56 protein-coding genes and 1 pseudogene (1 of these 57 running past the window's edge) are annotated in these 56417 nt (G+C 62.0%); 36 read left to right on the forward strand and 21 right to left on the reverse strand.

What is annotated here, in order from left to right; translation table 11 throughout:
* Both GLW01_RS14195 and GLW01_RS14200 read left to right on the forward strand, forming a co-directional pair.
* Positions 1-562, forward strand: a 562-nt coding sequence (locus GLW01_RS14195) for a PaaI family thioesterase (protein ID WP_237416605.1), incomplete at its 5' end; no start/stop codon positions are given.
* Positions 563-620: 58 nt separating this feature from the next.
* On the forward strand, positions 621-1409 hold the full coding sequence (locus GLW01_RS14200) for a hypothetical protein (RefSeq protein WP_160899493.1): 789 nt from the start codon (positions 621-623) through the stop codon (positions 1407-1409).
* Between the two features lie 99 nt (positions 1410-1508).
* Here GLW01_RS14200 and GLW01_RS14205 read toward each other — a convergent pair whose 3' ends face one another.
* Together GLW01_RS14205 and GLW01_RS14210 are read right to left on the reverse strand one after the other, a co-directional pair.
* Positions 1509-1877: a hypothetical protein gene (locus GLW01_RS14205; protein WP_160899494.1), complete on the reverse strand. Its 369-nt coding sequence runs from the start codon at positions 1875-1877 to the stop codon at positions 1509-1511.
* A 5-nt stretch (positions 1878-1882) separates the two neighbouring features.
* Positions 1883-2905: a hypothetical protein gene (locus GLW01_RS14210; protein ID WP_160899495.1), complete on the reverse strand. Its 1023-nt coding sequence runs from the start codon at positions 2903-2905 to the stop codon at positions 1883-1885.
* 150 nt (positions 2906-3055) lie between these two features.
* On the opposite strand from GLW01_RS14210, the gene GLW01_RS14215 reads away from it, so the two are divergent.
* Both GLW01_RS14215 and GLW01_RS14220 read left to right on the forward strand, forming a co-directional pair.
* Entirely contained in the window at positions 3056-3457 is a 402-nt protein-coding gene (locus GLW01_RS14215) for a hypothetical protein (protein ID WP_160899496.1), read from the forward strand.
* A 388-nt stretch (positions 3458-3845) separates the two neighbouring features.
* Positions 3846-4229: a PAS domain-containing protein gene (locus tag GLW01_RS14220; RefSeq protein WP_160899497.1), complete on the forward strand. Its 384-nt coding sequence runs from the start codon at positions 3846-3848 to the stop codon at positions 4227-4229.
* A gap of 91 nt (positions 4230-4320) precedes the next feature.
* On the opposite strand, the gene GLW01_RS14225 is transcribed toward GLW01_RS14220, so the two are convergent.
* Positions 4321-5109, reverse strand: a complete 789-nt coding sequence (locus GLW01_RS14225; RefSeq protein WP_160899498.1) for a cobalamin-binding protein — start codon at positions 5107-5109, stop codon at positions 4321-4323.
* A gap of 322 nt (positions 5110-5431) precedes the next feature.
* On the opposite strand from GLW01_RS14225, the gene GLW01_RS14235 reads away from it, so the two are divergent.
* Positions 5432-5746: a HigA family addiction module antitoxin gene (locus GLW01_RS14235; protein ID WP_151439239.1), complete on the forward strand. Its 315-nt coding sequence runs from the start codon at positions 5432-5434 to the stop codon at positions 5744-5746.
* Between the two features lie 137 nt (positions 5747-5883).
* Positions 5884-6450 carry an AMIN-like domain-containing (lipo)protein gene (locus GLW01_RS14240; RefSeq protein WP_160899499.1) on the forward strand — a complete coding sequence of 189 codons (567 nt, stop codon included), beginning with the start codon at positions 5884-5886 and terminating at the stop codon, positions 6448-6450.
* 53 nt (positions 6451-6503) lie between these two features.
* Here GLW01_RS14240 and GLW01_RS15890 read toward each other — a convergent pair whose 3' ends face one another.
* Positions 6504-6668, reverse strand: a complete 165-nt coding sequence (locus GLW01_RS15890) for a DUF4174 domain-containing protein (protein WP_202405758.1) — start codon at positions 6666-6668, stop codon at positions 6504-6506.
* Positions 6669-6733: 65 nt separating this feature from the next.
* On the opposite strand from GLW01_RS15890, the gene GLW01_RS14250 reads away from it, so the two are divergent.
* On the forward strand, positions 6734-7198 hold the full coding sequence (locus tag GLW01_RS14250) for a methyltransferase family protein (RefSeq protein ID WP_202405759.1): 465 nt from the start codon (positions 6734-6736) through the stop codon (positions 7196-7198).
* Positions 7199-7439: 241 nt separating this feature from the next.
* On the opposite strand, the gene cphA is transcribed toward GLW01_RS14250, so the two are convergent.
* Positions 7440-10091: a cyanophycin synthetase gene (cphA, locus tag GLW01_RS14255; protein WP_160899500.1), complete on the reverse strand. Its 2652-nt coding sequence runs from the start codon at positions 10089-10091 to the stop codon at positions 7440-7442.
* Entirely contained in the window at positions 10078-10938 is an 861-nt protein-coding gene (locus GLW01_RS14260; protein WP_160899501.1) for a cyanophycinase, read from the reverse strand. Before GLW01_RS14260 ends, cphA begins: the two co-directional genes overlap by 14 nt.
* Before the next feature lie 190 nt (positions 10939-11128).
* Here GLW01_RS14260 and GLW01_RS14265 point away from each other — a divergent pair, with 190 nt between their 5' ends.
* Positions 11129-12055 (forward strand): isoaspartyl peptidase/L-asparaginase family protein, encoded by a 927-nt coding sequence (locus GLW01_RS14265; protein ID WP_160899502.1) that lies wholly within the window; start codon positions 11129-11131, stop codon positions 12053-12055.
* 59 nt (positions 12056-12114) lie between these two features.
* Positions 12115-12840 carry an NYN domain-containing protein gene (locus GLW01_RS14270; RefSeq protein ID WP_160899503.1) on the forward strand — a complete coding sequence of 242 codons (726 nt, stop codon included), beginning with the start codon at positions 12115-12117 and terminating at the stop codon, positions 12838-12840.
* A gap of 201 nt (positions 12841-13041) precedes the next feature.
* On the opposite strand, the gene arfB is transcribed toward GLW01_RS14270, so the two are convergent.
* The gene (gene arfB / locus GLW01_RS14275) at positions 13042-13455 is read right to left on the reverse strand and encodes an alternative ribosome rescue aminoacyl-tRNA hydrolase ArfB (protein ID WP_160899504.1); all 414 of its coding nucleotides are present in this window, start codon (positions 13453-13455) and stop codon (positions 13042-13044) included.
* Positions 13456-13610: 155 nt separating this feature from the next.
* On the opposite strand from arfB, the gene GLW01_RS14280 reads away from it, so the two are divergent.
* Together GLW01_RS14280 and GLW01_RS14285 are read left to right on the forward strand one after the other, a co-directional pair.
* On the forward strand, positions 13611-15062 hold the full coding sequence (locus tag GLW01_RS14280; protein WP_160899505.1) for a DUF3336 domain-containing protein: 1452 nt from the start codon (positions 13611-13613) through the stop codon (positions 15060-15062).
* A 77-nt stretch (positions 15063-15139) separates the two neighbouring features.
* Positions 15140-15865 carry an NYN domain-containing protein gene (locus GLW01_RS14285; protein WP_160899506.1) on the forward strand — a complete coding sequence of 242 codons (726 nt, stop codon included), beginning with the start codon at positions 15140-15142 and terminating at the stop codon, positions 15863-15865.
* A gap of 45 nt (positions 15866-15910) precedes the next feature.
* On the opposite strand, the gene GLW01_RS14290 is transcribed toward GLW01_RS14285, so the two are convergent.
* Positions 15911-17323, reverse strand: coding sequence for a wax ester/triacylglycerol synthase family O-acyltransferase (locus GLW01_RS14290; RefSeq protein WP_160899507.1), 1413 nt, complete (start codon positions 17321-17323; stop codon positions 15911-15913).
* Between the two features lie 170 nt (positions 17324-17493).
* Between GLW01_RS14290 and GLW01_RS14295 the strand changes: the two genes are divergently transcribed.
* From GLW01_RS14295 to GLW01_RS14315, 5 genes are all read left to right on the forward strand, one after another.
* Positions 17494-18060 carry a DUF421 domain-containing protein gene (locus GLW01_RS14295; protein ID WP_160899508.1) on the forward strand — a complete coding sequence of 189 codons (567 nt, stop codon included), beginning with the start codon at positions 17494-17496 and terminating at the stop codon, positions 18058-18060.
* Positions 18061-18152: 92 nt separating this feature from the next.
* Positions 18153-18479, forward strand: a complete 327-nt coding sequence (locus tag GLW01_RS14300) for a hypothetical protein (protein WP_160899509.1) — start codon at positions 18153-18155, stop codon at positions 18477-18479.
* Positions 18480-18615: 136 nt separating this feature from the next.
* Positions 18616-19962 carry a hypothetical protein gene (locus GLW01_RS14305; RefSeq protein ID WP_160899510.1) on the forward strand — a complete coding sequence of 449 codons (1347 nt, stop codon included), beginning with the start codon at positions 18616-18618 and terminating at the stop codon, positions 19960-19962.
* Positions 19963-20039: 77 nt separating this feature from the next.
* Complete coding sequence (locus tag GLW01_RS14310; RefSeq protein ID WP_160899511.1) at positions 20040-21188, forward strand: OmpA family protein; 1149 nt, start codon at positions 20040-20042, stop codon at positions 21186-21188.
* 194 nt (positions 21189-21382) lie between these two features.
* Entirely contained in the window at positions 21383-21652 is a 270-nt protein-coding gene (locus GLW01_RS14315; RefSeq protein ID WP_160899512.1) for a CDGSH iron-sulfur domain-containing protein, read from the forward strand.
* Between the two features lie 80 nt (positions 21653-21732).
* On the opposite strand, the gene katG is transcribed toward GLW01_RS14315, so the two are convergent.
* The 3 genes from katG to GLW01_RS14330 all read right to left on the reverse strand — a co-directional run bounded on the left by katG (position 21733) and on the right by GLW01_RS14330 (position 25623).
* Positions 21733-23910, reverse strand: a complete 2178-nt coding sequence (gene katG, locus GLW01_RS14320; RefSeq protein WP_160899513.1) for a catalase/peroxidase HPI — start codon at positions 23908-23910, stop codon at positions 21733-21735.
* A gap of 204 nt (positions 23911-24114) precedes the next feature.
* A complete protein-coding gene (locus tag GLW01_RS14325) occupies positions 24115-24636 on the reverse strand; it encodes a cytochrome b (protein ID WP_151439219.1) in 522 nt (173 codons plus the stop codon).
* 75 nt (positions 24637-24711) lie between these two features.
* A complete protein-coding gene (locus tag GLW01_RS14330; RefSeq protein WP_151439218.1) occupies positions 24712-25623 on the reverse strand; it encodes a glutathione S-transferase family protein in 912 nt (303 codons plus the stop codon).
* 145 nt (positions 25624-25768) lie between these two features.
* On the opposite strand from GLW01_RS14330, the gene gltS reads away from it, so the two are divergent.
* From gltS to GLW01_RS14350, 4 genes are all read left to right on the forward strand, one after another.
* A complete protein-coding gene (gltS, locus tag GLW01_RS14335; RefSeq protein ID WP_151439217.1) occupies positions 25769-26989 on the forward strand; it encodes a sodium/glutamate symporter in 1221 nt (406 codons plus the stop codon).
* A gap of 72 nt (positions 26990-27061) precedes the next feature.
* A complete protein-coding gene (locus GLW01_RS14340; RefSeq protein ID WP_151439216.1) occupies positions 27062-27529 on the forward strand; it encodes a (2Fe-2S)-binding protein in 468 nt (155 codons plus the stop codon).
* 2 nt (positions 27530-27531) lie between these two features.
* Entirely contained in the window at positions 27532-29877 is a 2346-nt protein-coding gene (locus GLW01_RS14345; RefSeq protein WP_160899514.1) for a xanthine dehydrogenase family protein molybdopterin-binding subunit, read from the forward strand.
* Complete coding sequence (locus tag GLW01_RS14350) at positions 29877-30449, forward strand: nucleotidyltransferase family protein (protein WP_160899515.1); 573 nt, start codon at positions 29877-29879, stop codon at positions 30447-30449. The genes GLW01_RS14345 and GLW01_RS14350 overlap by 1 nt, the downstream gene beginning before the upstream one ends.
* Before the next feature lie 49 nt (positions 30450-30498).
* On the opposite strand, the gene GLW01_RS14355 is transcribed toward GLW01_RS14350, so the two are convergent.
* Positions 30499-31284, reverse strand: a complete 786-nt coding sequence (locus GLW01_RS14355) for a substrate-binding periplasmic protein (protein WP_160899516.1) — start codon at positions 31282-31284, stop codon at positions 30499-30501.
* 184 nt (positions 31285-31468) lie between these two features.
* On the opposite strand from GLW01_RS14355, the gene GLW01_RS14360 reads away from it, so the two are divergent.
* The 3 genes from GLW01_RS14360 to GLW01_RS14370 all read left to right on the forward strand — a co-directional run bounded on the left by GLW01_RS14360 (position 31469) and on the right by GLW01_RS14370 (position 34974).
* Positions 31469-32725, forward strand: coding sequence for a M20/M25/M40 family metallo-hydrolase (locus GLW01_RS14360; RefSeq protein ID WP_151439212.1), 1257 nt, complete (start codon positions 31469-31471; stop codon positions 32723-32725).
* 161 nt (positions 32726-32886) lie between these two features.
* The gene (locus GLW01_RS14365) at positions 32887-33756 is read left to right on the forward strand and encodes a bile acid:sodium symporter family protein (RefSeq protein WP_151439211.1); all 870 of its coding nucleotides are present in this window, start codon (positions 32887-32889) and stop codon (positions 33754-33756) included.
* 18 nt (positions 33757-33774) lie between these two features.
* Positions 33775-34974 (forward strand): bifunctional alpha/beta hydrolase/OsmC family protein, encoded by a 1200-nt coding sequence (locus GLW01_RS14370; protein ID WP_160899517.1) that lies wholly within the window; start codon positions 33775-33777, stop codon positions 34972-34974.
* A gap of 210 nt (positions 34975-35184) precedes the next feature.
* On the opposite strand, the gene amrS is transcribed toward GLW01_RS14370, so the two are convergent.
* A complete protein-coding gene (gene amrS / locus GLW01_RS14375; RefSeq protein ID WP_160899518.1) occupies positions 35185-36279 on the reverse strand; it encodes an AmmeMemoRadiSam system radical SAM enzyme in 1095 nt (364 codons plus the stop codon).
* A 130-nt stretch (positions 36280-36409) separates the two neighbouring features.
* On the opposite strand from amrS, the gene amrB reads away from it, so the two are divergent.
* Together amrB and amrA are read left to right on the forward strand one after the other, a co-directional pair.
* Complete coding sequence (gene amrB, locus GLW01_RS14380; RefSeq protein ID WP_160899519.1) at positions 36410-37204, forward strand: AmmeMemoRadiSam system protein B; 795 nt, start codon at positions 36410-36412, stop codon at positions 37202-37204.
* Positions 37205-37232: 28 nt separating this feature from the next.
* Positions 37233-37778: an AmmeMemoRadiSam system protein A gene (gene amrA / locus GLW01_RS14385; RefSeq protein WP_237416606.1), complete on the forward strand. Its 546-nt coding sequence runs from the start codon at positions 37233-37235 to the stop codon at positions 37776-37778.
* Here amrA and GLW01_RS14390 read toward each other — a convergent pair.
* From GLW01_RS14390 to modA, 4 genes are read right to left on the reverse strand one after another with little or no spacing between them, the layout of a single operon-like run.
* Positions 37742-38188, reverse strand: coding sequence for a DUF2784 domain-containing protein (locus tag GLW01_RS14390; RefSeq protein ID WP_151439206.1), 447 nt, complete (start codon positions 38186-38188; stop codon positions 37742-37744). The two genes, amrA and GLW01_RS14390, sit on opposite strands and share 37 nt — an antisense overlap.
* A gap of 4 nt (positions 38189-38192) precedes the next feature.
* Positions 38193-39260 carry a molybdenum ABC transporter ATP-binding protein gene (gene modC, locus GLW01_RS14395; protein WP_160899521.1) on the reverse strand — a complete coding sequence of 356 codons (1068 nt, stop codon included), beginning with the start codon at positions 39258-39260 and terminating at the stop codon, positions 38193-38195.
* The gene (gene modB, locus GLW01_RS14400; RefSeq protein ID WP_160899522.1) at positions 39257-39937 is read right to left on the reverse strand and encodes a molybdate ABC transporter permease subunit; all 681 of its coding nucleotides are present in this window, start codon (positions 39935-39937) and stop codon (positions 39257-39259) included. Before modB ends, modC begins: the two co-directional genes overlap by 4 nt.
* Complete coding sequence (gene modA / locus GLW01_RS14405) at positions 39937-40674, reverse strand: molybdate ABC transporter substrate-binding protein (protein ID WP_340162465.1); 738 nt, start codon at positions 40672-40674, stop codon at positions 39937-39939. The genes modB and modA overlap by 1 nt, the downstream gene beginning before the upstream one ends.
* A gap of 147 nt (positions 40675-40821) precedes the next feature.
* On the opposite strand from modA, the gene GLW01_RS14410 reads away from it, so the two are divergent.
* Positions 40822-41220 (forward strand): glutaredoxin family protein, encoded by a 399-nt coding sequence (locus GLW01_RS14410; protein ID WP_160899523.1) that lies wholly within the window; start codon positions 40822-40824, stop codon positions 41218-41220.
* Between the two features lie 111 nt (positions 41221-41331).
* On the opposite strand, the gene GLW01_RS14415 is transcribed toward GLW01_RS14410, so the two are convergent.
* Complete coding sequence (locus GLW01_RS14415; RefSeq protein WP_202405761.1) at positions 41332-42027, reverse strand: VWA domain-containing protein; 696 nt, start codon at positions 42025-42027, stop codon at positions 41332-41334.
* 3 nt (positions 42028-42030) lie between these two features.
* A complete protein-coding gene (locus tag GLW01_RS14420; protein WP_160899524.1) occupies positions 42031-43569 on the reverse strand; it encodes a hypothetical protein in 1539 nt (512 codons plus the stop codon).
* 200 nt (positions 43570-43769) lie between these two features.
* Between GLW01_RS14420 and GLW01_RS14425 the strand changes: the two genes are divergently transcribed.
* The 5 genes and pseudogenes from GLW01_RS14425 to mdoH form a co-directional block, all read left to right on the forward strand.
* On the forward strand, positions 43770-44576 hold the full coding sequence (locus GLW01_RS14425; protein ID WP_160899525.1) for a response regulator transcription factor: 807 nt from the start codon (positions 43770-43772) through the stop codon (positions 44574-44576).
* A 2-nt stretch (positions 44577-44578) separates the two neighbouring features.
* A complete protein-coding gene (locus GLW01_RS14430; protein WP_160899526.1) occupies positions 44579-46213 on the forward strand; it encodes an ATP-binding protein in 1635 nt (544 codons plus the stop codon).
* A 116-nt stretch (positions 46214-46329) separates the two neighbouring features.
* Positions 46330-47877 (forward strand): glucan biosynthesis protein G, encoded by a 1548-nt coding sequence (locus tag GLW01_RS14435; protein ID WP_237416607.1) that lies wholly within the window; start codon positions 46330-46332, stop codon positions 47875-47877.
* A 14-nt stretch (positions 47878-47891) separates the two neighbouring features.
* Entirely contained in the window at positions 47892-48143 is a 252-nt protein-coding gene (locus GLW01_RS14440) for a hypothetical protein (protein ID WP_160899527.1), read from the forward strand.
* An 11-nt stretch (positions 48144-48154) separates the two neighbouring features.
* Positions 48155-50191 (forward strand): annotated as a pseudogene (mdoH, locus tag GLW01_RS14445) (glucans biosynthesis glucosyltransferase MdoH); the annotation flags it as partial.
* A gap of 54 nt (positions 50192-50245) precedes the next feature.
* On the opposite strand, the gene GLW01_RS14450 reads toward mdoH, so the two are convergent.
* On the reverse strand, positions 50246-50404 hold the full coding sequence (locus tag GLW01_RS14450; RefSeq protein ID WP_160899528.1) for a YqaE/Pmp3 family membrane protein: 159 nt from the start codon (positions 50402-50404) through the stop codon (positions 50246-50248).
* Positions 50405-50682: 278 nt separating this feature from the next.
* Here GLW01_RS14450 and GLW01_RS14455 point away from each other — a divergent pair, with 278 nt between their 5' ends.
* Complete coding sequence (locus GLW01_RS14455; protein WP_160899529.1) at positions 50683-51309, forward strand: PEP-CTERM sorting domain-containing protein; 627 nt, start codon at positions 50683-50685, stop codon at positions 51307-51309.
* A 51-nt stretch (positions 51310-51360) separates the two neighbouring features.
* On the opposite strand, the gene GLW01_RS14460 is transcribed toward GLW01_RS14455, so the two are convergent.
* Positions 51361-51867 (reverse strand): DUF2244 domain-containing protein, encoded by a 507-nt coding sequence (locus GLW01_RS14460; protein WP_151439198.1) that lies wholly within the window; start codon positions 51865-51867, stop codon positions 51361-51363.
* A 125-nt stretch (positions 51868-51992) separates the two neighbouring features.
* Between GLW01_RS14460 and mltF the strand changes: the two genes are divergently transcribed.
* The 4 genes from mltF to GLW01_RS14480 all read left to right on the forward strand — a co-directional run.
* Positions 51993-53387 carry a membrane-bound lytic murein transglycosylase MltF gene (mltF, locus tag GLW01_RS14465; protein WP_237416608.1) on the forward strand — a complete coding sequence of 465 codons (1395 nt, stop codon included), beginning with the start codon at positions 51993-51995 and terminating at the stop codon, positions 53385-53387.
* A 90-nt stretch (positions 53388-53477) separates the two neighbouring features.
* The gene (locus GLW01_RS14470; protein ID WP_160899530.1) at positions 53478-54857 is read left to right on the forward strand and encodes an efflux transporter outer membrane subunit; all 1380 of its coding nucleotides are present in this window, start codon (positions 53478-53480) and stop codon (positions 54855-54857) included.
* Positions 54854-56074 (forward strand): efflux RND transporter periplasmic adaptor subunit, encoded by a 1221-nt coding sequence (locus GLW01_RS14475; RefSeq protein WP_160899531.1) that lies wholly within the window; start codon positions 54854-54856, stop codon positions 56072-56074. Before GLW01_RS14470 ends, GLW01_RS14475 begins: the two co-directional genes overlap by 4 nt.
* Positions 56071-56417, forward strand: the 5' end (the start) of a protein-coding gene (locus GLW01_RS14480; protein ID WP_160899532.1) for an efflux RND transporter permease subunit. It continues 2749 nt past the right edge of the window; the window shows 347 of its 3096 coding nt (coding positions 1-347); it begins with the start codon at positions 56071-56073; its stop codon lies beyond the right edge, outside the window. Before GLW01_RS14475 ends, GLW01_RS14480 begins: the two co-directional genes overlap by 4 nt.

Genomic DNA, 56417 nt, shown 5'->3' on the forward strand with positions numbered 1-56417 from the left:
ATCGGCTAAACGGAACTGGACACCGGAACCGGCGGAAAATGATCGGACCAGCGATTGGGCTGGTGAAACGAACAAGCAGGAAGGCTGTGGAGTTTACCCGGAAATGGGTTTTTCTACAGTCTCGTTATATCTGCAAGGAGAGCAAACAATGAGTGAGCTGTTTGAATTTGGAAAAAAGATACTAGAGAGTCAGCCATTCAGTGTCTTACTTGGAACTGAATTAGAGGTGTTTGAGGCGGGAACCGCCAATCTCTCACTCGTGGTGCGTGAAGAGCTGAAGCAGCAACATGGATTCGTTCATGGTGGAGTGGTTAGCTATTTGGCAGATAATGCTTTGACCTACGCGGGTGGTTCGGTCTTGGGAGATTCAGTTACCTCGGAGTTCAAGATTAACTACCTTCGCCCCGCCATTGGTGACAAATTGGTGGCCAAGGCGTCCGTTCTTTCGTCAGGAAGCAATCAAGCGGTCTGCCAGTGCAATGTAGTTGCAATTCGAGGAGATGGTGAGCGGATGGTCGCGGTTGCCCAGGGAACCATTACCAAGGTTGAACAAAAGCTATAACAAGTCACAGCACCGGACGCGCGAGGAGCGCCGGTGTGTTTCTCGTTAGCGAGTAAACATGGCCGACATGCTGCAACCAGAATCAGTCCTTCGGAATATCCCGAAGTGGCTCCAGCCGGAGACGCGGTATTTCTTTGAGGCTATTGCCATGTCCATTGAAATGGCCGGGGTTGCTTATGCGCGGTTGCGAAGGCTGGCTCAGGAGGTATCTGAATCTGAAGAGGCCGAAATCAGCTGGAGAGCTCGTGCGGAACTATTCGACGCAGCATGGGGCTTCGTTGGGCATGTGCATATGCTGAATCAGTTTCTTTCCGCTCTTCCTGGGCGTAGGCCAGATGCGATTTCAGAATTCTTAGAGCACTCAAAGAACGTTGGTAGTCTGCGAAATCGCTATCAGCATCTGCATCAAAATATCAAAAATCGCACAGTGAAAAAGGGTAACGTACTGCCGGCCGTTGGAGCTGTCTACTGGGTGTTCGTTAAAAGTACAGAGCCGTTGCGCTTCGTTTTGCACATTCACACCTCCGGTATGCTTCGAGAGGAATGGACACGATTTGAGTCGCCAAATCCCGTCTCCCAGAAACTTGAATATCCGGCTGGTGCCTTTCGGCTAGAGGCATTTGAAGAGCATCTCGACCTGAGTCAGGTGTATAGGGACATCGAGCGGGTTATCTCAGCATTTGAGGAGGACATAAAGCCCTCGGTCATGAAGAAGATCGAAGAAGCGTCGGTCGAGGTAGGCCAAGACCTCTCGGAGCTGCAAGAGTCAGCTGGTGGCCCATTAGATGCGACACTTAACATTGATGCCGACGGGTATGAGATATTCCAAGAAGGCTGGGTGCGGTAGCTTGTCCAGTGCCGTATTCGCTAACAAGTCAATTAAGTTCGTTCCCGGCCTGGCGGCCGTCCACCGGACGCCCCTGTCGGGGCGCCGCTTATTTCTGCGTTAAGAAAAATCGAATACAAAAATGCCGAAGATGCCAATGGCGAGGAAAGTACCCGCTGCGACAACAAACGCCAGGCCCAGTTTGCGGTCCACAGGTCTGGCGTACTGTCGTAGCAGGGGCACATCGACCAAGGGGTCATTAACCGGATTCCAGGGGCCGATGGGCAGACCAATGGCACAGGCATACCACACGACTCGACCTCCTACCCCATCCCAAGGGCAGGGGCGATCCAGACCATCCCGTTTCATGGCCTTTTCGATACGGGCCATGGAAACTCGCGCGAAGGTGACCCACGCCACCGCAAGGGGTATGAAAGAGCATCCCAGGATCAAAAGAAACAGGTTTTTGGCGGACTCCAGAAAGATCATCTCGATTACCAGTCCCAGAGCAAATCGGCTAGATTTTTCCCCATCTGATCGAAATAGTATCCAATCCCGATACCGACCAGAGCTCCGGATACAATAATAACTCCCACTACTGCCAGACCTACGGGCCCGGCAGCTGTCAAACCGATGCTAGCCGCGAGTGTAGTTCCGCCCATCACGGTAGCCTTGCCTGCGGCTATCCCTGCCGCACCGCCAAACCCAAAACCGGTCATCTGCCGGGAACTCTCTTTCAGCCAATTACCACCTGCATCATAGGTCGCCTTAACCTTGCCGACACGGAAGGCACCATCCACTGCCACCGCCGCGTTTCCAAGATAATTGAAACCTTTCGCCAGTTTCGCCATACGGTCAGCCTGAATGGTATCTGCCACATTCAGGCGCGGATCGGGCTTGGCCGGACTGGCACTGCGTTCGGCAAGCCGGATCCCCCGCCCGGCATTACTCAGGGCACCCCCTTTGTTTTTGGCCCGGAACGCTTCCGGCGCAAAGCGGTTCAACTCCGCACGGTACTGGCTTTCAAGATTCTGGTAGGCCTGGCCTATCTGTTGGCGAATCTTCGCAAGGTAGGCCCCTCGTCCAGGTCCGGAATGACGGCGATAGGAGTCCTGAAGTTCCATCAGCTTTTTCTGATAGTCGGCAACTGCTTTCTGGAAACCGCTCAACCGCACATAGGCGGCACCGGAGCCTCCATTAACAGCACTGTTGATGACCTTCAGGTCGAAAAAGGAAAGATGTTCCTCGGCAAAGGCCGATAACGTATGGACGCCATCGCCCATAGAAGCGGTGGCGTTGGCGGCGTTCTTGCGCTCGGCGAGCGGCAGACTGTTGATGCTTCGCACAATAGACCGTGTCTTGGCATCCCCGGTGTCCAGCGAATAAGCGCGCCCTTCAGCAAGGAATGCGTGCTCCCCCAACCCATTGGCAACGCAGAACTGTTTCAGGGTATCGGGGTCATCGCCAACGATGTCACTGGGACGGCGGGTTGAACGGGCAAATCTGATTTCCGGCATGAATACTCTCTCCCTAGAGGTGGCTTCAAACTCCTTCTATTGGGCAGAATGCTACCCAGAGCAACAGAGCGCTGTCCAGCGAACGATTACGTTGGTTCAGAATGGGCCTGTGCCGACATGGGCTGTGGCGGTGCCGGTATCCTGGGCCCAATGTCGCGCCGTGCGGGTGACTCCGGATCGGTCCTGGGCTTTGACTCCGATCCGGATCTTCTGGAGCAAACATTCGCTTTGCGTGGCGACATCAACATCGGTCGCCGGACGTTCCATATGTTCAGGGCGTGTGGCCTGGAGGATGTGCAGATCCGGACATCTGTCCAGGCGTTGCAGGACCGGCACCCGTATATGCGCATGCCCCTGATTGGCGCCAGGGCAATGCGCGAGAGAATGCTCGACGCGGGACTCACAACGGCGGGGGAGCTTGATCGCTTAATCAGCGGCGTCGAGCAGGCGGTGAATGATCCGGACCGCGTTCAGTTCACATTTACCCTTGTACAGGTCTGGGGAAGCAAGCCCCTCACGCTACAGTCCAGGGAGAGTCCGACTTGGAATTAGCCAATGTAGTCTCATGGGGCCAGTCTTTTATGAGTACCGGGCGATGTTCGGATTATCGGAAGACGACCTGAACCGTCGAATACTCGGTTGTGGTGGCGGCCATGTCGAGGTTTCTTTCTGACTTTGATGACGGTTACCAGCAGGGCCGGTATCTTCCAGCCTCATTGCCGTCGCTGCCCTCCCCTGACGCCAGCTTCGGTCTGGCACTCTACTCCCATAACCACTGGCTGTTGGCAGCCGCACCTACGCTGCGCTCCGGTACGCCGCAAAGCCAAAACGTTATTACGAGAGAGAGTTCGCTAGCATAGTTGCTGGTGATACAGCACCAATCCGTATTCGTACATTTCCTTAGATTAACCAAAATGGCTCGAAGAGCCTAAGGTACTGTATGAGTGATCCCAAAGAAGCCCTGCAATTCCCTCTTTTCAGAGCCCTTGCCGACATCAGCTTTGATTCGGTGATGGTAACGGAAGCCGCCAATGACCATAAGGATTCAGTGGTGGTGTATGTCAACGAGGCGTTCACGGAACTGACGGGCTATTCGGCCGAGGAGGTTCTGGGGAAGACGCCGGGCCTGCTGCAGGGTCCGGAAACGGAAAAGGCGGTTACGGATCGCCTGGCCGATGACCTGAAGAACCACCGGACCTTCCACGGCAGTACGACCAACTACCGTAAGGACGGTTCGCCATTCACCATCGAATGGATCGTGACGCCGGTACTGGATGGAGGAGAAGTCACCCATTACGTCGCGGTACAGCGAGCCGCAAAGTAACTGCGGTTTTGACCGCGACCTGTATTTCCTCCGGAAGTTCCTTCAAAAGTAACGCCGGAACCTCTCGGTTCCGGCGTGCCTCGCAGCATTTCTACACCTCCCGGTGCCGATCAATCAGCTCACAGAGTGCGTCCAGCCCATCCGTGAGCGCAGCAGGCCCCGGCTGCAGAATCAACGGTGACTTCACTTCGTAAAGCGCGTTGTTGGCAACGGCGGGAATGGCATCCCAGGCCGGTCGTTCCGCAACCTGTTCCGGGCGGAATTTGCGGCCACACCAGGAGCCGATAATGAGGTCCGGCTGGCGCGCCACAACCTCATTGGGGTCTTCGATAATACGCTCCCTGGCACCGGGCTCCGCGGCCCGCTCGGGAAAGACGTCTTCGCCACCGGCGATATGGATGAGCTCCGAGACCCAGCCAATGCCCGTAATCATCGGGTCGCCCCACTCTTCGAAGTAAACACGCGGCCGTGGCCCCTGAGCCTGCTTCGCCCGTATCGCCTCCACTCGTGACGCCAGTTCATCCGCGTAGGGTTCGGTGTGGTCATGCAGGCCGAGCATGCCGCCGAGGGTGCGGATCATGGAGAGAATGCCGTCAACGGTGCGGTGGTTGAAGATGTGCACGGCGACCCCGGCACGCACCAGTTCGGCGGCAATATCGGCCTGCATGTCCGAAAATCCCAGCACCAGATCCGGCTCCAGCTCAAGAATCCGCCCAATCTTGGCGGAAGTGAAAGCGGAGACTTTTGGTTTCTCCTGCCGCGCCCGTTCGGGGCGCACGGTAAAGCCGGATATACCAACAATGCGATCCTCGGCACCAATGGCGTAGAGCGTTTCAGTGGTTTCCTCGGTCAGGCAGACAATGCGCTTTGGGTAATCCATAGGCTCAGTTCCTGCGCTCCACCACAATGGTTTGCATGTAACGAACTCCTGTTGTTCACTCGCATTGAATGCTCCTCAACCTACGCTTATAGGGACTTTCTGAACACCCGGTTTACACACCTTTTTATGGCAATCTGCCAATCCGGTCCTGGTTCCAGAGCTGGTTCTTGCAGTTGCTATAGAAACAGCGTGGGTGTTCCTTCGCTGAGGAGCCTGACTGAGTCATGCATCCGGATTAACCAGCAACTTCGATTGTGTTTCCGTTGGACGAAAGCTGGCGCGGAAGATGTTGAAATCGTTGATTACCATTAGGGGGTGAGTCATGCGCGATATTGATCCTGTAACACCTGGCGAGCTGCTGAAGGAGGAATTTCTTGAGCCCATGGGGATCTCGCAGTATCGCCTCGCTAAAGAGATTGGAGTCCCTGCTCAGCGTATCGGACAGATCATTGCCGGGAAGCGCTCTATAACGGCCGATACCGACCTGCGACTCTGTCGTTTCTTCGGGCTTTCCAATGGTTACTGGTTGCGGGCACAGGCCGCTTATGACACTGAACTGGCCGAAGATGCTCTGGCCGAGCAGCTGAACAATATTCGCCCCTGGAATTCCGGTTCCACCGTGGATCACAGAGCATAACCAGTCATGCTACCCGAACGCACTGAAGGGTACCGGTTCGCTTCGCGGTTAAGCAGGGTCTCCGGGAGAAGTGTGAACTCGAAACTTTGCTTGCAAGGATTACGGTTTCCCCCTAATCGCACAAACGAGGAAACAGGATGACGAAGGCCCGAAATCTCGCTGCGGCAATTGCTGTAATCGCCTCTGCGGTCCTGGCCGGATGCGGCGCCGGGGCTATGAATGAGCAGCACGACTCACCGCAGGCCAAAGCCGAGCCGGATACCACCCACGAGACTGCGTGGACGGCTGGCATCATCGACCAGGCGAAATCCGACGCCCCCGCCTCCACGCTTGTCGCCGTCCGCACCGCCACCCATGAAGAATTAGACCGGGTTGTTTTCGAGTTCGACGAGCGGGTTCCGGGCTACCATCTGGAGTACATCGACCAGCCGGTAAGAAAGTGCGGGTCCGGCAGGACCACACAGGTGGCCGGCGACGGCTGGCTCGAGATCCGGATGTACCCAGCAAATGCGCACACCAGCGAAGGCGAGCCCACGATTGCCGAGCGGGAGCGCATGCTGAACCTGCCCGTGCTCTCCGAGCTGGAGCTGACGTGCGACTTTGAGGCTGTCGTGACATGGGTCCTGGGCGTCGAGTCGCCGAACCGCTATCGGGTCAGTGAGCTGAGTGGTCCACCGCAGCTCATCATCGACATACGACACTGAGACAGCGCGTGATATCGCTTATGAGCACGCACCGGAGCGATGACTGATCCGGTTCAGCGCATTTCCCTTTGGCGCATTGGCATTGTATCGATCAACGAAAAGATCCCGGCGACATCCAGACCCCGGCTTCGTTGTTTAACCCCGCCATCCTTTCCGATCAGGACAACGCTTACGTCGTCGGGCTGTGCGCTGAGCGTTTTGCGGACATCCCGCTGCAAACCTTCTTCAGTTATACGCTTGGAGGAGATTCAGGTTTACGATAGGCTCATGCGAAGGAGGCTTCATGAAGAAAGGACTTGAACTGACAATCCCTCCACCCCTGATTGCTCTGACAGTCGCTGTGCTGATGTGGAGTGTCGCGCAGCTCGTTCCAAGCGCGGCCCTGCCATTCCCGCGTCCAGCGACGCTGGCGATTGTGGTGGCAGCGGTTGGTTTCGGCATTGCCCTGATTGGTGTCCTGCAGTTCTGGCGTGCCAGTACCACGATCAATCCGCATACGCCCCAGAAATCCGCCCAGCTGGTGGAGCACGGGATCTACCGCTTCAGCCGCAACCCGATGTACCTGGGGCTTGCTGTGGTGCTGCTGGCCTGGGCCCTGTACCTGACCAATGCCCTGTCGCTGCTTCTTATCCCGGGATTCATCGTCTACATCAACCGGTTCCAGATCCTGCCGGAGGAACGCCACATGCGGGCGCTGTTCGGCCAGCCCTTTGACGAGTACGCCGCTCGGGTAAGGCGCTGGATCTGATGTAAAACCTGGTTGCTCAAGAAGGGGCGTTGAATGGCCCGCGTTTCCTGGCCGACCCGGAGTGGTCGATCTGGCGGACCAACTGGTTCGTTAACAAGGTTTTTGTCCTGGCCTGCTTTGTCCTCGTGCTGTATGCGGCCCTGAGGCGCCCGGAGGGTTTCAGGGCATCCCGTTGATATGACCATAGAAGGTAGGGGCCGATGCTTGTGACGATTGCAAGCTACAGCTTTCCATTCGAAGCTCAGATCGTGCGCTCACGCCTTGAACCAGAGGCGATCTCGGCCTGTGTCGGGAAGCTTCGACCCTTGAGACGTTCCGTCGTGCCTTCGATGTCATCGACAAGAAGCAGCAGGAAATCCCCCTCCTCCGCCTCGGCAATGGCCTTTGCCACTGCCTCCTGTTCACTCAGGATCGTTTCCACCTGAACGGACGAATCGGCATCCGTGGCACCACTGTGAATGAGCTTCGCCGTCTCGCCGGTCTCGCGCCCACGGGCGTCCGTCTCATAGACATAGAGAAGATCGCACATACTGGCGAGCTGCCCGCCCAGGGCCCGTAGATCGTCGTCCCGCCGGTTGCCCGGTGCCGTGGCGACACCGATCCGGCGCTTGGTGGCCAGCCCCCTGACCAGGGATTCAAGCGCCTCCAGCGCCGGGACGTTGTGACCGTAGTCGATCAGGCATTTCACACCATCCGCCTCGAAATAATTCGTGCGGCCCGGCATCTGCGCCGGTGTCGGATGGAAGGTCAGAAGCCCCGCACGAACGTCATCGATCTCTACCCCGTGGCCGATGGCGGCCCCGGCCGCGGCCATCGCGTTCTGTACGTTGAATAGGGCATGGCCCTCGAAGGCGATCGGCACATCGTTGACGTCGACGATGTCGACCGTGACCTTGCCTTTCAGCAGAACGATCTTCCCGTTCTTCACGGACAGCACCATGCGGTGGTCACTGAGGTGCTCGCCCAACTCCGGATGATCGGGATCCATGGTGAAGTATATGATTTCACCGCGCGCCCAATAGGTGCCGTGCTCCATCACCAGTGGATCGTCGGCGTTGAGAACGCAGTACCCGCCCTCCTTCTTCACCGAATCGACGACGACGGTCTTGCAGCGGGCGAGTTCATCCAGGGTATGGATATCGCGCTCGCCCAGGTGGTCGGAGGCGATATTCAACAGGACGCCGACATCGCTCTCGTCAAAGCCCAGCCCGCGCCGCATGATGCCGCCACGCGCGACTTCGAGCACGGCATGCTCGACGGTCGGCTCCTGAAGCACGGCCTGTGCTGCCCCGGGACCGGAATAGTCACCACGCAGGATGACATGGTTGTCGATCTCGACCGTACCGGTACACCCCATGCCAACGGAATGCCCTGCCTGGCGGAGAATATGCGTGGTCAGGCGCGTCGTCGTTGTCTTGCCGTTGGTGCCGGTGATCGCGGTTATCGGAATCCGGCCGTTATTCGTCGGGTCGGGGAAGAGCATATCCACCACATGCTCGCCCACGGGACGGGGCGTGCCGTGGGTCGGAGCCATGTGCATGCGGAAACCCGGTCCGGCATTGACTTCGACGACACCGGCCGACTGCTGGTCCAGCGGCAAGACCAGGTTTTCAGCCAGAAGATCGATGCCAATCACGTCGAGCCCGACAAGCCGGGCCACCCGTTCCATCGTGAACCGCACTTCCGGGTGTACGTCGTCGGTCAGATCCGTCGCGGTTCCGCCCGTTGAGAGATTGGCGGTCGATTTCAGATACGCAATCCCGCCTTCCGGCAGCACGGTATCCAGTGTATAGCCCGCCTGCTCGAGCATCCGGTGGGTCTGTTCGTCCACATGGATCTGGGTCAGCAGGTTTTCATGACCCACGCCACGGCGCGGATCCGAATTCTCGATATCAATGAGTTGCTGGATGGTGTTCGTTCCATCGCCCGTCACATGAGCGGGCCGACGGCGGGCCGCAGCCACGAGTTTGCCGCCGATCACCAGAATCCGGTGGTCCTCGCCCTTGATGTAGCGTTCCACAAGCACGGTTTCATGATGCGCATAGGCCGCTTCATATCCGGCTTTCAGGTCTTCGATCGAGGGGATGTCGGTCGTCACGCCGCGTCCATGATTGCCCGACAGTGGTTTGGTGACGACCGGCCACCCGATCCAGTCCGCCGCGCTTCGCGCCTCCTCGAAGGAATAACAGACTTGCCCGCGCGGCACCGGGACTCCGGCGTTGTCCAGTATCTGCTTGGTCCATTGCTTGTCATCCGCGATCGAGTGGCCGATGATTCCGGATGAATCCGTCACCGTCGCCTGGAACCGCCGCTGTTTGACGCCATGGCCTAGCTGCGTGTAGCTGGTGCCTTCGGTAAGGTTATAGGCCGGAATGCTTCGAGCCCTGGCGGCATTGACGATCGATCCGGTGGAGGGGCCGAGGGCATTGGCATCGCGAACCTCTTTCAGACGATCGATAGTGGGATCGAGGTCCACGTCCTCGCCGTCATAGAGCTTCTGGGCGATCTCGACCGCAGCCTCGCCCGCGGCGAGGCCTGTGGCTTCGTCCCGGTAGCGATAGACTACGTTGTAGATTCCGGGGTCATAGCTATCGATGGTTTTTCCGTAGCCGACCGAAAAGCCAACCAGATTTTGCAACTCGATCGCCAGATGCTCGACCAGATGCCCAGCCCAGGTACCATCCCTGAGCCGCTTCAGGAAGCCCCCTGGTTCCCCGACCGAGCAACGATGATCGTGGATGCTGGGAATCAGCTTCTCGAGCTTGTCAGCTATCCCTGGAACCTTGTCGCTCGGCCGCTCTTCCAGTTCGTCGATAGCGAGCCGCATATAGATGGTTTTATAGCGGCTGTAGTAATTCGGCCCGCGCAGAGCGCGGTGTTCAAGAATTCGCAATCCAGTGCTCCAGACCTGCCGCCCTGAGCTCGTCAGGGCCCAGGACCCGCCGGTCTTTCAGGTTAAACCCATAACCATCGACCAGCGCGTGCATGATGACGTTGTGTACGGTGACCGCTTCACCATCTGAAAGCTCGAACACATTCGAGCCTGATATCTGGGAACTGTCCACGATGATGACATGGCCGGGCCCGAAAGCCCGCATGACATCGCCCTCGAACAGGACCGCCGCATCCTCGCCCAGGCCGACGCCCAGGTATTCGGGGTTGGTGGCGCCGACTTCCATCAATCTCGAAAAGCGTCCACGCTCAAGGAAGTGGGTATCAATGATGATGCCATCAACCAGACCGAAGCCGGCGGCCATCTGTACCGCACCCTTGCGCAGGGAATCGGTGGCCGGTCCGCCATAGACCATCGTCTGGGACTGACAGGCCGCCCCCGCGCTCGTCCCCGCGATCACGGAGCCCGATTGACGCTGCGCACGGATCGTCTCCAAAACCGGAGAACCGCCGAGAATGTTCGTCAGCCGCATCTGATCGCCGCCTGAGATGAAAACAATGTCCGAGTTCCGGATCATTTCAACGAATTGTTCCGACGCCGCGTCGCTGCGCTCGCGGATCCGGATGTCCAGAACCTCCGACGCGCCCAGGCCCGAAAACACCTCGTGATACTCACCGAATACATCGTCGGGAACGCTGCTCGCCGTCGTGATGACGCCAACCACAGGCGCATCCTTTTTCGACAACGACAGGACACGGCGCAGTATCTCCGCCTCGGAGGTCTTATCCTCCGCGCCGCCAATTGCGACAAGCGGCCCTCCAGGGGTACTCTTGGCGGGTGTACTCATTGACTGCACTCCAAACCCCAAAATGACGATGTCCGCCGAATCATACATCTCTATGTATAGCACACTGGTTGCCGGCGGTGCTTGAATCTCATTGTCGCTGCAGCGCCGACACAGACTGGGAATCATCCAATCCCGGGGCTTCCGTGTGTCGAATGCGCAACAGGTAACCTGAACCTTCTGGAGAATCGACATGATGGGCGGCTTCAGTCTCGCAGTTCACGGCGGCGCGGGCGTTTTGCATCGCGATCAAATGACGCCAGAGCGTGAGGCCGACTATCACGCCGCCCTGGAGCGGGTGTTGAGCGCGGGTGAAGCCGTTCTCGACGCCGATGGCTCCGCGCTCGACGCCGTGACGCAGGCGGTGTGCGCCCTTGAAAACGAACCGCTTTTCAATGCGGGTCGCGGCGCCGTCTTCACGCGCAATGAGCAGCAGGAAATGGATGCCGCCCTGATGGACGGCCGCAATCGCCAGGCGGGTGCCGTCGCCGGAATCTTTGGGCCGAAGAACCCAGTATTGGCTGCCCGTAGCGTTCTCGAACACACCGATCACGTTCTCATGATTGGCGAGGGCGCACTTGCCGTCGCACGCACCGCCGGGCTCGATTTCGAAGAGCGGGACTATTTCTTCACGCAGGAACGGTGGGACGCATTGCAGGAAACGCTGAAGATGGAAGCGGAAGGGACGCTCGACGATGACCCCTCCCGCCGTCACGGTACTGTCGGCGCTGTCGCACGCGACCGGAACGGCCATCTTGCAGCGGCGACCTCCACCGGCGGCATGACGGCGAAGCGATCCGGTCGCGTCGGCGACAGCCCGGTCATCGGTGCCGGGACCTATGCCGACGACGCCACCTGTGCGGTATCCGCAACCGGCGATGGCGAAGCCTTTTTACGCCTGTGTGCCGCCCATGAGATCGACGCCCGCATGCGGCTCACCAGCGTGTCACTGGAACGCGCCGCCGAGGACGTCATCATGACCGAGCTTACAGCCCTGAACGGAACCGGAGGCATCATCGCGCTGGACCGTAACGGTGCCATCACGACACCCTTCAACTGCGAGGGCATGTATCGCGGCTGGAGCGTCGAAGGGGACGGTCGAAAAACAGCCATTTACTGAGGTTCCCGGCCATATCAGATATAGTTTCCCCATCTTCCCCCAATTCCAGAGGACCCCCCGTGGCTGAAAACGACAACGACCGCCTCGCCGTGATGATTGATGCGGACAACGCCCAGGCCTCGCTCTGCCCCGAACTGCTGGCGGAAGTGGCGCGGTTCGGCGTTGCCAGCGTGAAGCGCGCCTACGGCGACTGGACCACCACCAACCTCAAGGGCTGGAAGGAACACCTGCACAAGCACGCGATCCAGCCGGTTCAGCAGTTCAGCTACACCACGGGCAAGAACGCCACGGACTCCGCGCTGATCATTGATGCCATGGACCTGCTCCACGAAGGCAAGCTGGATGGCTTCTGCCTGGTCTCATCGGACAGCGATTTCACGCGCCTCGCCACACGGATCCGCGAATCGGGGCTGACCGTGTACGGGTTCGGTGAGCGCAAAACGCCGGAGCCTTTCGTCTCGGCCTGCGACAAGTTCATCTACACGGAGATCCTGAAAAACCGGACCGATGTGGATGAGCCGCAACCAGTCGATGCCGAGCAGACCAGCGACCTGCGGGATATCCTGATTCCGGCCGTGAACACGGTCTCGAAGGACGATGGCTGGGCGCCGCTTTCCGGAGTGGGCGATTACCTCAACAAGAAATACCCATCGTTCGACTCGCGCAACTATGGGTACCAGAAGCTCGGGCAACTGATGAAGTCACTCGACTACATTTCGGTGGATGAGCGAAGGCCCCAGCCGGACTCTCCGATCACCCACATCTTCGTGAAGGCCACCGCCTGACGCTACGCCCATCTTCAGGCGGTAAGCGGTGTGGAGGAAAGGTGCAGCCCGTCCGACGTGCGACCCACGGAGACCTGGTTGCGACTCTGGACTTCGTCCGGGTTTCCGCCTCCGTTGTTTCCTGCAACAACAGTATGAATTCCTCCCCCCAACGCGCCAGGAGATCGCCATGGCGACGGGATCGGCCAGCGCCCCCCACCATCAAGGGTCGACTTTGCCCCTCAGAGCCTTGGTTTTGCCTTTCCGCGTCTTACTGTCAACGCGGCGTCGCCGCGCTGACCTGGTCGGTCTGGTGGGCCGGCGCACCTTCTGTTGCTTCACGGCGCCCTGGATCAGCGTCTTCAGGCGCTGCATCGCGTCGTCTTTATTCAGCTCAAGGGTGCGGTGGGACTGTGCCTTGATGATCACCACGCCCTCCTTACTGATGCGCTGGTCGGAGAGCGCCATCAGCCGTTCCTTATAGAACGGCGGCAGGCTGGAGTTGGGGATGTCAAAACGCAGGTGCACCGCCGAGGCAACCTTGTTGACGTTCTGGCCACCCGCCCCCTGGGCACGGATCTGGGTGAATTCGATCTCCCAGTCAGCGATTTCAACGGTGTTCGATATTCTGAGCATAACAACATCATCTGCCGCGGGCGCTGACCGGCGTCCGGCCGTGGCCATCTACGAGGAAATCCAGGAGCTTGTGGCATAATGCGTTGACTGGAAGCACCACCCATTCAGACAACCGTCATCAGTGGTTGCCACAACGCCGTTCATTGTAAGCAAAGATGCCCAGAACCAGTACCCATCACAGACACCTGCAGAAACAACTGGCCCGCGCTGAAACCTACGACCAATGGTTCGCCGCCGCGGAGGCCCTGGACGAAGCCGAGGGCCTGCTGGACTGGCGTGAAGGGCCGGGCTCGGATCTTCTGCATGAAAAGCTGATCCGCGAGCACCTCTACGCCATGCGCGTTCACCGTAAAAAAGGCGATGTGGCGGCGCTGAACCGGGTTCTCCAGGAAAGTCTTTACCGGCATCTGGGGGAACTGTCCAACCCCGAGCTCTATAGCGTGGCCCGCACGGGCACCACAAAACTGGCCACGGAATTCCTGGATGAAGTGGAAAACGCCATGAACTTCATCTGCGACCACCCCATGCCGGGCGTTTCCGAGGCGCACAAGCTGCAGCTTTTCCAGGAGGCCGAGCGGGTATTCGGGCGGCCGGCGCTGCTGCTCAGTGGCGGTGCTGCTTTCGGCATCTATCACATCGGCGTTGCACGTGCCCTCTGGGAACAGGGCCTTCTCCCTGGAGTTATTGCGGGCTCGAGCATGGGCGCGATTGTTGCCGGTGGCGTGTGCTCCCGGAACAATCAGGAGCTGGAACGGCTGTTCTATGAGCCCGGCTACATCCACCTGGAGGCCTTCCGGTGGCTGGAACCCGGTCAGATCTGGCGACACCGCCATCTCATGGACCCGCAGCAGCTGCTGCGCCACATCCGGAGCAATGTCGGCGACATGAGTTTCCGGGAAGCGGCCGAACACAGCGGGCGCACTCTGAATATTTCCGTCTCACCCACCCGCACCCGGCAGAAGCCACGACTTCTCAATGCACTGGCGGCTCCGGACGTACTGGTTTCCTCCGCCGTTCTGGCCTCCTGTGCGGTGCCGGGGATCTATCCGCCGGTAACACTCCGGGCGCGGGATCCCAACGGCGAGCGCAGCGCGGAAAAGCCCTACATGGGCACCGAGCGCTGGATTGACGGCAGTGTTCACGGGGACCTGCCGCTGATGCGCATGGCGCGGCTGAACAACGTCAATCGCACCATTGTCAGCCAGGCCAATCCCCATGTACTGCCTTTCATCAACCATCATGAGAACAGTGGCGCCAGGGCCTCGCTCAAGCAGGCGACCACGTCCGTGCTGAAGGCACAACTGGCCACATCCCTTCAGGTCAGCCGCAATGTATGGTCCCGTTCACTGTTGCGGCCGTTGCTGGATCAGGCCCACTCGGTGGCCACTCAGCCCTACCTGGGCGATATCAATATCCAGTTCCCCGCTCAGCCCGGCCTTTACCGCAAGGTGTTGTCCAACCCGGATGAACAGGATCTGGCCCTGTACATCCGGATGGGCGAGCGCGCCACCTGGCCACGCATCCCGATGATCCGCGACCAGACCCGGGTCAGCCGGATATTCACCGACTGCATAGCGCGGCTTCAGGCAAAGTTGCGACAACAGTAGATCAGCACTCCCTGCCGGATGCTATGATCCGCGCAACTATCCTTCGTTCCAATGGACACACCTTACCAGGACCCCCAATGGCTGATACCGAAAACCAGCGCCTCGCTGTCATGATCGACGCGGACAACGCCCAGGCCTCCCTTTGCGCCGAACTGCTCGCGGAAGTCGCACGTTTCGGCGTTGCCAGCGTTAAGCGCGCCTACGGCGACTGGACCACAACCAACCTCAAGGGCTGGAAGGAGCATCTGCACAAGCATGCCATCCAGCCGGTCCAGCAGTTCAGTTACACGGTAGGTAAGAATGCGACGGACTCCGCACTGATCATCGACGCCATGGACCTGCTGCATGAAGGCAAGCTCGACGGGTTCTGCCTGATCTCATCGGACAGTGATTTCACAAGGCTGGCAACACGGATCCGGGAGTCAGGGCTCACGGTGTACGGCTTTGGTGAACGCAAGACGCCGGAACCCTTCGTCTCCGCCTGCGACAAGTTCATCTACACCGAGATACTGAAAAGCCGCAACAGCGCTGACGAGCCGCAGCCCGTCGATGCGGAACAGACCAGTGATCTCCGGAACATTCTCATTCCGGCGGTAAACACCGTTTCAAAGGACGATGGCTGGGCACCGCTTTCCGGGGTGGGCTCCTACCTCAACAAGAAGTACCCCTCGTTCGACTCACGCAATTACGGGTATGAAAAGCTGGGGCAGCTCATGAAGTCACTGGACTATATTACCGTGGATGAGAGGAAGACACAGCCGGACTCCCCGATCACCCACATTTACGTGAAGGCCACCGCCTGACGCCCGTCCGGGGCCCAGCCCGTCGCCAGAGCCAACGGAGCGGTATCACTTGAGATTCGGGGTGGCATGGCTCTGCCCCATGTTGCCGAAACTCTGTTCATAGAGCTCTTGAAAGCTTTCAACGAAGTACCGCACGACCCGATTCGGTGCATGCACCATGTTGTCATCCGAGATGAGGCCGAACTGCACGGTTCCAGCGTAGCTGAGGATACTGAGCCCCACCCCGAGGTGGCCGGACTGGGGCACCCAGACAAGCGGTTGCAGGATTCGAGCCCCGGCAATGCTGAGAGGCGACCGCGGGCCCGGCACATTGGTCAACACCAGTGACGATTTGTCGCTGAGCGTGTTGAGAGCGAATTTCTCCAGAGCCGCGGGACCGTAGCCAAACAGTTCCAGCAGGCCAAAAGTTGCCCGTGGCTGCTGGGAATTCTTGATCTCCGACAGTGCCTTTTTCACCTTTTTGAAACGCTTTATGGCATCCGGCTCATCAAGGGGTAACTCAACCAGCACAAGACCAAAGTGGTTGCCCAGAGACTTAACGGGCTGATCTTTCGGGCGCAGGTTGAAGGGAATAGTGACATGGATATTCCCTTTGATGTACCGGTCCGCCTCGCTCAGATACCGCCTGAGCGCACCGGTAACAGCAGCCACCAGAACATCGTTGACCGTGCCCTCCAGTTGATGCGCAAGCTCCTTGACCCGCGCCAGCGGCAGGGGATCAGCCCAGGCTACGCGCTTACGCCCCGACAGGTCGGCATGCAGGTGAGTGCTCGGGTCCCGCGGCATCAGTCCAAGATGAGCCACTTCCCTGACGATCTCCCGGCCTTCCTCGAACCAGTGCGTGACATGCTCAGGATGGCGAGCGAGCTCCATACCCTCCTCGAACAGTTCATGACCCAGGTGAACGCCCTGCTGAGCTATTCGTCGCATGGATCCGGTCAGGGATCTGACCAGACCACCAGCGGGCAGCTGGTCCACATGTTCTGCTTCAGGAAGCCCTCCTTCACTGGCCAGGGACATGAGCACCTGGACCAGCGCGAGCCCGTCCGCGATGCAGTGATGCAGACGTGCCACAATGGCTGCGCCATCCTCGTAATGGTCCACAAGATGGAACTGCCAGAGGGGATGCCGGGCGTCCAGTGGGGTGCTGGCGAGGTCCCCCACGAGATCCTGGAGTGCCTGCTGATCACACGGCTCCGCGAGCGCTATATGATGGAGATGGTTATCCAGGGAAAAATGCGGATCCTCTTCCCAGAAAGCCCTGCCGTCATCCTCAGTAACACGCTGGGAAAACCGGCTGTAGCGCAGCAGCCGCTGTTCCAGCAGTTCCCGGAACGCCTGGATGTCCACCTGCCGATCCAGAACCAGTACGCCCGTGATCATCATGGGGTTATCTTCACTCTCCATGTGCCACCAGGCCGTATCGACCGCCGTCATCTGTTCCCGTGCATCACCCATCACCAACACTCCCGCTGCGCTGTAACCGATGCGCTTCACCGGCTCCCTGGCTTCGATTATAGGCCTGTTGATGGCGGCAAATGTTGAACTGACTCAATCATCGAGAAAATGACCGCGCCCGATTTATGATGGTCCATCTGACCGACACAGCCGAATAAGGATGACACCTCATGAATGAGTGGTTCGGGAGTACGCCAATCGCCCTGCTGGGCGTGGTCCTAAGCTCGATGGGCATGTATCTGACCATTCTGGTGCTGGCGCGCTGGTCCGGCGTACGCAGCTTTGCCCAGATGTCCGCCTTCGACGTTGCGGTCACCATCGCCATTGGCTCACTGCTGGCGACCTCCGTGGTATCCACGGACCCGCCTTTGCTGCAGGGCGTAACAGCGGCCGCCACCCTATACGGCCTGCAGCTGGTGGTATCCCGGCTCCGCCGCCACAACGAGACAACCCGGAGAACCTTCGACAATGACCCCATCCTGCTGATGGGCCCGGGCGGCCAGTTACTGGCGGAGAACATGCAGATCGCACGGGTCACGGAGGACGACCTGCGCTGCCAGTTACGCAAGGCGAACGTGATTGATCCCTCACAGGTGGAGGCGGTGATCATGGAGGGCACCGGAACGGTCCATGTACTGCGGGGCCACGGTACCTCACCGACGCCCGACGCCTGGATCCTTCAGAACGTGCGGGACTACTCCGGCGCCCTCGCCTCGCCACTTTCCAGCAGGTGTTAACCGCTGCACTACCACAACCGACTTCGCTGACGCATCCGCGTACAGGAATCTGCTACGCTTTCCCGGAATGTCCATCGCAAGGTGCCCTGCCCATGCCCGAAGATCCCCTCAAGACCCTGTCCGACCTGGCCAGCGAAGCCCATAACCGTATCCAGCAGGCGCATGAACACATCAACCCGGTCGTGGAGGTCCGCCAGGGTATGCGGGACAGTGGTATCCCTGCGGACGTCATGACCATCGACTGCCTGCGCACCCGCCGGCGCATTGTTTTGATACTGCACGATGAACAGCCCGGCACCCTGCTCTTTGAGTTCATCGGGCTTGATGAGGAACCCGGTGGCCCTTTCCGGAGCATCCCCCTGACCGAAGTGGGCGCGGATACATTATTTGACTGGATGCAGGACTATTTCTCTGATTAAGTATCCATTCCCTTCACAATCTTACCGTCTGTAGCGAATTGTATTTCGTAATCAACGATCTCCGGGATATAGTTTATACTCTCTCTAACTTTACTGGCTCGATGCCAGCCCACTTCCCGGTCGCTGCGCGCTGTTGATGATACGGAAAACCACAGCCACAACCCTGATCGCGCTCCTGATGGTGACCACGGCGTTTGCGTGGGCCGGGGAGCCAAGAGAGCTGAACCTCAATGCCTCGCACGGCGATCTGGGGCTGGGCGGCCTCAAGCAATGGAACTTCAGCTTGACGATGGATGGGGCGCTGGACCCGGCAGATGCGCCGGATAAGGGCCACGCCCAGACAGAATCCAGAACAAAGCTGAACCTTGATCGTTTCCTTTTCTCAAGCCGCATGGACAACCTGAGTATCCAGTTTGGTCACCACCAGGCGGCCAGACAGGGACTTCTCTTTGACGGGGATACGGACTGGGGGCTCTCCGCCACAAGCGAACTGGAGCCGCTGAACAGCAATCTTTCGGTTTTTGCTGTCAGCGCTGGCGAAGCACCCGATACCGTCCGTGAGATGCAGCTTTCCGGCGATACTCCCTGGTATACCGGGGGTGTCTGGGAAGCGACACTGCCCATCGCCGGCTCCGATACAACCTTCTGGGCGGGCTATGTGGCCGGCTCCCGGAATTCCCGGGCGATGCACCAGCAGGGGTACTCGGTCGGTATTCAGAGTGGCTGGGACGACAACCGGCTGCGCCTGACCCTGGAACGGGCCATCAGCCGGCGCTCCGCTCTTGACCAGCGCCCGGACCACAAGGTCTCGGATACCGCACACACGGTAGCCCTCCGGTACCGTCCGGAGACGCACCTGCCGTTCCTTGGCTGGGAGTTCGGTGCGGAGGCAAAGCACGTGGGCGACGCTTTCCACACGCCTGGCAACCTGTCCATGACAGGCGCCCGCTCCTCCCGGCGGGTATTTCTCAACCTGACTCCCTTTGACAACGGTTCCCTGGGCTACAGCTACCGTCAGCTCAAGGAGAGCTATGGCCCGCACAGGGTCACCAGCCATGGCAACGAACTCTTTGCGGGTCTCACCCTTTCCCCCTGGGGCTGGCTCAGCCTGCAGCCTTACGGTGAGTTCGAGCACCGGGAGTACGGGAGTCTGGATATGACGGGCCAACAGAGTCTGTTCCGCCTCACTGCGGACGCCTGGCTGATCCCGGACGAACTCGTGTACCGCAACACGTTCAAGCTGAGCCGCACCCGTGAACCGGTGGACTCCCTGCAGATCCGGGACAGGCGTCGGCAGTACCTGGGCGGTGAACTGCAGTGGCAGGCGCTCGCCCCCACCCACAACCGTACGGGCCTGGATGTTAACCTCAGCTTCAGCGCTGACCGGTACGAATCCCGCCTCAATCGCGGCGGTTCCCTGGATGATTACCAGGTGCTGCTTTCCATCAGTTCCGGCGGTGAGGGCGGTAGCCGGATCTGGTAGCGCCGGTTACATTTTGTGATCCGTTTAACGGTTGATAGACTGCAAAGGCATCATTCAACCACAGGACACAGATACCGATGAAAAAAGCCATTGCCGGCCTCATGCTGATGACAGCTACCGGAGCAGTAGCAGCGACCCCGGAGCTGCCAGAAGAATACGCCTACCTGGGCATCCATGGCACCCAGTTCTTCCATGACACCAACGGCCAGCGCCAGGACAGCGCGGATCTCGACAGTGCCCTGCTGCCCGGTCTCCAGATCGGCTACCGCTTCCAGTCCGACTGGTCCGTACAGGCACTGTATGAGACTGGCGAGCTGGACGCGGAACAGGGCAGCGGTGAGACAGATCTCGACACCGCAGTGATCGAGGGCCGCCGCCATTTTGGCAGCTTTGACCTGGCCGGGTTCGAGCCCTATGCCGGGATTGCCGTCGGGCACCATGAGTTTTCCGCCAATGGCAGCGACGACACTGAAACCCTGACCGGCATCGGTGTGGGCGTTCAGCGTGCGGTCGCAAGCAATGTTTTCATCGATGTGGGCGCGCGCCACGACTTCATCCTTGATAACAGCCGCCAGGATACGCAGGTCTATCTGGGTGTGAACTACGCCTTTGGCACCGGCGGTGACGAACCGGCTCCGACCCCGCAGCAGGAGCCCGCCAAGCCGCAGGACTCGGACAATGACGGCGTCCCCGACAGCCGTGACGACTGCCCTGACACACCCGCCGGCACCCCGGTGAATGACGCGGGCTGCGCCATTGAGCGCGACTCCGACAATGACGGCGTAACCAACCGCAACGATCAGTGCCCGGACACGCCGGAAGGCGCGAAGGTCAATGATCAGGGCTGCCACGAAACGCTCAAGGAAAGCGTGCGCGAGACTCTCAATGTGCGCTTTGAGACCGCCAGCGCCAACGTCACTGAGGGTTCCCTGCCGGAGATCCGTGACGTGGCCGAAGCCATGCGTGAGTTCCCTGAAAGCACCCTGGTACTGGAAGGCCACACAGACAGTGTTGGCAACGCCGAGGCCAACCGGGCCCTTTCCCAGCGCCGCGCGGAAGCCGTTAAACAGGTCCTCGTGGAGGAAATGGGCATCGCCGCGGACCGGGTGAGCGCTGAAGGCTACGGTGAATCCCAGCCGGTGGCGGACAACGATACCGCTGAGGGCCGGGCTCAGAACCGCCGCGTGGAATCGGTTCTGGAAGCGAGCCGGGAAGCCCAGCAGTAAACGATTGGTCCCACTTCTGCCGTAAGTAACCCGGGGAGCCGGTCAGTCCGGCTCCCGTCCCTGCCCTTCTTTCCCGATGTTTCTCTTCTCCCCAGGACAACTCCGCGATGAGCTCTGGACGGCATGCGTTCGTACGCGTTACACAGAAGGTGCACGGAGCTGCCCTGAAACCCAGAGAAGAAGAGAGGATCACCATGACCCAACCAGTTGTTGCCGATAACAAACCGGCGAAGGTCAGCGTTACGGCTGGCGAGAACTACATGTTCTGTGCCTGTGGCCGCTCTGACAACCAGCCATTCTGCGATGGTTCCCACAAGGGCACGGGCATTACGCCGCAGAAGTTCAGCCCCGGGGAAAGTGGCGATGCAGTGCTGTGCTGCTGCAAGCACACCAGCAACGCTCCCTACTGCGATGGCACCCACAAGCGGTTTGGTGAAGAGGATATAGGCACCGAGGCGCCCTGATCGAGTGCCCTGAAACAGAAAAGCCGGGTGCGGCTCACGCCACACCCGGCTTTTTGTCGTCTCAGCTCAGGCTGGGATGATTATTCCAGATCGAAGCGATCCGCGTTCATCATCTTGTTCCAGGCCTTCACGAAGTCCTGTACGAACTTCTCTTCGTTGTCGTCCTGAGCGTAGACCTCCGCGTACGAACGCAGGATCGAGTTGGAGCCGAACACCAGATCTACCCGGGTCGCGGTCCACTTCGCCTTGTCCGTCTTGCGGTCGCGGATCTCATACAGGTTGTCGCCGGTCGGTACCCAGCTGTAGGACATGTCGGTGAGATTCACGAAGAAATCGTTGGTCAGCTGACCTTCACGATCCGTGAACACACCGTGCTTGCTGCCACCATGGTTGGTACCGAGTACCCGCATGCCGCCGATCAGCACCGTCATCTCAGGCGCGGTCAGCCCCATGAGCTGGGTGCGGTCGAGCATCAGGTCTTCCGGCTGAACGCTGTAGTCCTTCTTCAGGAAGTTGCGATAGGCGTCCGACAGCGGCTCGAGCCACTGGAAGGAATCCACATCGGTCATTTCCTCGGTGGCATCGCCACGACCGGGCCGGAACGGCACGGCAATATCATGCCCAGCGGCTTTCGCGGCCTTTTCGATGCCCACGTTACCGGCCAGAACGATCACGTCCGCCACGCTGGCGCCATTCTGCTTCGCGATCGGCTCAAGTACCTTGAGCACACGCTGCAGACGCTCCGGCTCGTTGGCGACCCAATCCTTCTGCGGCGCCAGGCGGATACGGGCACCGTTGGCACCACCGCGCTTGTCGGACTGGCGGAAGGTACGAGCACTGTCCCAGGCCGTGGCTACCATGTCGCTGATGCTGAGGCCGCTTTCGGCGATCTGCTTCTTCACCGCCTCAACGTTGTAGTTCCAGCTGCCCTCGGGTACCGGGTCCTGCCAGATGAGGTCCTCGGTGGGTGCTTCCGGGCCGATGTAGCGGTCTTTCGGGCCCAGATCACGGTGGATCAGCTTGAACCAGGCGCGGGCGAAGGCGTCGTCCAGCTGGTCCGGGTTCTGACGGAACTTCTCGCAGACCTTGCGGAATTCCGGATCGACCTTCAGGGCCATGTCGGCGTCGGTCATCATGGGCTTGCGGCGGATCGACGGATCCTCCACGTCCACCGGCATGTCCTCTTCCTTGATGTCCACCGGCTCCCACTGGTTAGCGCCTGCCGGGCTCTGGACAACCTGCCACTCATGGTCGAGGAGCATTTCGAGATAGCCATGGTCCCACTGGGTCGGGTTGGTGGTCCAGGCGCCTTCAAGGCCACTGGTCACTGCGTCGCGCCCAACGCTCCGCGTGACATGGTTGTTGAAGCCGAGGCCCTGTTCCTCTACGTCTGCGCCTTCGGGTGCCGGACCAACGTTGTCCGGATCGCCATTGCCATGGCATTTACCAATAGTGTGTCCGCCAATGGTCAGGGCAACGGTTTCCTCATCGCTCATGGCCATTCGCTGGAACGTAACGCGCACGTCCTGCGCCGTCTGCGCCGGGTCCGGCGTGCCATCCGGGCCTTCCGGGTTGACGTAGATCAGCCCCATCATCACCGCCGCGAGCGGGTTCTCAAGGGAGTCCGGGTTACGGTCTTCGTCGTAGCGGCTGTTCTCATTGTCACTGGTGGCGAGCCATTCCTTCTCGCTACCCCAGTAGGTTTCCTTTTCAGGGTGCCAGATGTCTTCGCGGCCGAAGGAGAAACCAAAGGTCTTGAAGCCCATGGATTCGTAGGCAACGTTGCCCGCCAGGGTGATCAGGTCGGCCCAGCTCAGGCGGTTACCGTACTTCTTCTTGATCGGCCACAGCAGGCGGCGTGCCTTATCCAGGTTACCATTGTCGGGCCAGCTGTTGATGGGCGCGAAACGCTGGTTACCGGTGCCTGCGCCGCCACGACCATCGAATACACGGTAGCTGCCTGCAGCGTGCCAGGTCATGCGGATCATCAGGCCGCCATAGTGACCCCAGTCTGCGGGCCACCAGTCCTGGCTGTCGGTCATCAGGTCCATAACGTCCTGCTTGACCTGATCGAAATCGAGCTTGCGGACTTCTTCGCGATAGTCGAAGTCCTCGCCCATCGGGTTGGTCTTGGTGTCGTGCTGATGAAGGATGTCCAGGTTCAGGCTGTTCGGCCACCACTCCATGACATCGTCATTCACATGGGTATTGCCACCGTGGACAACGGGGCACTTACCGCCGCTTTCGTTTCCGCTCATAGATCTCTCCGATCGTAACTATAGTGTTGAATGAAGCAGGTCCACTCAAAACGACCGCCCACGGGCCTGTTTGAACCCGGTGCGACGTCATCGACGTGAACACTATACGACATTCACCGGGGCTCTTGCCCCATTATCATCAGTTGCATTTGTTGACCATTTCAATAGGTTCTTTTTATGAGCCTCCCGGCCTGCCGATGGCGGCTAGCTCATGCGCCTGAGGGTGCCGTCACGCCGCACAAACTGATGGTAGAAAGCCATCGCAATGTGGGCGAGCGTCAGGCCCAGAAGCACCCAGGCGGTGATCGAGTGAAGGCCGCCAACGGTATGCATCCAGGCGATTTCCTCACCTTCGGCAATCAGGGTGATGCCGAAAGCCTCAACGCCATACCCTTCACCGACCATGTACAGCATGCCCGTAATGGGCATGATCACCAGTGCCGCATAGAGCAGGATATGCCCACCCCGTGCCAGGTACCTGATTGGGGGCTCGTGCGTGGGCCTATGGGACGCCTGCGACAGAGCCCAGACAACGCGCACCACAATCAGCACCAGCAGCAGGGTACCGATCGAGACGTGCCAGGGGACCAGTGTCTCACCGACCCAGTGCTCCCCTTCCCCAATACGGTCAAAGAACTTCATGAACTGCCAGAGCACCAGCACGGCAAACAGCCAGTGAAGCACCCGGGAGATCGTCCCATAGCGTTCAGGGTTATCCTTGATCATGTCGCTCCTCCTCTCATGGGTGACCGTTGCTCGCCCTACCCTTCATGATCCGCGATCATCGTGCAACCGATGATATCAACACTCTATCCGGAAGCCTTCCTTCGGGAAATGCAGGTGCAGCACACCCGTCCCCTCATTCTCCAGCCTGAGGACGCTCTCATGCGCGCTGGACGCCACAAGGGTGCCCTCTACCGGATCCCGGGCGTAGTCATCCGGGGCGATGGCGACCTGTTTGCCCAGCATTGGGTCGTCCCCTTCCGTCTCGATTGGCCGCGGTTGGGTCGCGCGGGCCTTCTCCAGGGCACCTTTCTGGCTGAGTTCACGTGCCGTACCGTGGCCGAACGCCTGGATCCTGTCCATCCAGGCATTCACCTTCGGATATCCTTTCATCACCGAATGTTCAGCAAGATCGCGCACGTACCAGAGGCCATGGTAGGCGGAAAAATCCGCAATGCAGGGCGTGTCGCCGAACAGGAACGCCGTATCCAGCATGCCTTCCATCCGGTCCAGGTGCTCGCGGATCTTCGCGCGGGCCTGCTTCGGTTTCATGGCTGATACCCTGGCGGTGCGCCCGATTGATATCCGGTCCTTCAGGAAACGCAGCGCGTTGAGCGTGGATGTACTCTTCGCCAGCTTGACCATCATCCCCGGCCCACTCGCCCCGATGACACAGGCCAGAAAGATCTCCAGATCCGCTTCCCGGACGAATGCCTGCACCGCCTCGCTGCTGTCCTCCAGCACCAGTTCCGGCCGGTTGGCCCGGGCGGCGATCTCCCTGGCAATGGCGCGGGTATCGCAGAACACGTCCGCGCCGTCCTGGGCCACCGGAATCTTTCGATAACCGCCGGTAAGCGTTTCCAGGTTCGGGCGCGGCGGCATCTCGCGCACCGTTACGGATTCCCAACCGAGGCCGGCATACCCGAGCATGGCTCGGATCTTTTCTGAAAACGGGGACATGGGGTAGTGATGCAGTATCAGATCAGCCATGGAAATACCTTTTCTGTCCGTGAATGAAGACGCCAGACCCTAGCCAATCCACGCCCGCGAGGCCAGACCCGCGCGTCAGCACCGGGCCGTCACTGTGGACGTCGGACTGTTTCCCCTACCCATAACTGGCGTATTCTTGGATCCCATGGATACAGCCACCGACCCCACACTCCTGACTCTCAGCACCCCCGTCACCCTGGCACTGGCGATCGTGGCCCTGTGGCTTGGTGTTCGACTCAACCTCTGGACCGGGGTGCTGCACCGCTACAATGTGCCGCCGGGTGTCAGTGGCGGGCTCGCCGTCAGTGGCCTGGTTGCCCTGACCGAAGTGCTGACGCAGCTGGACATCCGTTTCGATCTCCAGCTGCGCGACCTCCTGTTGATCGTTTTCTTCTCCACCATCGGGTTGTCCGCGCAGCTCCGGCAGTTGATCGAGGGGGGACGCGCGCTCGCGCTCCTGTTTGGCCTGGCCGTTGTCCTGCTGGTTTTCCAGAACCTGGCCGGCACCCTCATGGCCTGGCTGAGCGGCCAGAGCCCGCTTTACGGGCTCGTGGGCGGGAGCATCTCACTGGCCGGCGGCCATGGCACAGCGCTCACCTGGGGCCAGCTTTTCGAGGATCATTTCGGCCTTTCTGATGCGCGCACGCTGGGGATGACCTTCGCCACCTTCGGGCTGATACTGGGTGGTCTGGTGGGCGCCCCAGTCGGAGCCTGGCTCATCCGCCGCCACGGACTCGCACCCGGTGGAACGGAGCCGCGCGTCGCCAGCCTGGCACCCGGCACTGCGCCGTCTTACCTGATCGACATGAACAGCCTGCTGCAGGCTGTGCTTCTGATTGCCCTGTGCTTCGCGCTCGGCTCCTGGATGTATGAAGGGCTCGGGGAAATGGGCATCCGTGTGCCGGCCTTCCTCACCGCCATGCTGCTGGGGATTGCGCTTTCCAACGGGCTGGCACTGCTCCGCCGCCCCATCGACCCGGCCCCTATCCAGCTCGCCAGCGACCTCAGCCTCCAGCTGTTTCTGGGCATGAGCCTGATCAGCCTGCCGCTGCTCTCGCTCCAGGACGCCATCGGCCTGATCGGCCTTGTACTGGTTATTCAGGCCATCGTTATCACCCTCCTGACGGTGTTCGTGGTCTACCCGCTGCTGGGCAGGGACTACGACGCCGCCTGTATCAGCGGCGGCTTCATCGGCATGGGCCTGGGCGCCACCCCGGTTGGCATTGCCAATATCAATACCCTCACCTCACGCTTTGGCGCCAGCCCCAAGGCATACCTGGTCATTCCCCTGCTGGGGGCGTTCCTGATCGATATCGCCAATGCCACCCTGATACAGCTGCTTCTGGGCTCTGGCTGGTTTTCATGACTATACTGATGCGACAATCCGGAAGCCCTTTCACGCCGTAAAGACACCCATTCGACCGGCGGAGACAATGCCATGACCACCTTGACCATCAACGGAACCACCCACGAGCTGGATGTCCCGGACGACATGCCACTGCTCTGGGCCATCCGCGACATCGTCCAGCTCACGGGCACCAAGTTCGGCTGCGGCATGGCCCTCTGCGGGGCCTGCACTGTCCACCTTGATGGCGAGCCCATCCGCTCCTGCACCACAACGGTGGGCAATGCCGCCGGCGGCAAGATCACCACCATCGAGGCCATGAAGGAAGACCCGGTGGGCCAGCAGGTACAGAATGCCTGGCTTGATCTGGGCGTGGCCCAGTGCGGCTATTGCCAGGCGGGCCAGATCATGAGCGCCACCGCGCTGCTCAAGCAGAACGCGACCCCCTCCGACGCCGAGATCGAAGACGCGATGACCGGCAACATCTGCCGTTGCGGCACCTACAACCGCATCCGGCACGCCATCCACTACGCCGCCGACGCGATGCAGGAGGACTCCTGATCATGACGGTATCAAACGACTCACTGATGATCGCGAACGTCAGCCGCCGGCGCTTTCTTGGCGGTATGGCAGGAGCCTCCGCACTGGTACTGGCGGCCCGCTGGGACATGGCCCTGGCCAGCGACGAGGAGAAGCAATACGGCGCTGCCGGCATGCCCGGTGGCTGGGTGGATGATCCCAACGTCTTCATCCAGATCGACCCCGATGGGTCAGTCACCATCATCAACCACCGCTCCGAAATGGGCCAGGGTATCCGCACCAGCCTGGTGATGGTGGCCGCCGACGAACTGGGTGCCGACTGGGACCGGGTTGCTGTTCAGCAGGCCCGGGCCGACCAGGACCGCTACGGCAACCAGAACACCGACGGTTCCCGCAGCATGCGCCACTGGTACGACCCCATGCGCCGCGCGGCCGCCTCCGCCCGCATGATGCTGGAACAGGCCGCAGCGAATGAATGGGGTGTTCCGGCCTCTGAATGCGAAGCGGGCGTCCATGAAGTGGCCCACAAAGCCTCCGGTCGCACCCTTGGCTTTGGGGAGCTCGCGGAAGCCGCCCGGGAACTGGCGGTACCGGAGCGCAGTGCCATCGAGCTCAAGCCCATCGAGGCTCACCGCTACATCGGTCAGGAGGCCGATCCGGTCCGGCAGCGGGGTAGCGGCAACATTGAACGCCCCATGGCCATCGACGGCGAGGAGATCGTCGAGGGCAGCGCTACCTTTGGCGCGGATATCCAGTTCGACGACATGGTCCATGCCGTGATCGCCCGGCCGCCGGTACTCGGTGCCAAAGTTGCCAGTGTCGATGACAGCGAGGCGCTGAAAGTCACAGGTGTAGAGAAGGTTGTTACCCTGGACACCAACAGCGAGCCCGCCGGCTTCAAGCCAATGGGTGGTGTGGCGGTGATCGCCAGCAACACCTGGTCCGCCATGCAGGGGCGGGATGCGCTGAAGATCGAATGGGACATGGAGGCAGCGGGCGACAACGCGCGCTATAACACGGATGACTACCGCCAGGCTCTGGAAAAAGCCGCCCAGTCCCCTGGCAAGGTCATCCGCAGCAGTGGCGACATCCAGAAGACTCTCGACGGTGCCGACCAGACCATCGAAGCCACCTACTACATGCCCCACATGGCTCAGGCGCCCATGGAGCCCCCGGTCGCGGTAGTGCGGCTCCGGGACGGCAAGGCCCAAGCCTGGGCACCGATCCAGAACCCCCGCGCCGGCCGCGAGGGGCTGGCCGGCGTGCTGGGCCTGGACAAGGAGGACGTCACGCTGAATGTGACGCTCCTGGGTGGCGGTTTCGGCCGCAAGTCCAAGCCCGACTATGTTCTGGAAGCCGGTCTTCTGGCAAAGGAAACCGGCGGGCGCCCGGTCAAGGTTCAGTGGAGCCGCGAAGACGACGTTCATCACGCCTATTTCCATGCCCTGTCCGTGGACCGGCTGGAAGGTGCCCTGGACGCGGACGGCAAGGCCAAAGGCTGGCGTCACCGCACGCTGTCTCCGACCATCACCTCATTGTTCCAGGAGGACCCGGAGCACAAGGGAGGCTTTGAGCTCGGGATGGGCTTCAACACCATGCCGTTCGATGTACCCGCCATCCAGCTCGAGAACCCGGAAGCCGAGTCCCACGCCCGTATCGGATGGTTCCGTTCGGTCTACAACCTGCCCCATGCCTTCGCCATCCAGAGCTTTGCCGCCGAGATGGCCGAGGCGGCCGGCAAGGACCACCGGGACTACCTGCTGGAACTGCTGGGTCCAGCACGCAGGATCGATCCCCGCGATTTCGGCGACAGCTGGAATTACGGCGAGGATCCATCGGTCTACGTGATTGACACCGGGCGTATGCGCAATGTCATCGAGACGGTGACCGCAAAGGCGGACTGGGGGCGTGACATGCCCAAGGGCCGTGGCCTGGGGCTTGCTTTCCACCACAGCTTCCAGTCCTACACGGCCATCGTGATCGATGCGGAAGTCGGCGATGACGGCAGCGTGACCATCCACAACGCGGACATCGCCTTCGACTGCGGCTTCCAGGTGAACCCGGAGCGCATCCGCTCCCAGCTCGAAGGCGCCTGCGTCATGGGCATCGGCATTGCCCTGCACAGCGAGATAACCTTCCGGGAGGGCCGTGTGCAGGAGAACAACTTCCACCAGTACAACGTGCCCCGCATGGAACATGCCCCGAAGCAGGTCCGCACACACCTGGTCAATAACGATCCGGAGCTGCCCATGGGCGGTGTGGGTGAACCGGGGCTGCCACCGGTGGCGCCGGCGGTCTGTAACGCCATCTACGCCGCCACCGGCAAGCGTATCCGCCAGTTGCCCGTTAATGATCAGCTTGCGGTCTGATGAGCAATGACGTGGTCGCGCTCGTCCTTGCGGCGGGCGCCTCACGGCGCTTCGGCGATGCGGATAAGCGTGTGGCTGCCCTGCCGGACGGACGCACGCTGCTGGCGGCTTCGCTTGAAAACCTCCGCATGGGGTTCCGGGATGTACGCGTGGTGATTGGCGCCACTGACGTCCCGGCCAACCTCAACCTGCCACCGGATGTTCCCACCATCAGGGCTCCCAATGCCGGCGACGGCATGGGCAGCAGCATCGCCGATGCTTTCCGGGCCCTGAGTGCCGACCCGTCACTGTCCGGGATCGGAGCAGCAGCCATCTGTCTCGGGGACATGCCCTGGGTCCAGCTCGAAACCCTGAACGCCCTTTGTGAGCAGGCGACGGAGGACGGCATCACCCGCCCGATCCACCAGGGGCAGCCCGGCCACCCGGTCATCTTCGGACGCGCCTACTGGTCACAGCTGTGCAGCCTCTCGGGCGACCAGGGGGCCCGACAGCTCATCCAGAAGTACCCAGCCCAATGCTGGTTTCTGACGGTCGAGGACGCCGGTGTTCTTACCGATCTCGATTATCCCTAGAGAGCTCCGCTCTCAATCCACTCCACACCGCCCCCCCAAAAGCCCCTGGTCACTCTCCGGTTTTCCAGTCGTCAAGATTATAGCGTGCCAGGATCCGAGCCAGTTCCCCACTGGCCCGCAGACGTTCCATGCCTTCGGAGAGGATCCGGGCGTACTCAGACGATGACTCAAGCCCTGGGGAAAAAGCGATGTAGGCGTCCTCGGAAGGCGCGGCCTCACCCGCATGGCGAACCTCGCCCTCCACGCCCATTTCACGGCTGAGATACCGGAACACGGGCTTCGCCTCCACAACCACATCAATGCGGCCCCTCAGAAGCTTCTCAATGTTCTTGGCAAGGGGGTCATTGCCAGTCATCACCTGGACCCGGTAACTCTGGGAATGCGCCTCAATATAGCCGTTGAGCGATTCGCCATAGTCGTAGTCCAGGATCGTCCCGAGCCGGACCTGCTCCAGTGACGACAGATCCTGGTAGACCCAGTCACTCCCGGCACGGGTAAACAGTGCCGCAGACCCGATCCGCCCCTGTTCGTTACGCGGAAACACGAACCCCGGCGCATCGCCCCGGTAAGCGCCGACAATGGCATTAATCGTCCCGTCACGCCCGGAAACAATAGCCCGGGACCAGGGCATAAGCCGATAGACGACCCGGTAGCCCGCTTCATTGAAGATCTCACCCGCAATCTCAATCATGAACCCCGGGCGATCACTATCCGGCAGGCAATTGATGGGGCACCACTGATCCGCGGCAATCACTATCTCCGGCCGGTCTTCCGGAAAAACGAGGCGGGGCAGCAAAAACAGGCCCAGAATGACCAGCACTGGCGGTTTCATCATCAGAATTCACTGAATATGGAATGGCACTTTTACTCTACACCGAGCCATCATTTTCCACCATATTATTTGCATTGCGCATCTTAATTTACGGTTGGCCAGTCTCGGGGATTAGGGGGTATCCTTTCAGGCTGGTAGACTCACTCCAGAACCGGAAACCCCTGAAAAAGAAGGCAGAGACAACGCGATGACCGAATCGACCCAGCCCTGGAATACTCCCATGCCCGATGACCAGTTCGAGCTGATGCGCGACATCCTGGCCGCGCCCAGTCCGATCGGCATCGAGGCGGCCATGACCTATGGTGTGCTCAAGCCCTACCTTGAGCGTGTATCGCCCAAGGACTGGCACATCCACCAGTTCAAAGGCCATGCGGGCATTGTGCTGGACACCCACCCGGGGCGGGAGGACATGTTCAAGGTCATGATCATCGGCCATGCGGACAAGATCCGCATGCAGGTGCGGAGCATCGGCGATGACGGCAAGATCTGGATCAACAGCGACTCCTTCCTGCCCACCACGCTGATCGGCCACGAGGTGAAGCTGTTCAGCGAGGACCCCGAGAACCCGGGCAGCTATCGCGTGATCGAGGGCGGCACAGTGGAAGCCCTCGGCGCCATCCACTTCGCGGACCCGAATGTGCGCAGTGGCGACAAGGGCATCAAGAAGGAACAGCTCTACCTGGAGCTGCAGATCCATGGCGAGAACAAGAAGCAGCAGGTCGAGAACCTGGGTGTGCGCCCCGGTGACTCCATCCTGCTCGACCGCCCCATCCGCAAGGGCTTCAGCCCCAACACCTTCTATGGCGCCTACCTGGACAACGGCCTGGGCTGCTTCACCACTGCGGAAGTGGCGCGCCTGATGGCGGAAGCCGGCGGCACCGAGAAGATCCGGGTGCTCTACGCCATGGCCACCTACGAGGAAATCGGGCGCTTCGGCAGCCGCGTCCTGGCCGGTGAACTCAAGCCGGATGCGCTGGTCGGCGTGGACGTGAACCACGACTACAAGGCCGCTCCGGGCATCGGGGACCGGCGTATGAACCCGCAGGAGATGGGCAAGGGCTTCACCATGTCCGTGGGCGCCATCGCCAGCGAACAGCTCAACCGCTTCTTTGAGACCACGGCACGCGAGCAGGAAATCCCCTTCCAGCGCGACGTGGTGGGCCCGGACACCGGCACTGACGGCATGGCCGGCGTGCTGGCAAGCGTGGACTGCGCAGCCACCTCCATCGGCTTCCCGATCCGGAACATGCACACCATCTCCGAGTCCGGGAATACCCAGGACGTTCTGGCAGCCATTCACGCCATCAAGGGCACGCTGCAGAAGCTGGATGCCCTGGACGATCCGCACCGTGAGTTCATGGACAACCACCCGCGGCTGGATACGGCCTCTCCCCTTGGCCACCAGGGTTCCGACAAGCCTGAAGGCGAAGAGAAAAAAGACTGACCCACAGGAACATGAGGGCATGGACGCCCTCAGTTTCCATCCTTCCTTCAGCTGCTACATTCCGTTTCCAGATTCCAGCTCGCCCTGATTGGCTTTTCCCAATGGGTCCGGCATTATTGAACCCGGATTCACAATAACAAAAGTCAAAAAGGACGCACCCCATGCAAGCCAGCCCGCTGATTTCCATCGGACTGCCCCTTTCCCTGTTCATTATCATGATCGGCATCGGCATGACCCTGACGCCCAGGGACTTCCGCCAGGTCGCGGTGTACCCCCGTGGGATCATCGTCGGCACCATTGCCCAGATCCTGGTGATGCCAGCACTGGCGTTCCTGATCATCGCGATTTTCAACCTGTCGCCCATGATCGCCGTGGGACTGGTGATCATCGCTGCCTGCCCGGGCGGCACCACCTCCAACCTCTTCGCGCTCATGGCGCGGGGGAACGTGGCGCTGTCCATCGTGCTGACCGTCCTGGCCAACCTGATCACCATCGTGTCGCTGCCGCTTTTCACCAACCTGGCGCTGGATCTCTACATGGGTGAAAACGAAGCCATACGGCTGCCCGTGGAACGCACCATCATGACGCTGGGGTTGATCGTGCTGCTGCCCATCGCCATCGGCATGATGCTCAAGAGCCGATTCCCGGAGAAGGCCCAGAAAGCGGAAAGCGCGGTCAGCGTCTTCGGCGGTGTTGTACTGGCCATGCTGGTGGTGGCGCTGGTGTACAACGTGCGCGATCAGCTGGGTGAACTGCTCAGTCAGGCCGGCCCCGCGGCCATCGCCCTGAACCTTGCGGGCATCGGCATCGCACTGGGTCTCAGCCGTCTGACTGGCCTCACCCAGCGGGAATCCATGGCAGTGGCCGTGGAACTCGGCATTAAAAACGGCACCATCGGCCTGCTGGTAACCCTCAACCTTCTGGAATCCGAGGCCATGTCCGTGCCCTCGGCGGTCTACGGCGTGCTGATGTTCTTCTTCGGCTTTCTGTTAACCTTGTACGGGCGTAAATACATCCCGCAGCCAAGCTGACCCGCAAGGAGATCCGCCATGCCCGCCATTGAATTCCAGTCCCGTAATGGCCTCACCCTCAAGGGCACGATTGAACTGCCCCCCGGCGGGATCTGGCGGGCTACGGCCATCTTCGCCCACTGCTTCACCTGCGGCAGCCAGGTCCGCGCCGCCCGCACCATCACCTCGGCCCTGGCCGGCACCGGCTTCGCTGTGCTGCGCTTTGATTTCACCGGTCTGGGTGAAAGCGAGGGCGAGTTCGCGGATACCAATTTCTCCAGCAACCTTGATGACCTGGAAGATGCCGCCGCCTGGCTCACCGAACATTACGCCGCGCCCCAACTGCTGCTTGGCCACTCCCTGGGCGGCTCCGCGGCTCTCGCCGTCGCCGAGCGGTTGGACAGCGTGCGCGCCGTCGCCACCATAGGCGCCCCGGCGAGCCCGGACCACATTCTCAAGCAGTTCGGCACGGACCTGGAGCGGATCGAGGAAAGCGGCAGCGCCGAGGTTGATCTCGCCGGCCGCCCCTTCCGCATCCGCAAAGACTTCATCGACGACGCCCGCAGCCACGACCTGACCGAGCGCCTGCACAAACTCCGGCGTGCCCTGCTGGTCATGCACGCGCCGCATGACCGCACGGTGGGCATCGACAACGCCGAGCAGATCTACACCGCCGCCCTGCACCCCAAGAGCTTCATCAGCCTGGACGACGCCGACCACCTGCTCTCGCGCCGCTCCGACGCCCAGTACGCCGCCCAGGTGGTCTCCGCCTGGGCCGCCCGCTTCCTGGAACCCGAAACGGCCCCGGCCCCGGAGGGCGCCCGCGTTACCGGCCGCACCGAGGACGGCTTCCTCTGCCGTGTCCAGGCCGGCCCGCATGAGATGGTTGCCGACGAACCCAAGAACAACGGCGGCACCAACCGTGGCCCGGACCCATACGGCCTCCTGGCCTCCTCACTGGGCGCCTGCACCGTCATGACCATCAACATGTACGCCCGCCACAAGGAACTCCCGGTGGAGCGCGTCACCTGCGAGGTCACCCACCGCAAGGTCCACGCGGAAGACTGCGAGGAGTGCGAGACAAAGTCCGGGAAGGTGGATGAACTCGTCCGCCACATTACCATCGAAGGCGACCTCACCGACGAGCAGCGCCAGCGCATGCTCCAGATCGCCGGCCGCTGCCCGGTGCACCAGACCCTGAAGAATGAGATCCGGATGCACGACGAGTTGGTTGAGTGAGAAGCAAGGAGCGAGGAGGAAAAGGCAACGCTGTGATTGCGTGTTAGCGACATCATCAGGGTTTGATGAGGGGAGGCGGGGAACGCTCGGAGGGAAGCTCGGTGGCCATGGATGGCCACCGCGCAGCCTACATGGATGTACTTGTGGCGATTCCCGGAGAGCGTTACCCGCCTCCCCTCCTGCAGAAGCACCTCAGTCTTGGGACAACCGCTAACGCCACTCCGCCAGCCGCACAGGCACACGCCGGGCGCCCCAACGCCCGGGATCCCCATCAAACACCCCGGCACACCGCGTCCCGCAATTGGTGCAATGCCCATCGTGGGTCAGGTTCCAGTCACTGAGCACAAACCAATCCCGCCCGATCAGCTTCTGGCCACAGTGATGGCAGTAGGTGCTGCCTCCGGCCTCATCGTGCACGTTCCCCGTGTAGGCGTACCGGATGCCGTTCTTCATGGCTACTTCACGCGCATTGGTCAGCGTCTCCGCCGGCGTACGCGGATGCTCCATCATCTTGAAATCCGGATGGAAGGCGGTGAAATGCATGGGAATATCCGGCCCCAGATGCTCCACCACCCACTGGCTCATGCGCTCGATCTCCTCGCTGGAATCGTTCTCGCCCGGGATCAGCAGCGTCGTCAGTTCGAACCACACATCCGTCTCGTTGTGCACGTACTCGATCGTATCCAGCACCGGCTGCAGCTCGCTGCCGGTAATCTTGCGGTAGAAGCGCTCAGTGAACGCCTTGAGGTCGAAGTTGACCGCGTCCATGTAACGGAAGAACTCCTTCCGCGGCTCCTCGCAGATGTAACCGGCGGTCACGGCCACCGCCTTGATGCCCCGCTCATGGCAGGCCTGGGCCACGTCGATGGCGTATTCGTGGAAGATCACCGGATCGTTGTAGGTGAAGGCGATGCTGTGGCAGCCCAGATCCTCGGCGGCGCGCGCGATGGTCTCCGGCTCCGCCTGGTCCGCCAGCGTATCCATCTCCCGGGACTTGCTCATATCCCAGTTCTGGCAGAACTTGCAGAACAGGTTGCAGCCAGCAGTACCAAAGGACAGGACCGAGGTGCCGGGCAGGTAATGGTTCAGGGGTTTCTTCTCAATCGGGTCCACGCAGAACCCGCTGGAGCGCCCGTAGGTGGTCAACACGATCTGGTCGTCATGCCGGGCACGCACAAAACACAGGCCCTGCTGACCCTCTTTCAGCTTACAGGCCCTCGGACACAGATCGCACTGGATCCGACCATCTTCCAGCTCATGCCAGTAGACGGTTGGGAAACGGTCGCTGGAGATTGTGACGCCCATGGTCTCACCTCCCGGTGCTGGCGTTATACTCCGAGTATAGGGCGCGACCCGGGCTCTTGCCCAGCCTTGTTGATGGCGTCGATCGCCCCCATATAAGGGCAAATGAAGCCAGCCCCAAGGGAGGTGCACCATGGAACAGACAGTTCGGCCACCGGCGGTTTCAGGGCTCTTCTACCCCGCCGAGCGCGGCGTACTGCAGCAGCAGGTTGCCGGTTTCCTCGAAAAGGCGGGCACCGATAACGTAGCGCCGCCCAAGGCGCTGATCGCGCCCCATGCGGGTTACCCGTTCTCGGGTGCGGTCGCCGGGGAGGCGTATGCAACCGTCCGCACCATGGCGGATCGCATTGAGCGCGTCATCCTGCTCGGGCCAAGTCACCGCATTCCCTTCCGGGGGATCGCCGCCAGCAGCGCGGACTATTTCGCCACGCCCATGGGGAATGTGCGCGTTGACCAGGCCACTCAGGCGGACCTGGTGGCCCAGCGCTCCGACGTGGTCTATCGGGAAGACGCCCATGAGCGCGAACACGGCCTTGAAGTACATCTCCCCTTCCTTCAGGCGCTGATGGATGACTTCAGTGTTGTCCCGCTGGTCGTGGGCGACGCTACGCCGGAGGAAGTCGGAACACTGCTGGATTCACTCTGGGGTGGGCCCGAGACACTGATCGCCATCAGCTCGGATCTGAGCCACTTCATGGATTACGACAGCGCGGTACGCCGGGACAGGGCCACGTCCGAGGCTATTGAGAACCTGGCGTGGGAGAAGGTCCGGGATGGCGATGCCTGTGGCCGCCACCCCATCAACGGGCTTCTGTGGCTGGCCCGTCAGAAGGGCCTGGAAGGCCGCATCCTGGATCTGCGCAACTCGGGGGATGCCGGAGCTCCCAGGGACAGCGTTGTAGGGTATGGCGCCTATGTATTCCACTGACACCCCGATAACACACGAGCACCGCGGGATGCTGCTGACCCTCGCCCGGGACAGCATCCGGGAGGGCTTTGAGACCGGTCGTGCCCTGACCGTTGAGCCGGCGCAGTGGCCTGAGGTTCTGCAGCGTAACGGCGCCAGCTTTGTCACACTCAAGCGCCCGGATGACAGCCTGCGCGGCTGTATCGGCACCCTTGAAGCCCGCCAGCCACTGGTGACGGATGTGGCGGAGCATGCCCATGCCGCCGCCTTCCGCGACCCGCGCTTCCAGCCATTGGCGGCCCATGAACTGGAGGAGGTGCACCTGGAACTCTCGATCCTGTCCCGGCCCGAACCGCTGCCTGTGGCCTCGGAAGCGGAACTGCTCGCGGCTCTCCAACCCGGCGAGGATGGGCTCATTCTTGAGGACGGCGTCCACCGGGGAACCTTTCTCCCCGCAGTCTGGGAATCGCTGCCGGAGCCCGTGGACTTTGTCCGCCAGCTCAAGCGCAAGGCGGGCCTGCCATCGGATTACTGGTCCCCTTCACTGACCATCAAGCGCTACCGCACCGAGTCCTTCGGCGAGGATGAGCGCTGACGCGGCGGCAGCCACCACCAGGTGGCGGCCACCAGGGCCCCGAAAACCGTGTACCCGAACAGGAACACCCAGCCCGGCAGGTCATGGAAGATGAGGGCGCTCACCCAGTATTCGATGAACCCCTGATCGTGCACGGGCTGACCGGCCGCAAGACGCAGCTCGTGCTCCCAGACAGTCAGCGGACACAGTCGCCCCAGCCAGGTCTGGATCACCACGAAACCAATCGTCACCAGGTGCACCCAGCGGACCCAGGGATTGCGGACCCAGAACCAGCCACGCATGCCACCGATAATGAACAGCACCAGACCGACAACCACGAAGGCCACGATCAGGCCATGCAGCAACAGCACCAGGTCCGCCAGAAGGCCCGGGGCGGGAAGCGTTTGATAGAGGCTGCGCGATGCGTTCATGGGCTTACCCCAGCAGCGCCACGCTCTTGACCTGGGCGTGGACCTCCAGACCCGACTGCAGAGACAGTTCGCGGGCAGAGCGGCGGCTCACCCGCGCCAGCAGTACCGCATCCCCCACCCGCAACCGCAGCATCACGTGCCCGGCCCCCTGCTCCGCCAGGTCCTCAATGCGGGCCGGCATCACGTTCAGGATACTGCTGTCCTGCGGTGCCGTCAGGGCCACGCTCACGTCACGGGCCTGGACCTGGAGCCGCACGGGCTGCCCGGTTTCCAGCTGCCCCAGTACCGCATGGAGCGGTCCTGCGTCCGAGTTCACCCGCACCACGCCGTCGCGTGGGTCGTAATCGTCCACCACGCCCTCGATAACCGTCTCCGCCCCCGGCTGCCCCGCGATAGCGAGGTCCAGGCGTGCGAACACGTCAGTGAGGGAACCTTCCGCCTGTACCCTGCCGTTATCCATAACCACCAGGTGGTCCGCCAGCCGGGCCACCTCCTCCCTGGAGTGGCTTACATAGATCATCGGCAGAACCAGCTCCCGGTGCAGCCGCTCAAGGTACGGCAGGATTTCATGGCGCCGCGCCTCATCCAGACCGGCAAGGGGCTCATCGAGAAGCAACAGGGCAGGTTCCATGGCCAGGGCCCGTGCGATGGCCACGCGCTGCTGTTCTCCGCCGGAGAGCTGATGCGGCCTGCGTGCGAGGAGATGGCGGATTCCCAGCAGCTCAATGGACTGCTCCAGGCGTGAGTTATCCCCGTTGCCCTGGCTCCGGCGCAGCCCATAACGCAGGTTGCCTTCCACACTGCGGTGGGGAAACAGGCTGGGCTCCTGGAACACATAGCCCACGGCACGCCGGTGCGGTGGCACGAACTGGTTGACGTCCTGCCATGTCCGGCCTCCCACGCGCAGGTGACCCACTGCCGAGCGTTCCAGCCCCGCCATGATCCGCAGCAGTGTCGTCTTGCCGCAGCCGGAGGGCCCGAAAACCGCACTCACCCCTGCCCCCGGCAGCGCCAGTGACAGGTCCAGGCTGAAATCCCCCCGGTCGAGCCGGAACGCCAGCTCAATGCTCATAGCCGCACCACCAGGAAACGCCGGTTGAGCGCATAGACCGCCATCAGCATCAGCATGGACATCAGCAGCAGGCCACCGGAGAGCCAGTGCGCGCTGGTGTAATCCAGTGCCTCCACATGGTCATAGACCGCGATGGACACCACCTGGGTACTGCCCGGAATATTGCCGCCGATCATCAGCACCACGCCGAACTCCCCCAGGGTGTGGGCAAAGCCAAGCACGGCCGCCGTCAGGAAGCCGGGCGCGGCCAACGGCACCGCCACGGTGAAGAAGCGGTCCATGGGTGAGGCCCGCAGCGTAGCGGCCACCTCCATGGGCCTGCGGCCGACGGCGGAAAAGGCGTTCTGAAGGGGCTGGACCACGAACGGCAGCGAGTACACCACCGAGCCGATCACCAGCCCGCTGAAGGTGAACGCCAGCGGCTGGCCGCCCAGGGCCTCCATCAGGCTCCCGATGGGCCCTTCCGGCCCAAGCGCGATCAGAAGATAGAACCCCAGAACCGTGGGCGGCAGGACCAGCGGCAGCGCCACCATCGCCTCGACCACGAAGCGGAAGCGCCATTGTGTGCGCGCCAGCCACCAGGCCAGGGGCGTGCCCACCACCAGCAGGATCAGGGTGCTCACAGCCGCCAGCTGCAGCGTAATCCACAGTGCCGTGAGATCATCGGAGCCCGGCATCAGGGCACCTCATAGCCATGGTCACGGAGAATCGCCTGCCCCTGTTCCCCTGTCACGAACTCGAGGAAGGCCCTGGGCGCCGGTTCATCCGCCAACAGCACCGCCTGCTGCTCAATGGGCTCATGCAGGGTCTCCGGAACCAGCCAGCGTGAGCCACCCATGCTGCGCTCCGGCGCCTCAAGCTGGGACAGCGCCACAAATCCCAGCGCTGCATTGCCCGTGCGCACGAACTGGAACGTCTGGGCGATGTTCTCGCCCATCACCCGCCGACCTTCCAGGGCCTCCCAGAGCCCCCGGTTCTCCAGCACCTGCTTTGCCGCCCTGCCGTAGGGCGCCAGACGCGGGTTGGCCAGCGCCAGATAGGCGAAATCCCCGGTAGCCAGGACCCCGCCTTCCGCATCCACGAGCGATTCGCCGGGGCTCCAGAGGACGAGCCGGCCACGGGCATAGCTCACCCGGCTTCCCTCAACGGCCCTGCCGGACTCAGCCAGAAGCCGGGGCCGGCGCTCATCCGCGGCAAGGAAGACCTGGAAAGGAGCGCCGTGCAGAATCTGGGCGTAGTGCTTTCCGGTTGAGCCGGAGGCGAGGACCACGCTGTGCTCAGTAGCTGCTTCGAACCGATCAACCAGAACTCTGGCTGCTCCAACAACATTACTGGCGACAGCGACCCGGATTTCATCCGCCCCGACAAGGGATGACCCTCCGGCAAACAACAGAATACTCAGCCAAACCGGCACCTGAGCAGCACGACGCAACGCTAACTCTCCCAACAATGCTGATAGCAGGCCAGAGTCTACCAGACCCGACTCTTACGCAGGGTCTCAGAAATGCTACGCTGGTACACCATTTCAGAGGCCATCATTTCTCAAGGAACAAGGCTTTTTATGCGCGTCATTATCCGTTATTTCTTCCGATCACTGCGCCTGATCCTTACCCCCATCGTCCTGATCAACGAAAAGTTGACCAGCCCCAGAGCCGTATCCCGAAGCTCTGAAGATCAAGCACGCGTTGAACAGGCCGCAAGCAAGCTGGCGCTCTACCAGTTCAAGGCCTGCCCGTTCTGCATCAAGGTCCGCAAGGAAATGTCACGCCTGGGGCTTGCCATTGAAACCCGCGATGCCCAGAACGACCCGGATCACAGGGCTGCCCTCGAAGCCGGCGGCGGGCGGGTCAAAGTGCCCTGTCTGTTGATTGAGCACGACAACGGCGAACAGCAGTGGCTGTATGAATCCGATGACATCAACGCCTGGCTGAGGAAGCAGTTCGAACCTGCATCAGACTGATGGCGGATGCGCTAGCGGCGCGGGTCTCTTGCGTGTAACGGATGTACCCATCCAGCCGTTTCACTCCGCTTAACACTCTAACAGACCCGTGCCACGTATACCCTCGCGGTTTCAGCGCAACGCCACCCGCCGGGGCAAGCGCTCAAGTTCGTTGATCACCTGCCAGCGACCGCCGTCTTCCTCTACGCGCGCTTTCCAGCTCGCCAGCCGCTCGTGGTACGCGGCTGGGTCGTTGTTGTCACCGCGCTGGCGCAGCACGTTCAGGGCAACCACCCGGATACCCGCCAGGTCGAGCGCCATGTCCCGGTTCAGCTCCGGCGGCAGGTCCTCGTGCAGGTCGGATAGCACGAACAGGTGCTGTCGTTCCGCGTTCGTCCCATGCAGGAAGTCGCGCCCCAGCAGGATGCCGCCGGTTATGTCGCTGTGATAGCTCGGCGTCTCGAACCCCTCCATGAACGACTGCAGCTTACCCAGGACGGCTCGCTTCTGTTGCCCGACGACACTCGGGCGCGCGTCGAAGGTGGTCTGGGCGATGATGTTGCGCTCGGTGAAGCTGGAGTTGTCGATGAAAGCCACCGCCAGCGAATCCCCGGCCCCCAGCTCCGAGAGCAGATAGGCGCTGAGCTGCTGCACCTTCTCCCGCTCCTGGGCGTAGCCGTTGGAGATATCGAGCAGCACGAAGACCGCCCGGTTGTTGCTGGCCGCCTCGCTGCAGCCGATCAGGAACAGGCTCAGAATCGCGGCCAGGGTCAGGCGCAGCCCCCTGGGGGCCACGCGGTTACGGAGTGTGGATGCGGTAAGGTTCATGGTTCAGGCCTCCTGGGTTGTGAGGGGCAGATCATCGGCATCGGCCTGCGTTTCGGCGGCAGCCGGTTCCGCGCGCTTGCGGCTGCGCTTCCGGGGCGCCTGTTCCTGTGTTTCGGGCGCCGGCTCTGAAGCTTCCGCCTGAGCGGCTGCCCGGTTCTCCATGCGGTAGCGCACCATCCGCTCGATGCTCAGCGGCACCATGATCAGCAGGTCATACAGGTTGATGAGCATGGCGCAGAGGTGATTCGCCAGGCCGCCGGTCACCCGCAGTGTCACGCGCAGGGCCCTCAGCACGCCGAGCGTGACCGCGCCCAGTACGGTGCGCAGTGAGTGCACGAAGGACTCCAGAGGAATACCCACGAACGCCAGCGCGAACGGCAGGATGAAGCCCAGCAGCATCTGGCCCATGGCAGGGATCCAGCCGAACTCGGTGCCACCGGTGGCCTCACCGGTCAGTTGCTGTGCCAGCGCCGCCTGGTCCGCGGCCAGCATGTCGCGCAGGTAGGCCAGCGAGGACTCGATGCCCGCGAAGATCACCAGGATCACCAGCGACGCGATCATCAGGTAGCGCCGCATGCGGTCGTTCAGCCGTGCGATGACCGGGAACAGGTGCGTTACCCGCAGCGATTCCAGCAGGAAGAGCCCCATGGTGATCTCAACCATGATGATGACCAGCGCGGCCACGTCAGAGGCCGCCATGGGGCCGATGGAGCTGGTGCCGCCGACCATCTCGGACATGGGCATGGCGATCAGGTGGAAGTTCACGATGGCGCCGAAGACCGCGATGGTCAGCACCAGGCTCGAGATGAAGAACTGCTTGAGCGACGATGCCATGAGGGTATTCACCGCCTCGTCATCACTGTTGCGCATGCGTTCGTATTCGGCCATCTGCCGGTCGATGGACCTGGAGCGCTCGTCCAGGCCGGTGATGGTCTCGTGCACCTTCCCCATGGTCTGGCCGAGGTTGCGCCAGTCCGGGCGCATGCCCTTGAGGATGCCGTGGCGTTCGTTGATGTCCGACTGGTAGGCCTCCAGGGTCTCATCGTGGGACTTCTGCACCACGTCCCGGATGTTCTCCAGAATGCTGTTCACGGCCGGGTCGCCGGAGGTGGGCAGGTTGCCGATGGTGTCCATCAGTTCCTGCCAGGCCGGCGGCATGGGCTTGTTCTCGATCGAGTTGTGGTAGTCCGTCTCGATCTTCTCCAGCGTCTCGTTCAGGCGCCGGTGCAGGACCGGGTACTGGCCCAGGTCCCGCTCGACGATCTCCGCCACCCGCGCGAATTCACGCTCAATGGCGCTTTCCGCCTCCTCGCGACCAGCGGCCAGCAGCACGTCCCGGTTGCGCTGGCTGACGCGGCTTTCCAGTTGGCGCACCCCGGCGCCGGCCAGGCGCAGGCTGCGGTAGAAGGCGCGGCCGGTATTGCGCAGGAGCTGGTGCGCGTGCGGCCGGCCCGCGTAGAGAAGGGTAATGGCGATGACCAGCCAGATGGCCAGTGACAGCGCCGGCGAATCGGACCAGATGGTGAGTATGTCTGAGAACATGGTGTGTCCCCTCTTCAAGGTTGCTTGGTGAACCGGCGGACTGAGCCGCCGCCCCGACACCTGCAGTCTTTCCGACGCGCGTGAATAATCCGTGAGTCGCCAACCCGGAAAATGCGAACTTTGTATCAGTGTGTAGCCATCGTCGTTCCAGCGGGGCCGGCTGCTACACTCACAACAGATTTCCGTCGGAACCGCGCCCCATGGCCACGATTCTCTGGGTGGAGGACCAGTCACACTGGATCGACCGCTTCAAGCCGGTGCTTGAGGCCACGGCCTTTGACGACCAGCCAACGCGGGTAGAGGTCTTCCGCTTCGCCGAGGCCGCCTGCCAGCACATCAAGCTCGCCGACGCCGGCGATGCCCCGGACCTGGCCCTGCTGGACGCCAACATGAACGGCAACGAACAGGCGGGGTTCTCGGTCTCACGCACCCTTCTGCGCAAGTGGCCGCAACTGCCCATCGTCTACCTTTCCGAATACAGCGGCACGGGCGTGGAACAGGAAGCCATCGAGGAACAGAACGCCCAGGACTTCATCGCCAAGCACCAGCGCAACATCGAACAGGTGCTGTGCTGGCGCATCCGGGCTACCCTCCGCCAGCAGTCCATAACCCGGGAGAAGAACAGCAGCGACCGGCTCCAGAGCGGCGGCCTGAGCCTGGACACCGTCACCTGGGAGGCCTACTGGCAGGGCGTGAAGCTGATGAACCCGAACAACCCCAAGCGCCCCCTGCCCCCGACGCCACGCAAGATCCTGCGCTACCTCGTGGAAGCCTCGCCCGCGCCTCTGTCCACCCTGCAGGTGGCGGAGAAGCTGGACGCGGACCCGGAACGCTTCTCCCAGGCCAACTACCGCCAGCACATCCGCACCCTGCGCCGGGCCATCGACCAGGCCATGGGCGGCGACGAACGCTTCTTTGAATGGTGCCGCGAGGGCGAGGGACTGGTGGCCTTCGGGGATGACGGCGCCTACTGCTGGCGCACGCCACGCACCACGGAGGCGAACTGAGCATGGCCGAGAAACGCGACGACCGCCCGGACGACCGCATCCAGCCGGTGCGCTTCCCCTTCCTGGGCACCCTCGGGGGCCTGCTGGCCATCAGCTGGCTCCTGCTGTTGCTGGACCCCACAGTGGCCTCCTTCTACAGCGTCCCACCGGTTCTGCTCCAGGCCGAGTGGCGTTACGGCGCGCTGGCCCTGTTCGTGACCCTGATCCTCGCCGACATGCGCCGCTATCACCGCGAACGGCGCCAGCAGGATTCAGACCTCCAGGCCTTGCGCGCTCAGGTCCACAGCCTCTGGCAGGACCGCAAGCAGCTCCAGCTCAAGGCCCACACCTATTCCGACCACGCGGACAAGCTCAAGCGCTTCATCAGCGACAAGCTGCTGGAATACATCGAGTACGACGAGAAGTTCCTGCACTTCAAGAGCATCGCCGCGGAGGTTCGCCACAACGGCGTGATCAGCTTCGACCGGGTCCGCACCGCCCTGGAAGGTGCGCTCACGGAAGCGGAAGAGGCCGGGGATGAGCAACGGGCGCAGCCACTGCGGGCCGCCGAAGACGCCATGCGCTACCTCTGGGATCTGCTGGACCTCTCCACCGCCGATAACCTCGCCCTGCACATCGGCAACCAGCTGTGCGAATGCGAGGAACACTACTACCAGCGCATGCTCAGCGAGGAGGGGGACGACACGGACGAACTGCCCCCGCCCCCGGTCTACGACCCCGGGCGTGCGGCGTGGCGCGCACTCGGCCAGGTGAGCCAGAAACCGCTGGAGGAACCCGCCGTGGGAACCCCCTGGGCCCTCAATGATGGGCAGTGGTACGCGGACCTCCAGTCCACGGGCACACTGCTGGGCACCGAGAACCACCTGGTGCTGCTGCTCGAGAACCTGCTGAAGAACGCCCAGTTCCACGCCCGCAAGCGCGGCTACAGCAGCCCCTTCGCCCCGGTCACCCTGGAGCTGCGGGAGGAAAGGGGTAATGCCCTGATCCGGGTCTACAACCGGGGTCCGCACATCCGGGAGGAAGACCGCCCCAACCTCTTCCAGCTCGGTTTCTCCACACGGCGCGCCAGGGAACACCAGGGCCGTGGGCTGGGCCTGTATTTCGTCAACGAAATCGTGAAGGGCTACGAGGGCCAGATCGCCGTGCACAACATCGAGACCCCGGCGACCCAGTACGCGGTGCGCGTGGCCCTGTCGGACGGCAACGTGGTCACGGAACTGGTGGATGTGGCAGTGGAATCCGGCAAGCCAAGCTGCCGCTCACCCGAGGGTGAATGGCAGGGGCAGATGGAATGGACGTTCGAGTCGCCGGTAGAGAGCGTGGAGGTCACCACCACGGACGACCGCGACCAGCCCACCCAACGCCTCGCGGACTTCGAGGCCAAGGGCAAGCAGCAGCGCTTCGACCCCGGCCACCCGGAACGCCCCCGGTGGCGCCTGAGCCTCACCCCGAAGCGCAACGCCCACCGGCTCAGTTTCGAGCCGTTGGCCATCGACGGCGTGGAATTCGAGATCCGACTGCCCACCGCGCAACAACGGCTGGACAATACCGAACTCGGCATGGAAGACGACATTGACGCGGAAGTGGAACGGCTGGACGAGCACTTCCAGCCACCGGAGGGTGGCAGCTCACACTGAGGTAACCGCCGGCTGAAAGGACGGTAATGGCACACAGGGCCCGCAACGCTGTAGCGTAGGTGACCTGAGCAAGAAGGCTCCCGGTCACTCAGTACCGCACAGCAGGGAATCGTCCAATGATGCGTCGAACCGTCCATTTGATAGGGGTTATAGGCCTGCTCCTGCCCGCCGCGAGCGTCGGCAACACGTTTGATTTCGAGACCGTCGTGGACAGGGCCAGGAAACTGGCGGACACCGCCTACGAAACGCCGCAGCAGGTGCCGGAATTCCTGCGCGATCTGGACTACCAGACCTACCGCGCCATTCGCTTCAAGCCCGAACACAGCCTCTGGCGCGAGTCGGAGACCAACTTCCAGGTCATGCTGGTACCGCCGGGCCGCCTGTACAAACACCCTGTCCGCCTGAATGTCATTGATGCCGAGGGGGTTCACGATGTTCCCTTCGATAAGCGCCATTTCGACTACCCCGATTCCAGCCTCGAGAAACGCATGTCGTCGGACCTTGGTTATGGTGGCTTTAAGCTGACATTTCCACTTGACGATGCGGGCAACCAGAACCAGTTCCTGGTTTTCGCCGGCGCCAGCTATTACCGGGCCGTGGGCAAGGGCAACAGCTTCGGGCTGTCAGGGCGTGGCCTCGCCATCGATACCGGCTTACCCAAGGGCGAGTCGTTTCCGGATTTCGTGGAGTTCTGGCTGGAACGCCCTGCCCCGGACGCCGAACGCATGACGGTCTATGGCCTGCTTGATGGCGAGAATGTCACCGGGGCCTACCGTTTCACCGTGATGCCCGGACAGACCACAACGCTCCGGGTGACGTCGAAACTGTTCCCGCGACAGAACATCGAACAGCTCGGTGTCGCGCCTCTTACCAGCATGTTCTATTACGACGGGAAAACGCCCAAGCCGAAGGGCGAGTGGCGCCCGGAGGTCCATGACTCCGACGGCCTGCTGATCCACAACGGCGAGTCCGGCGAGTGGCTCTGGCGGCCCCTGCGGAATCCGGAAACACTCTCGATGGACTATTTCGACACGCTGGATGTGGCCGGCTTTGGCCTGCTCCAGCGGGACCAGGCCTTCGACAGCTACATGGACCCAGAGGCCCGCTACGACACTCGCCCCAGTGCCTGGGTGGAACCCCGGGGCTCATGGGGGAAGGGGAAGGTCGTCCTGGTCCAGATCCCCACGCCTGACGAAACCAACGACAACGTAGTCGCGTTCTGGACACCGGAAGAACCGGTATCACAGGAGGACGCCCCCATGACCTTCGAATACAGCGTCCACTACGGCGGCCCGGAGATTCCCGACGAGCCCATGGCGCGGGTCGTCGACACTTTCATTGGTGACGGCTCCCGCATCGGCGGGGGCGATGAGGAAGGCGCAGTCCGGGTTATCGCGGATTTCGCCGGCGGCCCACTGGCGAAGCTTGACCCGGAAGCGTCGGTGAGCAGCTCGGTCTCCATGCTGAATGAGGGGGAATTGCTGGGCCACTATGTTGAATACATCCCCAGGCTCGATCGCTGGCGACTGTCCATCCTGGCACGGCCGGCCTCCGGGGAATCGCTGGCCGTCCGGGCTTTCCTGAAACAGGAAGACGACACCCTCAGTGAAACCTGGTCGTTCGAGCTGCCCGGTGACAGCCCGGTGATCACGGGAAGCCAATAAAAGGGCCGGAACCCATGGAATTGACGCACAGTGAAAAGGCACTCCGGCGGGGCCTGGCCTACCAGTACTGGTCTGGCCTGCCACGCACACCGGACACGGAGATACGGGCGCTCGAAAGCCTCCTGCGAGCCCTGAAGGGCGGGGAGCCCGATGTCCTGGGCGCGGTCATGGCCGACCTGCGGGCAACAGCAGCCGGGGCCTCCCCCTCGGTTCCCGGGCCCACGCCGGCCATCCGGCGCGGCAGCCTGCACTACGGCGACTACTGAGGCCACGCGGAATGGACGCCACAGACACCACGCCCGCGCCGGACACCGCCCCCGACTGGCGTGCCATCGCCAGCTTCCGCAGGACCCTGTTAGCGCTCACGGTCCTCGCCCAGACCGCCATTGCCACCTATTTCATGCTCGCGGTACTGCCCTACCACGGCGCCACCCTGGTCGAAACCGGCATGGCGATCCTGTTCGCCGTGCTCTTCGCCTGGATCTCGGTCGGGTTCTGGATCGGTGTTCTCGGTTTCGTGTATCGCCGCGCGGGCGGTGACCCCCATTCCCTCCTGCGCCAGTACAGCGACCAGGCCCTGGCGGAAGCGCCCATGGCACCGACGGCCATCGTCATGCCGATCTACCATGAGCCTGTCGAGACCAGCCTGGGCCGTATACGGGCAATCTACCGGGACCTTGAGCGCAGCGGCCAGCTGGCGCATTTCGACTTCTACATCCTCTCCGACAGCCGCGACCCCGATGTCTGGCTCCGGGAGCAGGCGGCCTGGGCCACACTCTGTGACGAACTGGGCGCCCAGGGGCGGCTGTTCTACCGCCGGCGCGTACTCAACCTGAACCTCAAGAGCGGCAATGTCGGCGACTTCCTGCGTCGCTGGGGCGGGTACTACGAATACATGATGGTGCTGGACGCGGACAGCCTGATCAGCGGCAACACCCTGGTCCGAATGGTGCGGCTGATGCAGTGCCGGCCCCAGACGGGCATCCTCCAGACCAGCCCGACCCTGCTCAATGGCCGGTCGCTGTTCGCCCGCGTCCAGCAGCTGGCCAACCGCCTGTACGGCCCATTGTTCACGACCGGCCTGGCTTCCATCCAGCTGGGTGATGCCGCCTTCTGGGGGCACAACGCCATTATCCGGGTTCCCGCCTTCATGGCGCACTGCGGCCTCAGGAAACTGCCCGGCCGCGGCCTTTTCAGGGGGCCCGTCATGAGTCACGACTTCGTTGAGGCCGCCTACATGGGCCGCGCCGGCTACGAGGTCTGGCTCGAACCCGAGCTCGGGGAAAGCTACGAGGAGTCGCCCCCCTCACTCGTTGACGAGCTCACGCGCGACAAACGCTGGGCTAAGGGCAACATGCAGCACTTCTGGATCATGCTTCGCGGGCGCCGCCTGAGATTCGGCCACCGGATGGCGTTCCTCAACGGGATCATGGCCTATCTCGCCTCGCCACTGTGGCTGGGCTTCCTCATCCTCACGACCATCGAAACCACTCGGCTTACACTCTGGCCCATCAACTACTTCCCGGATCCCCACCGGCTCACACCCCTCTGGCCCGAATGGCACCCGGAATGGGCGTTCTCCCTGCTCGGCACCTCGCTCGCCCTGCTCTTCCTTCCCAAGATCCTGGCGGTGATCGATGTGCTGCTGAAACGCCGGGCCAAGGCCTTCGGCGGCACCGGGAAGCTGGTGGGGAGCACGGTGCTGGAGATGGTCCTGTCCGCCCTGCTGGCACCGATCCGGATGCTGGCCCACTCGCGCTTCGTGCTCGAGGCGCTGCTCAATGTGTCGCTGAAATGGGCTGGCCAGAACCGTTCCAGCGAGATCGGGTGGAAAACGGCCCTGCTGAGCCAGGCGCCCGGCACCATCCTGGCGCTTGCCTGGTCCTCGTTCGCGTTGTGGCTCGATCCCCTGTTCTTTCTCTGGTCCCTGCCGGTTGCCCTGCCACTGGTCCTTGCCGCCCCGACCTCGGTGCTCCTGAGCCGCACCCGGCTCGGGGACCGCATGCGCCGGAACGGCTGGCTTCTCATTCCGGAAGAGACACAGGGATCGCCACTGCGGGAGGCGCTGCCCCACGGGACGCTGGTAAGCAGGGAGCGCGCTGCTGTACCCGCCTTCCAGGAAGCCATCATGCACCCGTGGTACAACCAGCTGCACCGGCAGCTGGCGCGCCCCAACCAGGGGCCGCTCCAACGGGCCCACCTTGAGGCGCTGGCCGACCGGTGCCTTGCTGACGGACCTGACGCCCTGACCCGGGCTGAAAAGACACGGCTGGCAAGGGACGCCCGATCCCTGGCAGTGCTGCACCGCGAGGTCTGGCGCCAGCCGGGCGATTCACCCTGGGGCCGGCTGCTGGATGACTGGATTGACTCAGCGGCTGGCGATGATCCATACCGCGTGAATGATGCCCGGGAAGTAACCCAGGAGGGTCAGCAGGATATTGACCCAGAACTGGAGCCCGATGCCGACCTGCAGGAAAACGCCCAGTGGGGGCAGCAACAGTGACAGGATGAGTCGCAGGATATCCATGAATGGCCTCCGATTGGATGGTCGCTGGCGCCCAGTCTGAAGGCGTACGCTACGATGGGGAAGTTACAGGCTCCTCATGGTACAGCGTGCCGGAGCGAAAAACAGCGTCGAACAGCTTTACACTTTCCAGGGTTCCCCCAGCGCCACTCCCCGCGACAATCTGTCGCAAGGCCACGGATCCGAAGAGGTTTTGATGCAATGGCCCCCCCTTTGCTTGGATCTGCACGGTCTCACCGACGGACCGACCCCATCTCACTACTGGCAAGGGAATCGAAGAAATGACCATCAAACAATCAGCCATCGCATTGGGCATCCTGGCGGCAGGCGCGGCAACCGCGGCCTCGGGTGCTTCCATTTCAATTGAAGCTGCCGGTGTCTATAACACCCAGGTCAACGGCGCTACCGAAATCGACTTTGAGAGCGGTGACTGCGGCTCCGCGACCTGCTCCGGCGACTATAACGTTGTTCAGGGAACCGCCGGCGGACAGCACGCCCAGCCCCACGACTTCCCCGAGGACAACCAGTACCTGACCGTGCCCTATGAACAGAGCAATGGCTCGGCAGCTCTGGCACTGGGGACAACCGCCAACTATTTTGGCCTGTACTGGGGCTCCATTGACGATTACAACACCATCAGCTTCTTCCTCGATGGTTCACAGGTGGGGAGCAGTTATAGCGGTAACGACGTTCTGCCGCCATCAGGCGGTGACCAGGAATCGTTCGACGACAACCGTTATGTGAACTTCCACTTCGGCTCCGAGTTCTTCGACACGGTCAGTTTCAGCAGCACGCAGTACGCGTTCGAAAGCGACAACCACGCCTACGCTACGGTCCCCGAACCGGGAACACTGGCACTGCTTGGCGCTGGCCTGCTCGGCCTGGGCATGCGTCGCCGGCGCACCTGAAAGATTCAGGCTGCTGCCACGGCCGCTCCGAAAGGGGCGGCCTTTTTTATGTCAAAACCACCAGACCCCGGCTGGATGATGCCGCTCAACCCGGATACCAGCGTTTTCCAGAAAGTCAATGAATGCCTCCAGATCCTCGGGGTTGAGGAAACGGGCAAGAGGTACGCGCGTGTCGTGATAGGCCAGCATCAGCCTGGGCACCGCAAAACCATGGCGGGGCATCTCCATGATCACCCGGACCCAGTGCCGAGGCATGGTCCATTCGGAATCCTTCTGGTTGATCCCCTTTTCGAGCCTCACAGTGTCCGGCGTCAGTACCAGGACCTCCTGTCGATAACACTGGCGCGAGGTGTAGTACAGCCCATAGGCCACCACCGCCAACTCCAGGCCCGCGAACGGCAGGATCATCCAGGCGCCCGCCAGGGACCAGCCAACAGCCACCATCAGGGTGACCACGGCGATCAACCCAAAGAAGATGATGTTCCCTTGCCAACTCAGGGATCGGTTGGGGGTCAGGCGCAGTGCCCTGCCCTCCTCGTAATCCAGGTACTCCAGCATGATGCCACCGACTTGCCTAGACCAACCCGCGATTACTCCTTGCGGGGTCAACCCATACTAGCGCCCCCGCAGGCGCCAGACACCCCCTGTTGCAATCCGGAACCGGGAGCTGGTCGTACTCAGCGATGAGCTACAATAACGTCGATTCCATGATCAAGGAGTTCCGGATGCGTTTCCTTTCCGCCCTGATGCTGCCGGTTGCAGCCGCACTGCTTGCAGCCTGCGGCGACAGCCCCCACGAACCCGTTTCGATGGAGTCCGTGGAGGAGGACGGCGTTCTCAGGGTGGCGACCCGTAACGGTGCCACCACCTATTACCTGAACCGCCACGAGCAGCCCTCTGGCCCGGAATACGATCTGGTCCATGAATTCGCTGAGGCACAGGGCTGGGACGTGGAGTGGACCATGCACGAATCCACTGCCGCCGTGATTGAGGCGCTGGAGAAAGGCACCGCTCACCTGGCCGCATCCGGGCTGACCCATCGCCCCTCCCGGAATGAGCGCTTTACGCAGGGACCCGCGCACAGCGAAGTCACTGAACAGCTGGTGTGCCACCGGGAGGGCCGCCCACTGCCACGGCTTCCCGAGGACATCGCCGGGTTTGAAATCCGGGTGACGGCCAGCTCCAGCTATGTGGAAACCCTCAATGAACTGGCCGCGGAACATGAGGGCATCACCTTCAGCACCAGTGATCGAACCACGGAGGTACTGCTGTCACAGGTCGCCGAACAGCAGTTCGACTGCACTGTCGCGGACTCCAATATCGTCCAGCTCACCCGCCGGCACTGGCCCCACCTCGAGGTTGCCATGAACCTGACCCAGGGGCAGAACCTCGGCTGGTATCTTCCTGCAGGCGCCGATGAGCTGGCCGGCAGCGCGCGCGAATGGATGAACAGCCGCGCCGGCGACGAAGCCATCACGGCCATGGAGAACAAATACTATTCCTACATCGGGGAATTCGACTTTGTGGATCTGCGGGCCCTGAACCGGCGGATTGAAAAACGCCTGCCACAATACCGCGAGTACTTCATCCAGGCGGAAGAGAAAACCGGCATGCCCGCCGAACTGCTGGCCGCCCTCGCCTACCAGGAATCCCACTGGGATCCGGACGCGGTCTCGCCCACCGGGGTACGGGGCATCATGATGCTGACGCGGCGTACGGCCGGTTCACTGGGGGTTGAGAATCGGCTTGATCCGGTCCAGGCCATTGATGGCGGCGCCCGCTACCTGGCGGATCGTCACGCCCGCCTTCCAGAGACCATCCCGGAACCCGACCGCACCTTCCTGGCCCTGGCCAGTTACAACATCGGGCGCGGTCACCTGCTGGACGCCCGCCAGCTGGCACGGGACCTGGACCGGAATCCCGACTCCTGGGAGCAGATGCGCCAGGTGCTGCCCCTTAAGGCGGATAAGCGCTACTACCCCAGCACCCGCTACGGCTACGCCCGGGGTTACGAGCCCGTACACTACGTTCAGCGGATCCGGAACTACAGGGACGTGATCAGTAAGGAATTCAAATAGTACCGATAGCCAGAGCGGGAATAGTCATCCCCCCGGCAGGCTGATAGGCTTGCCCGGGTCGAATCGCCCCTGAAACCAATGTTGGGATCCATGCCTGAACGCCTGATGGTACTGCTGCTGGCTGGTCTCATGGCCAGTTGCGCCTCCCAGCCGCAAGACGTGGCGGAACCACCGGTTACCGTCCCCGAGACCTTCTCGGCCTCCGGCGATGAACCGGCGCCTGAGCGCTGGTGGCGGAGTTTTGAGGATGACAGCCTCAACCAGCTGGTGGCGGACGGGCTGGATGCCAATCTGGACGTGCTCAGCGCCTGGCAGCGCCTGCGCGAAGCCCGTGCCGCCGTCAACCAGCAGTCCGCGGATCTCTACCCGGACCTGAACGCCACCGCTGACGGAGAGATCAGCAACAGCGACAGCAGCGATTCAGAAGAGAGCCTGCGACTGGGGCTGGGTTCCGAATACGAAGTGGACCTCTGGGGCCGGATCAATTCACAGGTCGAAGCAGAGCAGTTCCGCGCCCGTGCCACCCAGGCGGACTATCAGACGGCGGCACTCTCGCTTGCCGCCGAGGTCACCCGCACCTGGTACCAGCTGCGCGCCCAGCGGGCCCAGCTTGATCTGGCCGAGTCCCAGATCGAGACCAACCGCAGCGTGATGAAACTGCTGGAGACCCAGTTCGCCAGTGGGCAGGCCGGCAGCGCGGATGTGCTGCGCCAGCGCCAGCTGCTGGAATCCACCGAGGAACAGCGCCTGGGCACAGAATCGGAGCTCCGGGTGCTGGAGAACCAGCTGGCCGTCCTTCTGGGCCGGGCACCCCGGAACACGGACCTGCCGGCAGGGCGCGGCCTGCCCTCTGAGCTGCCGCCCCTGCCGGACACCGGCGTGCCGGCCGAACTGGTCCAGCGCCGCCCGGACGTGCGCCAGGCCTACAACCAGCTGCAGGCCGCCGACTCGGACCTGGCCGCCGCCATCAGCAACCAGTTCCCGCGCCTGACGCTCTCGGCTTCCGCTTCAACGCAGGACAACAGCGTCCAGGATCTGTTTGACAACTGGGCCACAACCCTGGCCGCCAACCTGGTTGCACCACTGATTGATGCCGGCCAGCGCGATGCCCAGGTGCGCCAGGCCCGGGCGGTACGCCGCCAGCGTCTGTACGATTACGGGCAGACCGTCCTTACCGCCTTCCAGGAGGTGGAAAACGCGCTGGTCCAGGAACGCAAGCAACGCCAGGCGATAGAGCGCATCAAGCGCCAGCTGGAGCTTGCCGAGACCACTTACGGGCAACTCCGGCAACAGTATTTCAACGGGCAGGTCGGCTACATTGATGTACTGACCGCCCTGACCGACCGCCAGGACCTGGAGCGCAGCCTGATCAGCGCCCGGCGCCAGCTGCTGGAATACCGCATCGCCCTCTACCGGGCGCTGGCCGGCGGCCTTGACCTCCGAGAAGACTCTGCGAGAGAAACAGGATGAACGAACCGATCAACGACAGCGCAGCACGCCCGGAAACCGGCCGCGCCGGCCGCATCAAGACCGCGTTCATCTCCCTGGTGATACTGGTACTGGGGGCCGCCCTGGTATGGCTGGTATTCCGCACTGAACCCACTGCCACACGTGGGCCGGACACTGCACGGGAAACCGCGATGCTGGTGGACGTCACCACGGCCGAAAAGGGGGACTACCACCCGACCATCACCGCCATGGGCCAGGTCCGCGCCGCCCGGGAACTCACACTCAGGCCCCGGGTCAGCGGCCAGATTGTCGAGCGCGCCTCGGCGTTCACCCCCGGGGGCATGGTCGATGAAGGCGACATGCTGGTGCGGATTGATCCCGCCGACTATGAGGCCACCCTCCAGCAGCGGCGCAGCGAGCTGCGCCAGGCCCGTGCGGATCTGGACATCGAACAGGGCCGCCAGAATGTGGCGGAACAGGAATTCGAACTTCTGGGCGAGGAACTGGAAGGCACCAATAAGGCCCTGGTCCTGCGCCAGCCCCAGCTGGAGCAGGCCCGGGCACAGGTGGAGTCCGCCAAGGCTGCCCTCCGGCAGGCGCAACTGAATCTTGACCGCACGAGTGTCACCGCCCCCTTCAATGCCCGTGTGCTGAGCCGTGACATCAGCCTGGGCACCCAGGTCAATGCCGGCGAGGCGTTGGGGCGCCTGGTGGGTGTGGATGAATACTGGGTGGAGGCAACGGTGCCCCAGAGCGAACTCCCCTGGCTGCGGTTCGAGGAACGCAGTGGTGAGGCCGGCGCACCGGCCACCATCCGTAATGACAGTGCCTGGCCCCAGGGCCAGCATCGCGAGGGGCAACTGCAGCGCCTGGTGGGGGAGCTGAACGAAGACACACGGCTGGCCCGTGTGCTGATCACGGTTCAGGATCCGCTCGCCCTGGACGCCGACTCGCCCGACAAACCGCCCCTACTCATCGGCTCCTTTCTGAACACTGCCATTGAGGGAAGGGAGATCCAGGATGTGGTGCGCCTGGATCGTAACCATATCCGCCGCAATGACACGGTCTGGGTGATGGAGGACGGTGCGCTTTCCATCCGGGACGTGGCTATCGCCTTCCGTGATGCCGAATACGCCTACGTGAGCAAGGGCGTTGAAGACGGTGAGGCCATCGTCACCAGTGATCTGGCCACCGTGGTCGATGGCGCCGACCTGCGTACCGAAGAGGATGACGGATGAGCGGCGACCACAACAACGGAGGCTGGACCGGCCCCATTGCCTGGATGGCTCGCAATTCCATTGCTGCCAACCTGCTGATGGTCCTGCTTCTGGGCGGCGGCCTCTGGATGGCCTTTGAGCTTCAGAAGGAAGTATTCCCGGAATTCGAGCCGGATATCGTCCAGGTCTCCGTGACCTATCCCGGGGCCGCCCCCGAAGAAGTGGAACAGGGCATCCTGTTGCCGGTTGAGGAGGCCGTACAGGGGCTGGAGAACATCAAGGAGATGACCTCCACCGCCCGGGAAGGCACGGGCACCATCACCCTGGAGCTGATCAACGGTGCCAACCGCATGAAGGCGCTCCA

The organism is Vreelandella halophila (genome assembly GCF_009856365.1).
Taxonomy (GTDB): domain Bacteria; phylum Pseudomonadota; class Gammaproteobacteria; order Pseudomonadales; family Oleiphilaceae; genus Halospina; species Halospina utahensis_B.

Coding starts and splice junctions, on each gene's coding strand:
- GLW01_RS14460 (WP_151439198.1), bottom strand. CDS start 51,867: ATGCTGGAGTACCTGGATTACGAGGAGGGCAGGGCACTGCGCCTGACC.
- GLW01_RS14440 (WP_160899527.1), top strand. CDS start 47,892: ATGGAATTGACGCACAGTGAAAAGGCACTCCGGCGGGGCCTGGCCTAC.
- amrS (WP_160899518.1), bottom strand. CDS start 36,279: ATGGGCGTCACAATCTCCAGCGACCGTTTCCCAACCGTCTACTGGCAT.
- GLW01_RS14420 (WP_160899524.1), bottom strand. CDS start 43,569: ATGTTCTCAGACATACTCACCATCTGGTCCGATTCGCCGGCGCTGTCA.
- GLW01_RS14350 (WP_160899515.1), top strand. CDS start 29,877: ATGAGCAATGACGTGGTCGCGCTCGTCCTTGCGGCGGGCGCCTCACGG.
- GLW01_RS14265 (WP_160899502.1), top strand. CDS start 11,129: ATGATGGGCGGCTTCAGTCTCGCAGTTCACGGCGGCGCGGGCGTTTTG.
- katG (WP_160899513.1), bottom strand. CDS start 23,910: ATGAGCGGAAACGAAAGCGGCGGTAAGTGCCCCGTTGTCCACGGTGGC.
- GLW01_RS14260 (WP_160899501.1), bottom strand. CDS start 10,938: ATGAGTACACCCGCCAAGAGTACCCCTGGAGGGCCGCTTGTCGCAATT.
- GLW01_RS14215 (WP_160899496.1), top strand. CDS start 3,056: ATGTCGCGCCGTGCGGGTGACTCCGGATCGGTCCTGGGCTTTGACTCC.
- GLW01_RS14235 (WP_151439239.1), top strand. CDS start 5,432: ATGCGCGATATTGATCCTGTAACACCTGGCGAGCTGCTGAAGGAGGAA.
- GLW01_RS14225 (WP_160899498.1), bottom strand. CDS start 5,109: ATGGATTACCCAAAGCGCATTGTCTGCCTGACCGAGGAAACCACTGAA.
- GLW01_RS14240 (WP_160899499.1), top strand. CDS start 5,884: ATGACGAAGGCCCGAAATCTCGCTGCGGCAATTGCTGTAATCGCCTCT.
- mltF (WP_237416608.1), top strand. CDS start 51,993: ATGAGCTACAATAACGTCGATTCCATGATCAAGGAGTTCCGGATGCGT.
- GLW01_RS14430 (WP_160899526.1), top strand. CDS start 44,579: ATGGCCGAGAAACGCGACGACCGCCCGGACGACCGCATCCAGCCGGTG.
- GLW01_RS14370 (WP_160899517.1), top strand. CDS start 33,775: ATGCCCGCCATTGAATTCCAGTCCCGTAATGGCCTCACCCTCAAGGGC.
- modC (WP_160899521.1), bottom strand. CDS start 39,260: ATGAGCATTGAGCTGGCGTTCCGGCTCGACCGGGGGGATTTCAGCCTG.
- GLW01_RS14205 (WP_160899494.1), bottom strand. CDS start 1,877: ATGATCTTTCTGGAGTCCGCCAAAAACCTGTTTCTTTTGATCCTGGGA.
- GLW01_RS14355 (WP_160899516.1), bottom strand. CDS start 31,284: ATGATGAAACCGCCAGTGCTGGTCATTCTGGGCCTGTTTTTGCTGCCC.
- GLW01_RS14365 (WP_151439211.1), top strand. CDS start 32,887: ATGCAAGCCAGCCCGCTGATTTCCATCGGACTGCCCCTTTCCCTGTTC.
- arfB (WP_160899504.1), bottom strand. CDS start 13,455: ATGCTCAGAATATCGAACACCGTTGAAATCGCTGACTGGGAGATCGAA.
- GLW01_RS14220 (WP_160899497.1), top strand. CDS start 3,846: ATGAGTGATCCCAAAGAAGCCCTGCAATTCCCTCTTTTCAGAGCCCTT.
- GLW01_RS14285 (WP_160899506.1), top strand. CDS start 15,140: ATGGCTGATACCGAAAACCAGCGCCTCGCTGTCATGATCGACGCGGAC.
- GLW01_RS14200 (WP_160899493.1), top strand. CDS start 621: ATGGCCGACATGCTGCAACCAGAATCAGTCCTTCGGAATATCCCGAAG.
- GLW01_RS14325 (WP_151439219.1), bottom strand. CDS start 24,636: ATGATCAAGGATAACCCTGAACGCTATGGGACGATCTCCCGGGTGCTT.
- GLW01_RS14340 (WP_151439216.1), top strand. CDS start 27,062: ATGACCACCTTGACCATCAACGGAACCACCCACGAGCTGGATGTCCCG.
- GLW01_RS14305 (WP_160899510.1), top strand. CDS start 18,616: ATGATACGGAAAACCACAGCCACAACCCTGATCGCGCTCCTGATGGTG.
- GLW01_RS14410 (WP_160899523.1), top strand. CDS start 40,822: ATGCGCGTCATTATCCGTTATTTCTTCCGATCACTGCGCCTGATCCTT.
- GLW01_RS14470 (WP_160899530.1), top strand. CDS start 53,478: ATGCCTGAACGCCTGATGGTACTGCTGCTGGCTGGTCTCATGGCCAGT.
- GLW01_RS14210 (WP_160899495.1), bottom strand. CDS start 2,905: ATGCCGGAAATCAGATTTGCCCGTTCAACCCGCCGTCCCAGTGACATC.
- GLW01_RS14450 (WP_160899528.1), bottom strand. CDS start 50,404: ATGGATATCCTGCGACTCATCCTGTCACTGTTGCTGCCCCCACTGGGC.
- GLW01_RS14360 (WP_151439212.1), top strand. CDS start 31,469: ATGACCGAATCGACCCAGCCCTGGAATACTCCCATGCCCGATGACCAG.
- GLW01_RS14280 (WP_160899505.1), top strand. CDS start 13,611: ATGCCCAGAACCAGTACCCATCACAGACACCTGCAGAAACAACTGGCC.
- GLW01_RS14295 (WP_160899508.1), top strand. CDS start 17,494: ATGAATGAGTGGTTCGGGAGTACGCCAATCGCCCTGCTGGGCGTGGTC.
- gltS (WP_151439217.1), top strand. CDS start 25,769: ATGGATACAGCCACCGACCCCACACTCCTGACTCTCAGCACCCCCGTC.
- GLW01_RS14330 (WP_151439218.1), bottom strand. CDS start 25,623: ATGGCTGATCTGATACTGCATCACTACCCCATGTCCCCGTTTTCAGAA.
- modB (WP_160899522.1), bottom strand. CDS start 39,937: ATGCCGGGCTCCGATGATCTCACGGCACTGTGGATTACGCTGCAGCTG.
- GLW01_RS14250 (WP_202405759.1), top strand. CDS start 6,734: ATGAAGAAAGGACTTGAACTGACAATCCCTCCACCCCTGATTGCTCTG.
- GLW01_RS14300 (WP_160899509.1), top strand. CDS start 18,153: ATGCCCGAAGATCCCCTCAAGACCCTGTCCGACCTGGCCAGCGAAGCC.
- GLW01_RS14425 (WP_160899525.1), top strand. CDS start 43,770: ATGGCCACGATTCTCTGGGTGGAGGACCAGTCACACTGGATCGACCGC.
- amrA (WP_237416606.1), top strand. CDS start 37,233: ATGCTGCTGACCCTCGCCCGGGACAGCATCCGGGAGGGCTTTGAGACC.
- GLW01_RS14435 (WP_237416607.1), top strand. CDS start 46,330: ATGATGCGTCGAACCGTCCATTTGATAGGGGTTATAGGCCTGCTCCTG.
- amrB (WP_160899519.1), top strand. CDS start 36,410: ATGGAACAGACAGTTCGGCCACCGGCGGTTTCAGGGCTCTTCTACCCC.
- GLW01_RS14290 (WP_160899507.1), bottom strand. CDS start 17,323: ATGGGTGATGCACGGGAACAGATGACGGCGGTCGATACGGCCTGGTGG.
- GLW01_RS14455 (WP_160899529.1), top strand. CDS start 50,683: ATGACCATCAAACAATCAGCCATCGCATTGGGCATCCTGGCGGCAGGC.
- GLW01_RS14415 (WP_202405761.1), bottom strand. CDS start 42,027: ATGAACCTTACCGCATCCACACTCCGTAACCGCGTGGCCCCCAGGGGG.
- GLW01_RS14310 (WP_160899511.1), top strand. CDS start 20,040: ATGAAAAAAGCCATTGCCGGCCTCATGCTGATGACAGCTACCGGAGCA.
- GLW01_RS14315 (WP_160899512.1), top strand. CDS start 21,383: ATGACCCAACCAGTTGTTGCCGATAACAAACCGGCGAAGGTCAGCGTT.
- GLW01_RS14475 (WP_160899531.1), top strand. CDS start 54,854: ATGAACGAACCGATCAACGACAGCGCAGCACGCCCGGAAACCGGCCGC.
- GLW01_RS14345 (WP_160899514.1), top strand. CDS start 27,532: ATGACGGTATCAAACGACTCACTGATGATCGCGAACGTCAGCCGCCGG.
- GLW01_RS14390 (WP_151439206.1), bottom strand. CDS start 38,188: ATGAACGCATCGCGCAGCCTCTATCAAACGCTTCCCGCCCCGGGCCTT.